The sequence below is a fragment of the Candidatus Chryseopegocella kryptomonas genome (assembly GCF_001536065.1).
Classification (GTDB): Bacteria; Bacteroidota; Ignavibacteria; order Kryptoniales; family Kryptoniaceae; genus Kryptonium; species Kryptonium kryptomonas.
In genome coordinates this window covers 1-57,671 of the sequence record NZ_CZVW01000012.1, presented here as the reverse complement: position 1 = coordinate 57,671, position 57,671 = coordinate 1, and the positions used below count along the sequence as shown (strand labels likewise).

The window sequence follows — 57,671 nt, the reverse complement described above, 5'->3', positions numbered from 1 at the left end:
AAACTTACAAGCAGGTTCTTCAAACGATTAAAGAAAATAATCTCAACTCCGACCTTTCAATTAAACTAACTCAACTTGGTTTGAAACTTGACTTTGACTTTTGCTATGCCAATGTTGAGGAACTTGTAAAGTTTGCGAAACAATATGACAACATTGTTGAAATTGATATGGAGGATTCATCAACCACGGATGCGACGCTTGAAATTTACAGAAAGTTGAAGTCAAAATTTGATAATGTCGGCGTTGCGATTCAAGCATATTTAAAGCGAAGCGAAAGCGATATAAAGTCGCTTTTGCCTCTAAAACCGAGAGTAAGATTGTGTAAGGGGATTTACATTGAACCAGAAACAATTGCATACAAAAAAAGAGAACTTATAAACCACAATTTCAAACATCTTCTTAACATTTTACTTCAAAGCGACGCTTACACCTGCATAGCAACCCACGATGATGAATTGATAAACGAGGCATACCGCTTGATAAAAGATTATAATTTGAAAGATGAAAAATTTGAATTTCAGATGCTTCTTGGCGTTCGTCCCGAGCTTGGGAATAAAATTGTTTCGGATGGATATAAATTGAGAATTTATGTTCCATTTGGAGAGAAATGGTATGCATATTCAATGCGAAGGTTCAGGGAAAATCCGCAGATAGCGGGTTATGTTTTCAAGGCGATTTTTACAAGGAATTCATTTTAAAAATTTAAGGAGGTGAAAATTTATGGCGGAAGTTTTAAATCAAGTTGTTGAGTTTGATGTAAAAAATATAAAAGCGCCAAGAGGAAACAAGTTAACATGCAAGGGTTGGGCGCAAGAAGCAGCTTTGAGAATGTTAATGAACAATCTTGATCCAGAAGTTGCAGAAAAACCCGAGGAATTGATCGTTTATGGTGGCACAGGCAAAGCAGCAAGAAACTGGGAATGCTTCCACGCAATCGTTAAAAGTTTGATTGAACTTGAAAATGATGAAACGCTTTTAATTCAATCGGGCAAGCCAGTTGGAATTTTTAAAACACATGAATTTGCGCCAAGGGTTTTAATTTCAAACGCAATGCTTGTCCCTGCTTGGGCTACATGGGATGAATTCAGGCGACTTGAAGCTTTGGGACTTACGATGTATGGTCAAATGACCGCAGGAAGCTGGATTTACATCGGGACGCAGGGGATTTTGCAGGGAACTTATGAGACATTTGCAGCGTGTGCGGATAAGTATTTCGGTGGAACATTAGCAGGTAGATTTCTGTTAACTTCTGGACTTGGAGGGATGGGCGGAGCTCAACCTCTTGCTGCAACTATGAATGGAGCTGCTTTCCTTGGAGTTGAAGTTGATAGAAAAAGAATTGAAAGGCGACTTCAAACGGGTTATCTTGATATGATGACAGACAACCTTGATGAGGCTCTTGAAATCGTTTTGAAGGCGAAAGAGAAAAAAGAGCCAGTTTCAGTCGGGCTCGTTGGAAATGCAGCTGATGTCTTGCCAGAAATTTTAAGGCGGGGAATAATTCCTGATATTGTGACGGATCAAACCTCAGCTCATGATACTTTGAATGGTTATGTTCCAAATGGAATTCCTTATGAAGAAGCGCTTGAACTTCGGAAAAAAGATCCGCAAAAATATATTCAAATGGCAAAACGCTCAATTGTTGAGCATGTGAAGGCAATGCTTGAATTCAAAAGAAAAGGTGCAATTGTCTTTGATTATGGAAATAACATTCGTGGTGAAGCATACGCAAATGGTGTTAAAGATGCATTTGAAATTCCCGGCTTTGTTCACGAATTTATTCGTCCCTTGTTCTGTGAAGGTAGAGGACCATTTAGATGGGTTGCTTTGAGCGGTGACCCAGAAGATATTTATGCAACTGATGAAGCGGTTATGAAAACGTTTCCGGAGAATAAATCGCTTGTTCGTTGGATTCAGAAAGCGCAAAAGCATGTTAAGTTTCAGGGTTTGCCAGCAAGAATCTGCTGGCTCGGGTATGGTGAAAGAGCGAAAATGGGAAAGATATTTAATGAAATGGTGAGAACTGGCGAAGTTAAAGCACCGATCGTCATAGGGCGTGATCATCTTGACACTGGTTCTGTTGCGTCTCCAAATCGTGAAACGGAGAAAATGAAAGACGGAAGCGATGCAATTGCTGACTGGCCGATTTTAAATGCTCTTTTAAATGCTGTCGCTGGCGCAAGCTGGGTTGCGGTTCATCACGGCGGTGGAGTTGGCATCGGACTTTCAATTCACGCCGGAATGGTCGTCGTAGCAGATGGAACGAAAGAAATGGAAATACGGCTTGAAAGAGTTTTAACTACTGACCCAGGGCTTGGCATCGTAAGGCACGCAGACGCAGGTTATGAAAAGGCAATTGAAATCGCAAAGAAGCACGGAATTAAAATCCCGATGTTAAAATAATTTCTTGCTCTTTTCCCAAAGTTCGTCCATCTCTTCAAGCGTTGATGTGTAAATATCTTTGCCTTGTGATTTTAGCTCTTTTTCTATGAATTGAAATCGTTGGATAAATTTTTCAATCGTCTTGTTAAGGGCGCTTTCTGGATTTATCTTTAAAAATCTCGCATAATTTACAAGCGCAAAAAGTAAATCCCCGAACTCTTCTTCAATTTTTTCAGCGTCTGCGGATTCAATCACTTTTTTCAACTCGGAAATTTCTTCCTCAACTTTTTTCCATACATCATCTGGATTTGTCCAGTCAAAACCAACGCTTCCTGCTTTCTCCTGAACTCTAAGGGCTTTTATAAGAGCTGGAAGATATTTTGGAATTCCAGAAATAATTGAATCACGGTTGTTTTCAGATTGTTTCAATTTTTCCCAGTTATTCTTTACTTCCTTCGCATCTTTGACTTTGACATCGCCGAAAACATGCGGATGTCTGTAAATCAACTTTTCTTTTATCCCGTTTATCACATCATCAAGTGTAAATTTATTTTCTTCTTCCGCCATAACCGAGTGCATCACCACATGCAAAAGCAAATCACCAAGTTCTTTTTTTAATTCGTCAAAATCATCATTATCTATCGCTTCAACTGTCTCATATGCTTCTTCTATCAAATTATGTCGTATTGATTTATGCGTTTGCTCTCTATCCCATGGACATTCTTTTCTTAATTTTCTAACTATTTCAACGAACTCGTGAAAGAGCTCACTGTCCTTGCTCATTATTTTGCTCCTTCTTTTCGTTTGTTTTCCCGTTCATCGCATTATATTTGTCGTATGCCTCAATTATATCTTTAACAAGCCGATGTCTTACAACATCATTTTTATCAAGATAAACGAAAGCAATTCCTTCAATTCCTTTCAATATGTTTTGTATCTCAACAAGTCCAGATGTAGTTTTTGAAGGCAAATCTATCTGAGTTATATCGCCAGTGATAATTGCTTTTGAATTAACACCAAGTCGTGTGAGAAACATTTTCATCTGTAAGCTTGTTGCGTTTTGGGCTTCATCAAGTATTACAAAAGCGTTGCTTAATGTTCTACCACGCATATAGGCAAGTGGGATTATCTCAATTATTCGTTTGTCAAAGTATGATTTAAGTTTATCGGATGGAAGCATATCATCAAGTGCATCATACAGAGGTCGCAAATAAGGATCAATTTTTTCTCTCAAATCGCCGGGTAGAAATCCAAGATTTTCTCCTGCTTCAACTGCGGGTCTGCACAAAACTATTTTGCTCACTTCATTATTTTTCAAACTTGCAACAGCCATTGCAACCGCAAGATATGTTTTACCCGTCCCAGCAGGTCCAATAACAAAAACAATATCATTTTTCTTAACCTGACGATAATACTCAAGTTGTCCCGGCGTCTTCGCTTTAATAGGTCCATTTTTTGTGAAAAGAATTATTGAATCAAAATCATCAGTGTGCTTCTTTCTCCTGTGGTGCGATGTTCCTGTATCTTCGCTGTCAAGTTTAACAAGATCAATCACTATGTTTACATCGTTTTCCGTCAGATGTCCGTTTTTATTCAAAATAAAAATTAACTCCTTGAAAACACGTTCAACTTTTTCAACTTCTTCTTTTTCTCCCTTGAGAATTAAATTATCCCCACGGACGGTTATGCCGGCGTCAAATTTTTTCTCAATCAAATGAAGATTTGTATCATTATAGCCCAAAAGGGCAAGTGTGTTAATTCCAGAAAGCTTAATTTTCCTTTCTACCATAATTTGAATCCTTAACCTGCCTCCTGTTTTGTTTTTTATGTTTCTCTACAAAAATAAACTGCAAAATTTAAAAATAGTTCCAAAAGAAAAAACCCCTGAGGCTGCGATTTGAAACAGCTCTCAGGGGTTCTGGAAAACCTTTCATAGCCCGAGAAAATTCTTACATTCCACCGCCAGCTTTTTCCGCTTTTTTGCGGTAATATGCGTTCGCTTGTCTCTTCTCTTCTTTTGTCAATTCCGCCTTCGGTGGAACCTTCAAAACCCATCCCGGATAAATCAAATCTGGATCTTTGATTTTATCTCTGTTCGCAAGCCAGATTTTTGGCCACAAGAATGGATTATCATAAATCGTCGGTTTCTTGGCAATGTTCCAGAGGCAATCGCGATCTTTTTTCCATGTCCCAACCGTATAAGTTGTTTCTTTTACTATAGCTTCGGCAACTAAAACCTGTCCTTCTTTCGTCTTCACAAGAGCTTTAACCGTGTTGTTAAGATTATTGACCTGTGATTCAAACCCCATAACTTTGTCATAAAATTCCGAAAGAGCAACTCTTTTGTCTGATTTCAAAGCCTGATAATCTTTATAAAGCTGTTCAACCTCTGCTCTTCTTTCATAAAGTTGTTCATTTGAAAGACGTGAAAGTTCATTCAATCTTCTTTCAAAATCTGCAACCTTTTGCCTATATTCATTAACTCCTTCAGGCGTTGTCCCAACCAGAGCATAAATTTCATCCTGCGTCTGTTTGATTTGAGCATCTTTATCAGCAGATTGTTTCTTCAAAGCATCAATTTCTTTGTTCAGCGCATCAAGCTTTGCCCTTAACTCGTCTCTTTTTGCGGTCCATGAAGCCATTTCTTTCTGCCAATCCTCATATTTCATCTTAACTTTCTCCTGGGCAAAGCCAGTTACAACGAAAATTGAAATCAAAAGTAGAATTATAAAATTGCGTTTCATCTTACTCTCCATTTTATTTTTGTTAAACTTACTTTTGTTGTTGGAGACGCTGTTGAACTTTTTCTTTCTCTGCTTGCAATTCTTTCAACTTTTGATCTTTCGCCTGAATCTCTTTCTGCAACGCTGCCTTTTCTTGCTCTTTCGCTTTGATTTCCTTATCAAGCTGTTCCGTCTCCGCCTTCAAATTATTTAACTGCTGAATTTCTTCATCTTTTGCGTATTTCGTGCAACCTGCAATAAAGAAAACAAACAAAGAAATTAACAAAAGTGAGGCGATTTTTTTCATCATTGAACTCTCCAGATTTTATTTTTAACTCAAACTAAATATAATAAAATCTGCTTTATTTGTCAAGAGCGATCGGTTAAAATTTGAAACAAAAAACGCCTTAGAGTTTAAAAATAAATTTTCAAGGTAACAACTGAGTTAGGTTTAACTCTCAAATTTACTCTATCTCCGGAAAATCGCACCTCCTCTTTATCTTCCTCAAGAAAATTTGATTTGAAAACTTTTGATGGGACAAATGGAAGCACAAGATTTGCCTGAACTTCTTTTCCTTCGGATTCGTAAAATTGCAAAGTCAATGAGTTTGTGTCTTCTGATTTTTTCATAACTGTGAGGATCAAGTTTTCAGGTTCTAACCTAACGAAAGAATAACTTGACACTGGCAAAGTCCCGCTATGTCTGTTTGTTATGATTGGAATCATCGGATTGTTAAAGTCATAGGCAACATTTACAGTTTTTGCCTCTTTCCAAGTTCCACGATGTGGATAAATTGAGTATTCAATTCTGTGAAATCCTCTATCCGCTGTTGGATCAGGCCAGTTCGGAGACCTAAGCAGTGATAATCTCATAAGCGAACCTTTGCAATCATAACCATATTTTGAGTTGTTAATTAAACTTACACCAAAATCTTTTTCTGATAAGTCAGCCCATCTCAGAGCTGGGACTTCAACTTTTGCGCTGTCAAATGAGTTTCTCATCAAAGTTGATCTTTGAATATAGCCATACGGAATTTCATAAGTTGCAAATGAATCTTTCACCGCAAGAGGGAAAGCGACTTTAAGCATTATATTTTTCTCCCACCAATCAACATCTGTTATAAAATCAACTCGCTCAATTTTATCATAAAGTATCACATATTGAGTGAAGAAGCTTGTCGGGAAAGTTTCTGTTGGCGGATAAGATTTTGTTTCTGGTTTTCTGAAATTGTGTTCAATTTTGATGACTGTGCGAACAGGTCCATTTTCAACAATTTCATAACCTTCGTAGTTTGTGTTAAATTCAACGCCGGTTAAACCAACATTCCAAGCATCCCACGCAGTTGGCTTGTCTTCAAGAAGTTGAAGTTTATTCCCGAAGCCATTTAAAATCTGCCTGTTATATCTTTTATCAAAAATTTCTTTTAACCATCCCGTCGCTGTATCAATCTCAATTTTGAAAAATTTGTTTTCAATTACATTTTTTGAAACTTTTATCTCACTTGCAAATTCCGACGGCTTCCGTCGTTTGATTATGTAAGTTTTATATCCAAGCGGTGGAACATCCTCAGCGATGAATAAAATTTTCTTAACACCATTTTCAAACACAATCTGTGTTGGAACTTCCTCGCCTGAGAGTTTGAAGATAGCATATTCGTTTTCATCAAATTTGTCAAATTCAACTTGAACAACATCTGTTCTTGCCCACGAACTCGGATTAAATACGATGAGAGCATCGCCTTCTTTTATTTCCGCTGTATTTATGTTCTCCGCTATTTTTTCAAGTGATTTTCTTATTTGAAACTTTGCGAAACTTTCAATGTCTTTGTAATCTTTGATTGCATCAAAATAAACCTCTCGTATGCTTGATCCAGGAAGAATATCGTGAAATTGGTTGAAAATAAATTTAAGCCAGTATTTTTCAAAAAGTTTATTGTCATAATTTAAACCGAAGATAGTTGCAATGGATGAAAATTTCTCTGCGTTTGAAAGTGAAATCTCAAGTTTGCGGTTGAATTTCTTAACTTCCGATTGTGTCGTGAAAGTGCCTTGATGATATTCAAGATAAAGTTCATCTTTCCAGACGGGGATGTTTTTCAAATCTTTTGATTTTATCACCTTGAAATAATCTCCAACTGTTGAAAATTTTATCTCGGGGAATATGTCAAGTTTTTGAAGTTTTTCTATTCTTTTGAGCATTTCTTCTGTTGGACCTCCGCCGTGGTCGCCAACGCCAAATAAAACAAGCATCTCTTTTAATCCAGTGTTTGCTTCAAACTGCCTCAGCCAATCAACAAGACGAAACGGATTTTCAATTGTGTTAACATAACTAAATGGGAAATATGTCAAAACCCTTGATCCATTGGGGCTTTCCCACCAGAAAAGTCGGTAGGGGAAAACATTCCTTTCGTTCCAGTTTAATTTTTGAGTCACAAAATATGTAATGTCTGCATTTGCAAAAAATGTTGGCAAGTTCCAGTTGTAGCCGAAAGAGTCAGGAATCCAGCCGATTTCAGGTTTAAGGTTCAGAAGATTTTTAAAATATCTTTGTGCATATAAAAGATTGTGTGTCCAAGATTCGCCACCGGGCAAATTGCAGTCAGTTTCAACCCACATTCCACCGACAACTTCCCATCTTCCAAGTTTTATGTTTTCTCTTATTTCGTTGAAAAGTTCGGGGTAAAGAGTTCTCATCCATTCGTAATAGACAGCAGAGCTTTGAGTGTATGTCAAGTATGGATATTTTCGCATAAGGTTTATCACAGATTTAAAAGTATTTTTGCAAACTTCAACTGTTTCTTTTGAACGCCAGAGCCACGCAGCGTCTATGTGAGCATTTGAAACAAAGACAAGCGTATATCTTTTAGCGAAATCACGGACCGGCTTAATTTTGGGTTTTATTTTTTCAAGCGAAAGATAAAATTTTTCTAAATTTCCACTCATCAATGATTTTATGGCAAGTTCAGAAAGGCTATTTTGCAAAAGGGAATTTAATTTCATTCGTTCTTCTTTTTTGACCGTTGAGCGATCAATTTTGGGATCATAGCGTGTCATATCATTTGTCTGGTATGTGTCAAAACTTAACAATTTTTGTCCGACCTTGAAGCTCAAAGACAAGCCTTTCAAATTATCAAGGATGTCTTTTACACTTTCAATTTCAAACTCAGCTCTTAAAAGTCTAAGCGGTCCACCTGTGTTAATTGCCTTGATTGCGAGCGTTGTTTCTTCGCCCGGCTTAACTTTTCCTGTTAAATCAAATTCACCATCCCACGGGATATATCCAATGTAATTTCCATTTACCCAAAGATAGCCGTAATCATCAACTGAAACTTTGAAAATAATTTTTCCATCAACTGATTTCCCGAAAACTTTCTCCGGAATTTTAAATTTTGCTCTTATCCAGCACGAGTCAACATAAATTCTTTGCCCTAAATTTAGCGTGTCCCATTTTGAATCGTCAAATTCTGGTTTTGTAGGTTCTTCTGTTTTTACATTCAAGCATTTGATGTCGGGGCTAACTTTCCATTTTCTAATTGAAATGGAACTTAAAGAGTCAAGAATTGATGTTACGCTGTCAATTTTTGTTTTGGTTTGTGAAAATGTTAAGGTTGATACCGCAAGCAGGATAATTGATAATTTTTTGAGCATTTTAGTTGCGGTAATTTTATTTTTTATCTTCTGTCAAGAACTTCTCTAACTTTCAATGCGATTATCTCATATGAATATGGTTTTTGAATTAGGTCAAAGCCCTCAAGATTAAGGTTCAATCCATTTAAACTATAACCGGTTGCAAATAGCACTTTAACATCGGGTTTAATTTTTCGTATTTCTCTCATTGCATCGTATCCACTTAAAACAGGCATAACTATGTCAAGGAAGACAAGATCAATTTCATTTGCTTTTTCTTTGAATATCTCAACCGCTTCAAGTCCGTTGCTTGCGGTGTAAACTTTATAGCCGAGATTTTGCAAAATATCTGCAACAGTTATTCTCAATTTCTCCTCGTCTTCTGCGACAAGAATTGTCTCATTTCCGCCTCTTATTTCAACTTTTTCTTCTTCTACTGCTTGTTTTTCCTCTTCATAAACAGCGGGGAAATAAACCCTGAAAGTTGTTCCTTGCCCGGGCTTGCTATAAACATTTATAAATCCATCGTGTTGTTTGACAATTCCATAAACTATTGAAAGCCCCAAACCTGTGCCGTGTTCTTTTGTCGTGAAAAACGGCTCAAAAATTTTGTCAATTATGTCTTTGCTTATTCCAATGCCTGTATCAGTAATTGATAAAACAACATAATCTCCGGGTTTTGCATCAAGATGAAACATGCTGTATTCCTCATCAATGTGTCTTGTATAAGTTTCAATTATTATTTTTCCAGCGTCGGGAATTGCTTCTTGAGCGTTGATTATAAGGTTAAGCAAGAGTTGATTTATAAGTGCAGGGTCTGCCTTGATGTTGGGAAGTTTCGGGTCAAGGATAAGTTCAATTTTCACATTTTCACGAATCGCTTTTAAAACAACTTTTGTCAAGTCATTTACCACACTGTTTAGGTCAATCGTTTTCATCACCGCTGGCTGTTCACGGCTGAAAATTAAAAGCTTCTTCGTGAATTCACCAGTTTTCCTTATCGTCTGCTCAATTTCAACAAGTTTTTCCTTAGCTTTTTCAATGTCTTGGGAAAGCAATCGCTTCGCAAGTTGAGTATTCCCAAGTATTACGGTTAAGGCGTTGTTTATGTCATGTGCGACACCTGCGGTCAATCTCCCAAGCGCATCCATCTTTTGGGATTGAAGCAACTGGTTTTCAAGAATTTTAACTCTTGTCACATCACGCAAAATTCCTTGATATGCAATTATATTCCCTTTTTCATCGTAAATCGGGGTTGAAGTATCATAAACTATAAGTTTCTTTCCATCTTTTGTTTTGAGATGGAGTTCGTAATCTTTTATGTAACCCTGTTTTTCAATCGCTTCAAGATTTTTCTTTCTATCTTCAGGGTTTTCGTAAAGTTCAGTTGCAATGTCAACCTTTAAAATTTCTTCTTTTGATGAGTAGCCGAATAGCTCAACGAATGCAGGATTTACATCAACGAGTTTTCCTTCTGGGGTGCTTATATAAATTGGGTCTTTTGAGTCCTCAAAAAGTTTTCTATATCTTTGTTCGGAATTCCGAAGCACTTTCTCATTTTCGCTTCTTTGAATTGCAAGCCCTAAAATATCTGCAAATGTTATAATAGCGTCAATCTCTGAACTTTCCCATCTTCTCTCATTTTCACAATCATTTAAGCTTATAAAGCCCCACCATTTATCTCCGACGAAAACAGGAGCAACCAGAATTGACTTAACACCAAGAAAACTTAAAAACAGATATTCTCTGAACGGAAAATCTTTGACAAGCCCGTAAATAACTTCCTTCTTTCCGAGAACATCAAGCCAACGCTCAAATCCGCTCAATTTGTATGATATATTTTGAAGTTGTGCGTCTTCAATTTTTTGTTTTGTTTCAGTTGAATACCATCTAAATTTTAAACTCGTGATAATTTCAGAATCAAGCGTTTGATTTTGAAATACATAAACCGAGCTTACTTTCATCGCCTTTCCAATTTCAGCGATTAGGTTATTTATCTCACTTTCCCAGTTGATCGTTTTCAGCAGAACGCTTGCTGAGTTATTTATAGTTTTTAAAACTTCTTCACGCTGTAAAAGTTTTTGCTCCGTTTCTTTGAGTCGTGTTATGTCAATTATCATCCCGAGAGTTTTAATTGCTTTGCCTGTTTCATCACGAATTATGTATGCGTAGTCAAGGCAATAAATAATGCTTCCATCTAATTTTTTTATTCTGTATTCAAGTTCAAGCGTTGAGACATCACCTTTAAGAGCTGATTCAATTTTTGAAAGTGTTAAATCTTTGTCATCAGGATGGATAAAATCGCTCCAATGAAATTTTGTATTTTTTAATTCGCCTTTTCTTAAACCAAATATGGCTTCAACATCTCCTTCCCAACTTGTCTCGTTTTTCTCAATATCCCATTCATAAACAACTTCCTTCATCGCAGAAATTATCTTTTCAAATTTATCTCGCCAGTTTATCAATTCAGTTTCAAGCGTTTTTTTGCCCACCGCAAGTGAAATTTGGATTGCGCATGTGATGGCTAAATTTATTTCTTCTTGTTTAAACTCGTGTGGCGTGTCGTAGTAAATCATAAATTTACCAATCAACCTATCTCTGAAAACAAGCGGTATAAAAGCAAGCGCTTGAATTCCTTCGTTTAAAATAGTTTTCTTGAGATTTTCATCAAGAGTTTTGTCTTCCTTTACATCTGAAATGAGAATTGGTTGAGGATTTTTTTCGTCAGGTTTCCACGGCGAATGACCTTCAACCGCTTTCCTATAATTTTCCGAAAGTCCCGCCCACGCCTTAAAACGCATAACGCCATCTGGATCAATCAAAAGAACCGAAGCCCTATTTACATTCAACAACCTTAAAATTGTGTTCAACGCTTGCTGGTAAATCTCTTCTGTTGATTCAGTCCTCAAAATTGTGTTTGAAAGATTGAGAAGTGTCTCTGTTAAGATAAGTTGCTTTTCAAGTTCTTTTTCTGTTTCTATTCTCTTTTTTACCTCGTATCTTAGCCTGCGTGAGGGTATATTTGCAAGGACTGCAAAGATGAAGAAAACAATTATGTAAGATATTGTGAGAATCCATCGTTCAATTTCCGTGACTTCAAGCGTGAATATCGTCGGATGATATATTTTGTATTTTTCAAGTGCGCTGAGAATTAAAATTGCAATTGAACTCAAACTCGCAAGTATTAAAGCACTTGATGTCCCGCCGAAAATTCCGTTGAAAACTATGACAATCAAGTAAAGAAAGCCAACGAAGATAAAAGTTATACCACCGACATAATAAACGACTATGCTTATGACAATTATGTCAATTAGGTTCGTTGCAAATAAAAGTTTATCTCTTGTTTTCAAAAGATTTCGCAAAAAACGATATGGTTGATTTATGATTGATTGAAAAAGTGCGGAAATTATAAAAATGTGAATTGGAAGATTGAGGTTATAAATGAAATTTAAAGCGATGAAAGTTACCGCAAGTGAGATTGAGGCGATTATTCTGGCTTTGATTGAATAATCGCAGGCAAAATCGGCGAAACTTTCTTCATGTGATGGCGGTGGAAGATTTTGCGTTTTCATTTTAGTTAGCATAGTTTGATTTTGATTTAAACCAACTACTTTAATATAAAGACAAATTTAGGCTACTTACAATTTCCTTTTGTGAAGTAATCAAATATAAGTTTTGAAATTTCTGCAACCGCAAGATGCCCTTTGTTATCAACCGCATAAGAAACTTCTGATAGTTGATCGCAAAAGATTGCGACCGCATAACTTGTGCATTGAGAATAAACAATTCCGATGTCCGCTTTCATTCTGTCAATTGAGCCAGTTTTATTTGCAACCGTTACTTTTTCAGGTAAGTATCTTTTCATCATTTCGTAATCTTGATTGTTCTTCATAATGTTTATGATTTCAGCGGATGTTTCGGGGCTTATTATTTTTCCACCTGCTAAAAGTTCAAGAAGTTTTACCATATCATTCGGGGTTGTATATCCAACGCCAAATCTCAAAGATTCAGGCGTGTTCTTTTTAGTTTTGAAAGACATAAGTTTGTTTAAAATTTTCGTGTTGTTAAGTCCGAGAGATTTCATTCTGTTGTTTACAGCATCAAGTTTTGCGTCGTGTTCATCAGCGAAACAATCAAGGACGAGATTCGTTGCAGTGTTATCGCTTAAAATTATCATCAAAACCGCAACATCAATTAATTTAAGTTTTGCTCCATCGTAAAAGTATTGTAGAACTCCAGAGCCACCGTATTTGAGTGAATCTTCAAGATTGATAAGCGTGTCTTTTTTAAGTTTCCCTTCATTAAATCTGTAAAATAGTTCAACAAGAATTGGGACTTTTATCACGCTTGCTGTGGGGAAGAGGGAATCAGCGTTGATTTGGATTGTTTCGCCAGTTACAAAATTTTTCGCAGATACGCCTAAACGACCAACGCCATATTTTTCCGCCACATCTTGAATTTTTGAAATCAACTGCTTATTTGTAAGAGTCATTTTTGAGGAGGTGCAGGAGAGGAGAAATGTTGAAAGTAAAAAAATGTAAAGTTTTTTCATATTTGTGCTTTTTTTCAAAAGTTAAATTTTTTATCGGAAATAGTCAAGAGTTTAAGGGGCAAGTTTAAAGTTATGAAATTTTGTTTTTTGTTCCGCCGTGTTTAGATTAATTTGACTTTTGAAGAAAGATTTCAAACAAAAACTTTTCTCAAATGGGAAAAATTTTGCTTAAAAGTGCAAGGGTGATTGACCCAGCGCAAAAGTTTGATGGGGTGGTTGATATTTTGATAATCAATGGGAAAATTGAAAAGATTGGCAGGGTTGAGGAATCTGAAAATTTTGAAATTTATGATATGGCAGGTAAAGTTATAGCGCCGGGGTTTGTTGATATGCATGTTCATTTGAGAGAGCCGGGATTTGAACATAAAGAGACAATTGAAAGTGGCGTTGAAGCAGGGGCAAATGGCGGATTTACAGCCCTGTGTTGTATGCCGAATACAGAACCACCAATTGATGACCCGAGCGTCGTTGAATATGTTAAGAAAAGAGCAAGCGAAGTGATGAATGGAATCGTTGATGTTTATCCAGTCGGTGCAATTACGAAAAGAAGAGAAGGTAGGGAGCTTGCACCAATAGCTGAACTTGTTGAAGCAGGCGTAGTTGGATTTTCTGACGATGGCAATTCAGTTCAAGATTCTGGAGTTATGAGAAAAGCTTTTGAATATGTCAGTATGTTTGATAAAGTTATTATTCAACATTGCGAAGATAAAACATTGAGTCAAAATGGAATGGCAAATGAAGGATATTGGTCAACTTTGCTCGGACTTTCTCCTTATCCGGACATAAGCGAGGAAATTATTTTGTATCGTGATTTGAGATTGATTGAGTATTTAAAGCCGAAAATTAAAAATGTTAAGTATCACATCGCTCATATAAGTAGTAGGGGTTCTGTTAAGTTATTGAGAGAGTATAAGGACGCGGGATTTGAGATAACTGCGGAGGTCACACCGCATCATTTGCTTTTAACAGATGAAGATATATGGAAGTCAAACTATGATACGAATTTGAAAGTAAATCCGCCGTTGAAATCAAGAGAAGATATTGAAGTTTTGATTCAGGCATTGAAAGATGGAACGATTGATGTTATTGCAACAGATCACGCTCCACATGCGCCGGAGGAAAAGGAATCTGATTTCGCATCTGCACCGTTTGGAATAATCGGACTTGAAACAGCAGTTGGATTGATTTTAAGTGAATTTGTGAATAAAGGTATAATTTCGCTTGAAAGGATGATTGAATTGTTTTCAATAAATCCGAGAAAAATTCTCGGTCTTCCGCAGATGAGAATTCGTGAGGGAGAAATTGCAAATTTTACAATTCTTGACACAGAAGCAGAATGGATTGTTGATGCTGGGAAATTTAAATCAAAGTCAAAAAATTCGCCGTTTGTAGGATGGAAGTTGAAAGGGAAGCCGGTCGGGATTTTAAACAAAGGGAAAATTTACTGGTCAAATTTGTGAAACTTTTTTAAGCAAAATCCATCTAAATTTTAAAAAACAAAGCATCACAAAGATAAGCCATGAATCTTGAAGATACAATTCTTTCGGCATATCATTCTATAAGAAGTAATCCGATGCGTTCGTTTTTGACAATTCTTGGCATCATCATCGGAGTAGCAGCTGTTATAGCGATGGTCGCTGTTGGTCAAGGTGCGCAGTATTCGGTTCAAAAGCAAATTGAATCACTTGGGACAAATGTTCTTGTTGTTTTTCCTGGCGCGCAAATGCAAACGGGAAGAGTGAGGATGGAAGCAGGTTTTACAAGCAGATTGACGATTGAAGATGTTGAAGCGATAAAAAATCAGTGTGATGCGGTTGCTTATGCAACTCCGATTGTGCGAACTATGGCTCAAGTTATTTATGGGAACAACAATTGGAGAACTGGGATTTACGGCGTGAATACAGATTATTTCCAAATTAGAGCTTGGGGTCTTTCTTCTGGAAGTTATTTTACGGAACAGGATGTAAAAGCTGGTGCAAAAGTTTGCGTAATAGGTCAAACTGTTAAGAACGCACTATTTGGAGATGAAGATCCGATTGGAAAAATCATAAGAATTCGCGATGTCCCTGTTAGAGTTGTTGGAGTTCTTGAACCGAAAGGGCAGAATGTGATGGGGCAGGATCAGGATGATATAATAATCGCTCCTTATACGACGGTTATGTCGCGTTTGTCAAGATTTTACTTTATCGGCTCAATCCTTGTCTCTGCGGTAAGCCAGAACCTAATCCCGGTCGCACAGCAACAGGTGACTCAGGTGTTAAGAGAAAAACACAAGATCCAACCTTGGCAGGAGGATGATTTCACGGTTAGAACTCAAACTGAGATAGCTTCAACGGCGCAGGAGACATCAAGGATAATGACGATTTTGCTCGGAAGTATAGCATCTGTTTCTTTAATTGTCGGTGGCATAGGTGTGATGAATATAATGCTTGTATCTGTGACTGAGAGAACAAGAGAAATTGGAATAAGGGTATCTGTTGGGGCGAGAAAAAGAGATATTTTGTTTCAGTTTTTGCTTGAAGCAGTTGTGTTAACTGTGACTGGTGGAGTTTTCGGAATTATTTTCGGCGTGATTATATCGCGGATAATTTCGGAATTTGCTGGATGGCCTGTCTTTATTTCTCCCGGGGCAATAATACTTGCGTTTGGGTTTTCAGCTGCAGTTGGAATTTTCTTCGGTTTCTATCCAGCAAGAAAAGCAGCAAACCTCAATCCCGTTGAGGCGTTGAGGTATGAGTGAAGGATTTAACTATTGCCCTTTTGTTTTTAATGTTTTAAATTTATCAAAAAATTCAGCTCGCTTTAATGAAACTTGGGAAATTTGAAATTGACAATATCTATTGTGGTGATTCATTGATTTTGATGAAAGATATTCCTTCCGATTCAATAGATTTGATAATTACTGATCCCCCTTTTGCAATTGATTTTAAAGCAAAGAGGAATAACTACAATAGAGATTCGGAAAGAGTTTTGGAAGGGTATAACGAAATACCAAAAGAAAAGTATTATGAATTTTCGCTTGCTTGGATAAGTCAGGCATACAGAATTTTAAAGCCAACCGGCTCTATGTTTGTTTTTTCAGGATGGACAAATCTTAAAGATATTTTGAACGCAATTGATGAAGCAAAATTTATAACCATAAATCACATAATTTGGAAATATCAATTCGGTGTCTTTACGCAAAGAAAGTTTGTAACAAGTCACTACCATATACTTTTTGTTGTTAAGGATGAAAAAAGCTACAAGTTTAACAAAATTGAACACTATCCCGAAGATGTCTGGATTATAAATAGAGAGTACTGGACAGGTAAAATTAAAACTCCCACCAAGCTTCCAACGGCAATTGTAAAGAAGATAATTTTATATGCATCTGATGAGGGCGATCTTGTTTTTGATCCGTTTTTGGGCTCGGGGCAAGTTGCAGTTGTGGCAAAAGCGTTGAATAGACATTATCTTGGGTTTGAAATCGTGCCTGAATACTATGAATTTGCGCTTAAAAGGTTAAAAAATATGGAAATTAATTTATTTAACACGAGGTGAGAGAATTTGAACTTGAGAGAAATTTTTTCAAAGATTTTAGAAGTAAGTGTATGAAAATTCAAAATCGGGAAATTGTCAATGAGTTTGTCAAAGCTATTGAGCATTTATTAAAAGAGTATGACACATCTATTTACGAGAATAGGTTCATAGCTGGTGGAGTAATTGAATATATTTTTATTGCTCTTTTAAAAGCGTTGGGTTTTAACGCTTCTCATTTGGGTGAGAAAGATAAAAGAACTGATATTGCGGTTGAATACGGGGGAAATGAACTTAAGTTTTCAATTAAAACTAATTTCACAGGCAAAGGAGATATAAGGTTAATAAACAAACTTGGTAAGGGAAGTAAAATTTTTTGGGACGAGCCCACTATATTTTTGATCTCAGGGCTTGGAATTGTATATGCTGATTCTAGGTTTTTGGGAGACAGGACAATTGATAAAGGTGATGCAATAGTTATCAATGTGAATTCTATCAAAATTTTTTCTGATGAAAATTCAGATTACAAAGTAAATCTTGAAATACCTGTAAAATCCGAGATTTCTCCTTCTTTTCATACCGCAAGCTTTGATATCGCAAAATCGGTGCTTGAAAGATCAAACAGCAAAATTTTAATAAAATACTTGAGTTAAAATATGAAATTGTTGACTATTTCCTCCGTCAAAATTTTAGTTATTTTATTTTTCCAACAAATTCTTCTTGCTCAGATGCCCAAAGCAGATTTAATTTTCGTCAATGGGAAAATATGGACTGTTGACAAAAGCAAGCCAGTTGCACAAGCGGTTGCAGTTTTGGGTGATAAAATAATTGCAGTCGGATCAAATTCAGAGATAAAAAAATATGCCGGGAAAAACACCAAGATAGTTGATTTAAAAAGACATTTGATGTTGCCGGGATTCATTGATGATCACACTCATTTTGTAAGTGGTGGGTTTCAGCTTATGAGCGTTAATTTAAGAGATGCTAAAACTCCGGAGGAATTTGCACAACGGATAAAAGAATATGCTGAGAAAAATCCAGGTAGATGGATAACGGGCGGAGATTGGGACCATGAGCTCTGGGGTGGCGAATTGCCGAGAAAAGAATGGATAGATAAATACACGCAAAATGTTCCTGTCTTTGTTACAAGATATGACGGACATATGGGACTTGCAAATAGTTTAGCTTTGAAACTTGCTGGGATAACGAGAGAAACACCAGATCCGCCCGGCGGTTTGATCGTGCGTGATGAAAATGGCGAACCTACGGGAATTCTAAAAGATGAGGCAATGTCGCTTGTCTACCGAGTTATTCCAGAACCAACGCTTGAAGAGAGAATAAATGCAATTAAACTTGCGCTTGAAGAAGCAAAAAAACTTGGTTTAACGGGAATTCACGATATAGGGACAACGGAAGATTTAAGAGCTTATCAAGAACTTTACAAGCGAGGTGAATTGACATTAAGAGTTTACTTGCGATTGCCGATTTCACAATGGGAAGACCTTGCTAAACTTGGGATTGAAGTTCCATTTGGAAATGATTTCATAAGGATTGGCTCTTTAAAAGCATTTGCAGATGGTTCGCTTGGTTCAATGACTGCGCTTTTCTTTGAACCTTATGATGAAAATCCAAACACAAAAGGTTTAGCAACTGACATTGTAATTGATGGGCGACTTGAAAAGTGGGCAATTGAAGCTGACAAAGCAAAACTTCAACTTTCAATTCACGCAATTGGGGATAGTGCAAATAGTTTAGTTTTGACTTTATTTGAAAAAATTGTTCGTGAAAATCCATCTTGGGACAGAAGATTTAGAATTGAACACGCCCAACATATTCATCCGAAAGATTTCGCAAGATTTAAAAATTTGAATGTCATCGCATCAATGCAGCCGTATCACGCAATTGATGATGGAAGATGGGCTGAGAAGAGAATAGGGAAAGAAAGATGCAGGACCAGTTATGCGTTTAGACCTTTTCTTGATCACGGGGGCTAAACTTTGTTTCGGCAGCGACTGGAATGTTGCGCCATTGAGCCCGATACTTGGAATTTATGCAGCTGTCACAAGACAAACGCTTGATGGGAAACATCCAGAGGGATGGTTTCCCGAACAAAAAATCTCGGTTGAGGAAGCTGTTGAATGTTATACAATTAACAACGCTTATGCTGAATTCGCTGAAAATGAGAAAGGAAGTATAACGCCCGGGAAATTTGCCGACTTTGTCGTGCTCTCTGAAAATATATTCAACATTCCCGGTGAAAAAATTAAAGATGTTGAAGTTCTTATGACCGTTGTCGGTGGTAAAATTGTATATCAAAACCCGAATTTTAAATGATCATCTTGTAACTCTTGGTTTGCTTATGTCGTGATGAGTTACCGAAACTTCAACAATTTGTCCGGTGATCGTTTTTCCGATTACAATCATGCTGTCTTTGTTTTTTCACCTGTATTTGATATTTAGCGTAGTTTGTTGATTCTGGAAAGTTTATATAGGAAAGGTTGAAGCCAACAAATGACCACTCGCCCCCGCCAAGTATTGCTGGTTTTCTCGCCCAGGCTTGTGCCTGCTGACCTATTCTAAGGCAATCATTTATTGTGTCATTCAGATATTGTTCTGCTATTGCTCCTGATCTTGAAATGAATATGTTAATTGCAACTGCAATTGCAATTGTGACTATTATCGCTCCTAACACCAAAAGTAAAAGCTGTTGTTGTCCCATTTTTCAAACTCCTTATTTTATTTTCTAACTTTTAAAATCACAATTATTCCAGCGATTAAGAAAGCGATATTTGCAAGCCATGCTGAGATAAACGGGTGGATAATTCCTGCGTAACCAAACGATGTGCTTATTTTCATAAAGATAAAATAGAGAAAAGCAATTAACAAACTAATTCCAAACTCCATCGCAAGCCCAGCTCTTTTTTTCCTTGAAGCCAACGCCACGCCAAATAGAACCACTATAAAATTTGAAAAAGGAAAAGCAAACTTTAAATGATAATCCGTAAGCCAGCGTGATGGATCGTTCCCACTTCTTATCTGATCTTTTATGAATTCACGCATCTCATCTATATTCATCTCATCTGGTTTCATTTGCTTTCGTTTTATATCTATCGGCTTGAAATTTAACCTCCCAATGTTAAAAGTATCAATTTTTTCAATGAAATCACTACTTTGATCAAATTTATGCAAAGTGCAATTAACAAGTAACCAATTGTCTCTTAAACTATCCCACTTCATTGAAGGTGCAATATACCTTGCAACCATAATTGTCACATCTTTCGGGTCAAAGTCTTGTATATCAACTCTATGTGCGGTGTTAAGCTCGTCATCAAAATAGCCAATTGAAAGCAATCTCGTGTATGAATCCTGAATATAAATGTTATACTTTCCCCACGATTCAAGATGTTTTCGCATATAAACTCTCTCAAGATTAAACTTCTTTTTGTTTGTTTTCGGAACTACCCAGCCGTTGAAGTAAACCGAAATTAAACTTAACATAAATGAGACAATTAAAAACGGCATCATAAACCTATACAAGCTCACGCCAGCAACTTTTATCGCTGTCAATTCATTTAAATTTGACATTCTTCCAGTCGTGAAAAGGCAAGAAAGAAGAACTGCAACAGGAAGTGTTAATTTGATTATCTCGGGTGAAAAGTAAAGATAGTATTTTAAAATTACTGAAAGAGAAACTCTCTGATCAATGAAATCGTCAAGGTTTTCCATCAAATCAACGAGAATGAAGATAAGTATAAAAGCAATGAGCCCGAAAATTATCATCTGGATAAATTGCTTTGTCGTGTATATGTCAATTATTTTGATTTTACCTCGCATATCTATCCGTTAAAATTTCTTCTTCCTCTGGGATACCAAGCCATGTTTTCACTCTTTGTGGCATAATTTCTTTGAATTTATACCAATCAATTATCATCGCTTCTTTCCCCATTCTTATTGTAAGATAAATTCCTAATGCTCCGACGACGAAATTAGCAATCCACATGCTCAAAAACGGCGAAAGAATATCTCTATCTGCAAGTTTTTCTCCGCCAATCAAACAAGCCCAATAAAAAAGGAAGAAAGCCAAACTTAAACTCGCAGCAACTCCGAAATTTCCTCTCCTTGCCATCATCCCAAGTGGTGCTCCAACGAGAACGAAAACAACACTTGCAAATGGAATTGCATATTTTTTGTGAACCTCAACCATGTAAGCATCAATTGAGCGATTGTAATATTCAATCTGTGCTAAATAATTTTTGAGAATTGAATTTAAACTTATAATCTTTTGCGTTGAGCTGATGATCGCTTCATAATCACTTATGGAATCTTTTGGCGGTGGCTGATAAAATGAACCGCTCATTATCGTTTTGCCTTCAAACGGATTTTTAAAATTTGTTGATGCAATTGAATTTAAACTTTCATAAATTTTCCTCTGAATGTTTCTCAAACTGTCAACTATTCTTAACATATCGCCTGCGCTTAATTCTCTATCACCTCTTTGGAAAGCGTTATCGGAAGAACGCTCAAATCCAAAACCCTCAACTTCCATCACAATTCTATATTTCTCGTATTTTACAATTCTGTAAAGATTTTTATTCTCCGAATCTTGCTCGTGAATTTCTCCGTTTTCAAGATCCATTATGAGTTTTCGGTAATCTGGAGTGAAAGATATTTTCCCACGCTTTGCGGTTATAACAATTTGTTTCGCTGGATCAGAGTAGTTGTAAATTGTCGCATCTTCAAATTCGTTTGTGTGTTCATATGTTTTTCGGACAAGGATTGCATAACCTTGAATATCAGTTGAGAATATGCCAGGGTTTAATGTTAGTGTTGGTTTCTTGCGATGTATGTCAATCATTAAAACTTTCAATCTATGATTTGCATCTGGAAGAACTTTGTTATTGAAGATGATCAAAAGACCCGTGATTATAAACGAAACAACAAGGACAGGGAACATCATCCTGTATAAACTTACTCCGCTTGATTTCATCACCGTGACCTCATTATTTGCTGATAAACTTCCGAAAGCCATCAAAACCGCAACTAAAACCGACATCGGCACAGCAAGAACGACTATCCACGCAAGATTTAACACGATTAATTCAGCTATAACCCAGAAACCGAGCCCCTTTCCGATAAGCTGGTCAATGTATTTCATCAAAAACTGTAAGAGAAAAATCAATATCAGCGTAAAAAAACGAGAAGAAGAAAGGTCCAATGTGAGAGCGAAGTATGTATCTGTATAAAATCATTGTTAAGTTGCATTTACATATTTTTTTGGGAATTATGACTTTAAAATTTGTTCCTTCCCCAACTTTTGAATCAATTTCAAAATCTGCGCCGTAAATTTTCAAATTTTGATATGTTATCGTCAAACCAAGCCCAACTCCTTTTAACTCTGTAAAGTTTTCTGGAATTTTCGTCGTGAAAAACGGCTCAAAAATTTTGTCCTTTATGTCATCTGGAATTCCAATTCCCGTATCTGAAATTTCAATGTAAATTTTCTCCTCATCTTCCCATGTCCTTACGCCAAGAATTTTTTTCTCTGACTCCATCATTGCATCAATTGCATTTCTTAAAATGTGAGATATAGCGTTTGAAAAATCTGAATAAACCGCCTCAATCACGATTGGTTTCGGGCAAAGTTCAATTTTTTTCTCAACCTGATGTTTATAAAACTGGTCAAATTCAAGCGTTTCAAGTTCTCTTTTTATGAGTTCGTTTAAGTCAAATCTCTTTTTGCTTTTTTCAACTTCTTCTTTTGTCTTCAGAGAAAGATTTTCAACGATTTGATTTATTCTTTCCACCTGTTTGAGCAATCTATCAACTTGCTCTGGTTCTACGCCTTTTCTTTTCAGTGACTGAAGCCCAAGATTTAAAACCGCAAGTGGATTCCTGAGGTTATGCGCAATTCCGCCAGCAAGTCGTCCAATCCCCGCAAGACGATATTCCTGCCAAAGTTTTGCTTCAATTTTTCTTTTCTCCTCTTGTAACCTCTTCAACTCTGTTATATCGTTTATGATTGCAATGCATTTGCCAAGTTTCGGGTCATTTAACCTTGATGAAATTGAAATCAAAAATTGTTTGCCTTTGTATTCAACTTCAAAAGTTTTATCAATCACAGATGCGTTGCGACATATTTCTTCAACGATGCTTGAATTTATAAATTCTTCTAAGTTTTTTCCTTCAAGATTTTTGTTGAAAATTTTGTTTGCGTTCTCGCTTGCAAATAATATGTTAAGATTTTCATCAAGGACAATTAAACCAGCGGGCGTAAGATGAATAAATGTTCTATATTTTTCTTCGGCTTCTTTTAACTCCGAAATTAAAAGGAAATTCTCAACTTCAATTGCAATTTGCTGTGAAAGTGTGTCAAGGATTTGAAGTTTTTTGTCGTTAATCGGAAGTTCGTCTGTTTTGTAAACAAATTCAATTGCACCGATGAATTTTTCTCTTACGCTTAAACCTATTTCAAGAAATATATTGAAATCGTGTTCAAAAATCTCATTTCTTATCTTCGTGCTGTCTCTTGAAAGATTTTGATACATCACAAGTTTGCGGTTTATAATTTCGGTTGCGAAATCTTCACCTCTTTTGAGGATGGGGTGGTCTTCAAAGATGTTCTTTTCACCTGTTTTCAAAAATGAATGGACGAGATTCAATGCGTCATTTTTGCTGTCGTAAATAAAGAAGTTTACAGCGTCAGCATCAAAAAAGATTTGCAAATGGTTTTGAAATCAGTTTGAAAAGATGTTTTATGTCTTTTGAATAGTTAAGCGATGTCAGGATGAAGTTTATCGTTTCAAGTTCTTCATTTTTTCTCTTTATTTCTTCATACGCTTGATTTAGTTCAATGAGTTTGTCTTCAAGTTTATTCACAAGTCGTGCGTTGTATTCGGCTAAATATGTGACCTCGTCAAATTCAATGCTTGGGTGAATTTTTCTCGGACTTTTTTTCTGAATTATCTCATTTATTCTCCCAAGAAGATATTCAAATTTTACTGGCTTAACGATGTAATCATCCGCACCGAGCATTATCCCGAATGCTTGATCTTCGGGTGAAGCATAACTTCCCGTGTAGAATATAAAAGGTATGAAATTAAGTTCTGGATTTGTTTTAACTTCGTGGCAAAATTTGAAGCCATCCATAACAGGCATCAAAACATCTGATATGATGAGGTCAAAATCTTTTCTATCTTTTAAAATTTCAAGCGCCTTTTTCCCGTTTTCTGCTTCAACGATGTTAAATCCAGATTGCGTCAGAAGTTCAGCAAGAAGTTTTCTTGCTTCGTCATTGTCATCCACTATGAGAATGTTCATCTTTCAAGCATTTTTTTAATTTCTTCGTCTGTAAGTTTAACGAAAGGTTTTTCATCCTGCGTTGTCAAGTTTTTTGAGTTCAAAATTTTTAAGAATTCTTCGGATGAAATTCTCCCAGCGCCACAGGATTTAGCGCAATTTATTATTTCATTATCTGATGAGACAACGATAAAATTTTTTCTTTCTGTTAAGTTTTTGTCAAGGATGATTTTCTTGATCACATCGTCCGCTTTATCTGGTGGCGTTGAAAATATGACTCTTACTTTTGGGGTTGATAAAGCACTGGGGATGTTGAGATTTCCATCAAAGACAAGAATACATTTTTCTTTTCTTGTTGTGAAAAAGTCAGAAAGAATTGAAACTAATGTTTCACGAGCGATTTGGGGGTTTTGAGAGAAAATTTTTTTCAATCGTGTTGATTTATGGATCAAATTATAGCCGTCAATTATGTATGTTTTAACGCTCAATCTCGGCGTTTAATTTTGTTTGCAAAAATTATATTGAGCAATTTATTTGTGAAAAATGCGGATGTGAAATTTGGATACTCAATCCCTGGCAAGGGGCAGAGTTCAACGATGTCAAAGCCGACGATATTTCTGGATTTGCTGACTTTTTTAAGCAATTCAATCGTTTCGTCCCAGTATAAACCATTTGGCACAGGAGTTCCAACCGCAGGCATAACGCTCGGGTCAAAATAATCAAGGTCAAATGTGATGTAAACATTTTCACCAAGTTCTGAAATCACCGCATCCTGCCACGATTTCCCATCTTTGTTGTAAAGCCCAGATTTTATTTCCCATGCATAAAATGTTTTTATCCCGTTTTCTTTGATAAATTTCGCTTCTTCCACATCTTGCGCTCTTATTCCAACTTGAACGAGGTTTTTATTGAATTCAAAAACTCGTGCAAGCGCTGATGCGTGGCTGTATTTGTTCCTTTCGTATTCATCTCTTAAATCAGAATGAGCGTCAAAGTGAAGAATTGTTAAGTTTGGATAAATTTCAGAATATGCTTTTATCGCTCCAATTGCTATCGTATGTTCCCCGCCGATTGTGACGACAAATTTATCTTTTTTCAAAAGTTCAAGGACAAATTTATAGACAAGTTCAACTGCTTTTTCATCTTTTAAATCGGTAAAGTCAAGAGGTTCAAGCGTCGCAATGCCAACTTCACGATAAAGTTCAATGTCAAATTCTTCATCGTATAATTCAACTTGGTGAGATGCTTCAATAAGTTTTTCAGGACCGAGGATTGTTCCTTTGATATAACTTGTTGTGTGTTCGTATGGTGCAGGTAAAATTACAATTTTTGATTTTTTCAAGCGTAGAAAATTCATCAGGAATAGAGAGAAAATTTTTATCTTTCCCGAGCGTTTTCATATTCCAAAGTCCTTTTTAAAGAATTTAAAATTTGGCTTTTTTAAAATCAAATTGAGCAAACTCTGGCGCAATAATTTTGCTTTATCGCTTAAATTTGACTATATTTTTAAAAATTTAAAACAAAGTTTGCGACTTTATGATCAAGCCAAGAAAAAAGATAAAGAAACAAGAGTTAAAGGAAGACACACTTGTTCTCACATATTACAAAGCCAGAGAATTTGTTGAGAAAAACAAGAAAATTTTGAGTTATGTTTTAACTGGAATTATAATCATCATTGCTGGGATAATAATTTACAGAAACAATTTGAAGGCGGAAAATGAGAGAGCAGAAGCGTTGTTTTCAAAAATAATAAGTTACTATGATAACGGGGATTATAAAACTGCAATTGACGGAATTCCACAAAGAAACATTCAAGGTTTGAAATACATTGTAGAAAATTACGGTGGGACAAACGCTGGGGAAATAGCAACTTATTATCTTGCGAATGCATATTTTATGCTTGGAGATTATGACAATGCTTTGAAGTATTTCAAGGAGTATGATGGTAGTGATAAACTTTTGCTTTCTGCATCGCTTGCTGGAATTGCCTCGGTTTATGAGGCAAAGGGGGATTACAGAAAAGCGGCTGAATACTTTGAAAAAGCAGCGCAGAAATTTAAAGAAAATATCCTCGTTCCCGAATATCTTTACAACTCTGCAAGAAATTACAAACTTGCGGGGGAAAAAGAAAAAGCACTTCGCTTATACGAGAGGATAAAGAAAGAATATCCGAATTTCTCAAAAATTCGTGATGTTGAGATTTACATTGCGTCTTTGAGAGAAAGTTAGCAGTGCATTGAAATTAAAAACAAAAATTAAATTTGCTAATGAAATTTTCATTTTTCATTCATCTTCTTTCAGCGATGTTGATCTCTGTTTCTGTTTTTGGCGTTCTCGTTGTTGAATCATTTTTGAGAAAAAGTCAGGGGATTGCAACCTTGACTTTACATAAATTGTCTCAATCTCTTTCAAGATTTGCAAGTTTTGGTGGTGTTCTTGCTCTGTTGACGGGAATTTATAATTGGGTTAGCATTGGAGAAACTGGAGGATGGCTGATTGTTAAAATAATTCTTTTTGTTTGGTTTGTCGTCTCTGGCATTATCGCAGGGAGATTGTATTTTTCAAAGCGTGGTGAAGTTTTAAGCAGAGAAAATTTTAGTGATGATGAGATTTTTAAAATTAATCGTGCGATTTGGAATTATTCTGTCGTCAATGCGGTTGTTTTTGTTTTGATAGTTTTTCTTGCGGTTTTCAAGCCGTTTTAAATTTTGTAATAATTTGTAGCAACCTGATTTGTAAAAATTTCAGATTGATTTGAAAAAATGAAAAACTTGTTTTCAGTTTTGTTTGATTTTTAATTGATTTTTGATCTGTGATTTGTGGCATAGATTTTATGGATTATGCTTGAAACACTTGACTTTTTGAAAATATAAGTTTATCTTTTGGGTAGGATTCAGTTCTTTCGGTCATAGTTAAATTTCACAAACAAAAACTAAACTCAGGAGGTAAATTACTATGGGTCAGCAGCAACTTTTACTCATCGTTCTTGGCGTCATCATAGTTGGAATTGCAATTGCGGTTGGAATTTCAATGTTCAAGAGCAGTGCGGTGGACGCCAACAGAAGTGCAATTGCCAGTGATCTTGCAAACCTTGCTTCAAAGGCACAGAGATATTACAGAACGCCGGTTGAGCTCGGTGGAGGTGGAAATAGTTTTGCAAACTTCGCCTTAAGCCCACTTGATACTGCAAACGCAAATGGTAGTTATAGGGCTGTAGTTGCGAATGATACCCTGGTTGTAATTTATGCTCTTGGTAAGGAGAAGGTTGGTGGTAAATTTGTAGCAGCGGTTGATAGTGTTACTCCTGATAAAAGTAAAATAACTCATGGTCTTGCTACAGGATTTTCGGGTGGATCTTTGCAAGGTTGGACAACGCAATAATTTAAATTTAGGGGCGCCTGATTTTAGGGCGCCCGTTTGTTAATTTTTAATTTTACGGGGAGGTGAAGTCGCTTGCCAGATTATAGATTTGAAGGTGTTACATTAACGGGGCGTCCTGTTCAAGGTATTATCACTGCTGATAATCTTGCCGAAGCAAAGAAGAAAATTAAACAGCTTGCTGAGCAGAGAAAAATTAAAGTTACGAAGATTCAAAAGCGAAGGACTTTTATCTACAAGGTTCAGCGCGATAGTGAAAAGCCAATCACGGGCGAGCAGAAAGCGTTTACGAAAGAAGAAGTAAAACAGGCGCTTGAAAAACTTGGTTATAAAGTTGTAAGCATTCAGCCAAAAGTTCTTGATTTCAAATTTAAACCACCCGAGACGGAGATAGTTACATTTGTTCGTGTTAGCGCTGATCTGTTAAGAGAAAAACTTCCTTATAATGAAGTGCTTCAACTTTTGATAAATGATGTTCAGCATCCAACATTGAGAGAAGCATTAAGAGAGATAAATAACGATTTGCGTCAGGGTAAAGATAGTGAAGAAGCTTTTTTGAAGCAGGAAAAAGTGCTTGGGAAATTCACTGCCAGAATGCTTGGGCTTGCGTCAAAAAGTGGCAATATGGCGGAAATTTATGAAAGCACGGCAAAGTTTCTTGAACGAAATGCAGAGTTTAAAAAGAATCTTAAAAGCGCTCTCATAATGCCTGTTTTTACTTTGATCGTTCTTTTCGCAGCAGTTATTTTCTATGTTGCATACATTTTTCCAGAGACGGCAGAACTTTTCCTCAAACTCGGCACAGAATTACCGCCGATGACAAAAGCAACTCTTGAACTGAGCCATTTCTTGATTGACAATATGACTTTCATAATTTTGGGTTTTCTTGTAATAGTGCTTTCGTTTATTTATTTCATTAGAACTCCAAAAGGTCAATTTTTGAGGGACAAGTATATCATAAAGATTCCTGTCCTTGGACCTTTAATTCACAAAACGACAATTGAAATTTTCTGCAGAGTTTTTTACGCTCTTTATGCTGGTTCGGGGGAGAACATTGACGCAATTCGTCTTGCAGCAGAAGCTTGTGGAAATAAATATATGGAACATCAGATAAAAACAATAGCAATTCCAATGATGTTAAGTCAAGGTAAAGGTCTTGTTGAAGCTTTTGAGGCAACTGGTGTTTTCACGAAAACCGCGCTTGCAAGATTTCATTCTGGTGCAGAGACAGGAACTGTTAAGCAAACAGCACTTCAAATAGCAAATTATTATGAGAAAGAGACAGTTTATAAACTTAAAAACGCCGTTGATTTCATTCAGCTTATAATTGCGATGATAATTATGATTGTGATGACGCTTCTTACGCTTGTTTCTTCTGAAACAGCGATGGTCAAACCGAAGACGCCATATACAATTTTGCTTCCGTTTTTCTAAATAAAATTTAAAAACGAGGTGAATTTAAGATGACGGTTGGTGTGGACATTACGGATAAACTTGGTTACACACTTTTGAAGAAAGGAATAATTGATTATGAAACGCTTGAGAGAGCTTTAAAAATCAAAGAGCAAGAAGATTCAAAGACCCGTAGAAGTTTGGCTCAAATTCTTGTGACTGATTTTGGGGTTGATCACGATCTGGTGTTCAAAGAAGTTGCCAACCTTTATGGTTTCAGAGAGATTTATCTTGCTGATGAAAACATTGACAAAAATAGAATTGATTTTATCAAAAAACTTGTTGATCCGCTACCGCAACCTTTGAAGGAGCAGATGCGTGAGGAGAAAATTCTGCCATTGAAATACGATGAGCAAAGACCTGATAAGTTAATCATAATTTCCGCTGACCCGACAAGCAGAAGCATTCCGATGATAGCTCGTGCGCTTGGTGCGAAAAGATATGAAGTGTGTTATGTGAGATTTAAGGATATGCAAAATTTGTTTGATAAAGTTTTTCCGCCGGAGAATGAGTTTTTGAAAGTTCTTGAGGAATCAAAAATTGAAATAACCGAGGATCAGCTTGAAGAGGAAACGCTTGACGAAGCTGCAATTGAAGCGGAAATTAACAAAAGTATGCTTGTTAATCTCGTTGAAGGTATGCTTGTTGAGGCGGTGAGAAAAGGGGCAAGCGATATACACATTATTCCAAAAGATGCGAGAACAACGGAGATACATTTCAGAATTGATGGGAAGCTTAGATTATGGCATGTTCAGGAGGGAATAAGACCTGAGGCGATTGCTGCTGTTGTGAAGGATAGATCAAAAAATGTTGACAGATTTGAGCGTGAAATGGCGCAGGATGGTTTTATTCAGAGAAAAGTTGATGGGCATATGATAAGATACAGAGTTTCGGTGCTTCCTATTGTTGGACGAGAGTTTCAGTATAAATTTGAAAGCATTGTTATAAGAGTTCTTGATGATAGAAAAGTTATAACCGATCTTGATAAGCTTGGATTTCAAGGCAAAGCGAAGGAATTTTTCATCAAGGCGATTTCAAAACCTCAGGGTATGGTTATCGTAACAGGTCCGACTTGAAGCGGTAAATCAACGACTTTGATGGCTGCATTGCATTACATCATAAAACCTGAGATAAATGTTCTTACAGTTGAAGACCCTGTTGAATACATTATACCTGGGGCGAGGCAGTTGAAAATTGGACCGAAGATGAATTTTGAGCAGGCATTGAGAGCGATTTTAAGACATGACCCAGATGTTGTTATGGTTGGTGAGATAAGAGATAAAGAAACCGCTGAGATAGCAATTAAACTTGCAAATACGGGGCACTTAACATTTTCAACACTTCACACAAACGATGCGCCAAGCGCAATTTCAAGATTGTATAAGATGGGAATTGAGACGTTTCTCATTGCTTATGCAATAAACATTATCATAGCGCAGAGATTGATTCGCAAACTTTGTGATAAGTGCAAACGTCCGATAGAAGACCTTGACCCGGCGATACCATTAAGTTTGGGATTTACGGAAGAGGAGATAAAAAACACGGTGTTTTATGAAGCAGTTGGATGCGACCAGTGTCACGGCGGATATAAAGGAAGAATAGCAATTCACGAGGCACTTTATTTCACGAAGGAAATTAGAAGGTTAATTTTCAAAACAGGTAGAGATATAGATGAAGAAGCAATAAGGGAGCAGGCGATAAAAGATGGAATGTTAACTTTGAGAGCAGCTGGAAGAGAAAGGATAAAGCAAGGTCTTACGACGCTTGAGGAAGTTGCACACGCAACAACAGAAGATTAACAAAACAAAAAATTTTTATGGGCACAGGACAAACGTTAATAACGATACTTGCTCTTGCTTTGCTTTCGCTTGCGGTTTTGAACATAAACAGAAGCTTATCAAGCCACGATGTTTCACTTGCTCAAAATAGATATCGTCTTGAAGCATTATCAATCGCCACATCTTACATAGAGCAGGCGTCGCAATACTATTTCGATGAAGCGGTTGCTGATTCAAACAATACCGAAAAAACAAATCCAAATACTTTCTCATCCGCGCTTGGGCTTGATCCAGATGATACGACTATGATTGGACAGATGGAGATAGACGATTTTGATGATTACAACGGAATTACGAGAATTGACACCGGAAGAAGCAGTGTAGTTTACAGAGTTTCGTTTAAAGTTGAGTATGTTGATTTATCAGGAAGCAAAGTTGTTCCTGTTACATATAAAACATTTCACAAGAGGATGACTGTATTCGTTACGGATGTGTATGACCCGCCGTTAATTTACAGGGAAACAGCTAGAGGAAAGGTGAGGGACACGGTGAAAATAAGTTTCATCTACAGCTATTGGTTTTACAACTAATTTTTGAATTTTATGACTTCAATGCTTGATTACATAATGGCGATGATAATTGGCGGAGCGGTTTTGCTTATCACAATTACTGTCACGGATACAAGCACAAGAGAGTTTTTAAATTACAATTCAGATGCAATTACGCAGATAAATCTTGCAAATATGTCAAGCGTGATTGAATACGACTTGAGAAAGATGGGTTATGGAGTTCCTGAAGGAGAGAAGATTTTGTTTATTGCACAGCCAAATCATTTAAAATTTATAGCGCATTTAAATCGTGATTTTGATTATTATGGACATCTCATTCCGCATAAAGATAACATCGCTGACACGATTGAGTATTTAATCACTGTTGCAGAAGTAATTGATTACGGAGACACAAGTTTGACGATGTATAAAATCACGCGGATACTTAAAATCACGGGCGAAGGTGTAAAATCAACGGATATCGGGAGAATTGGAAATGGCAGAGTTTTTAGATACTTGGATCAAATTGGAAACCCAGTTGACCCTGGGACAGAACTTATTGCTTCAAAGATGGTTGAAGTGACATTAACGGCGTTCAATCCGAGAGTTGTTCTATCACCAGAGCTTGTGAGGAAAGAAGTTTCAGGCATTCAAGATCAGGAGTTCAGGAAAAAAGAGTTAAGAAGATTGTTAAGGACATCGTTTTGGAGGCAAACTCGTTTGGTTTCAAAAAATTTGAGAAGATAATGGGATAGTGATATGTTTGGGAAGACATCGCTTTTAATTTTGCTTGGTTTTATCACTGCTTTTTCAGTTTATCAAATAAGATTAACACGAGCGGTTATCTCTGCAACGGATAGTTTTAATTATTATTATTCAAAAACGCTTGTTCACGAAACAGCCGTAAGCGCGATGAATATAGGCGTAAATAAAGTTTGGAAAGATTCGCTTGTAAATGGAAGTTTCAATGTTGTTATGAATAACTGCACTGCTATTGTGCGTGTTTTTCCAGTCAAACCTGATTCGCTTGTTAAGTTAATCGTTAAAGCGTGGGGTTATGCTTTTGTTGATACATATTATGCAAAGTATAAAAGACCATACAGAATTGAAGATTCTGCATTCGCATATTTTGTCTATTCAAGTGGACCTGTAACGCCTGCATCAAGATATTTCTGGTTCACGGGGGTTGAATTTTACAACGGTGCCCCTGTTTATTGGATAGATGGTGATACTGTCTGGGGTCCTGTTCATACAAATGGAACTTTGCATACATATGGAACGCCTGTATTTTACGATAAAGTTACTGCTTATTCTGGGATAAATCCAAAACCGACTTCAAATCAAAATAAAGCGAAATTTTACGGGGGTTGGGAAGTTGGGATAAGAGCTGAACTTCCAGTTGATATGGCAAGGACTAAAACAGCTGCGGTAAATGGCGGTGGTGTTTATACTCTACCGCCTGGAGTTCAAGGTGTATATTTCAAATTTTTACCAAATGGAAAAGTGATAAGAAAATATGTCACGGGTTACACTAATGAATGGATTGGTAGCGGTTCTTACAGAAGACAGAGAAAAGTTCCACAATTTTCATCAGCTGGACCTGAAACTTTGAACGTTAGCAACCTAAGTTCAACCGGGGTCGTTTGGGTGAAGGGGGATTTAGTTGTTGAAGGGACAATAAATGGTCAACTTACAATTGTTGCGGATAGAGATATAAGAATTTGGGACGATATAAAATATGCTGAGGATCCGAATGTTAATCCTAATTCAGATGATTTTCTCGGGCTTGTTTCAAACGGTGGGGATGTAATTATCGCAGATAGTGACCCAAATCAGAATGATGTTGTGATACAAGCAGCTATTTTAGCCTGGGATGGAGGTGCAAATGATAAAGATTTTATCGCTGAGAACTGGGATAAACGTCCGCCATCTGGAGCAATTTATTTAACAGGAAGTATAGTTCAAGAGCAAAGAGGACCTGTGGGACGATTTGCTGGCGGAAGCGGTATAATTCAAAATGGCTTCAGTAAAAGATACAGATATGATCCAAGGTTCAGAGATAAAGCACCACCGTTTTATCCGCTTGTAAGTTATCCAGATATAAGGCAGTTAAGATTGGTTTCGTGGTGGGAATAAAAACAAAATGAATGAATGTTATGCCAGTAAATCCGCAATTGATAAAAGAGGCAAAAGATTTGTTAAGTTCGCTTGCTTCAAAAATTCCAGTGACTTTATTCAGCGTTGAAAAGCAGATGTATATTGGAGATGAGTTGATAAAAAAGATGCCCGAGAATCAAAAACTTGTTTTGAGAAATTTGATAAATATGTTTCTTTTGAGAATGAGAGAACTTGAAGCGTCGGATATAGATTTTGGGGGTTGGGGCTCAAGAAAAATGGTTTGGTTGAGAATTCACGGAGCGAAGAAGCCAATCCCGGAATTTGGGACTTACGAACTTGATGAATTTAACATTTTGATACAAAGTTTGTTGATGGATAGACAAAGGCAATATCTCTATGAGAATAGGAATCTTGATTTCTCATACACTTTCAAAGATGAAAAGGGGGTTCCACTGCGTTATCGTGCGGATGCTTATTTTGATCTGGATGACCTTGCTTTAAATATGAGAGCTATTAACACTCAAATAAGACCTTATGAAAGTTATGGATTTCATCCAAATGTCACACGAATTTTAAGCTTACAATACACAAAAGAAGGTTTAATTCTTGTCACCGGAATAACCGGCTCTGGGAAAAGCACAACGCTTGATGCAATCGTAGATTTAAACAATCGCACTGTTGATGGACATATTATCATAATTGCTTCGCCCGTTGAATATGTGCACGAATCAAAACGTTGTATAATTAGGCATAGAGAAGTTGGGAGAGATACTATGTCTTTCAAGCAGGGGACGATTGAGGCATTGCGTCAAGATCCCGATATAATCATAATTGGTGAGATGAGAGATCCAGATACGATAATGGCTGCGCTTGAAGTAGCTGATAGCGGTCATAAGGTTTTATCAACACTTCACACTTCCTCGGCTGTTGAAAGCATTGATAGAATAATTGGCGAAGTTCCACCGATTGAACAGGAGAGAGTTAGAAATAGATTAGCCGATATTTTAAGATGCGTTATCTCTCAAAAACTTGTTCCAAGTTTAGATGGGAAACGTGTCCTTGCAAAAGAGATTATGGTTATGACACCTTCAATAAGGTCAGCGATTAAAAACAACAACACAGGAGAAATTTACCAGATGATAGCAGAGGGAGCTGAATATGGTATGATAACGATGGAACAGGATTTGAGACGACTTTATCTTGAGCGGAAAATTTCGCTTGAGACAGCAATTAATTTTGCAAACAACAAGAGACGAATGCAACAACTTTTGCAAGCTGCTTGAAGTTTTGAACGATTAAAAATTTAAAATGGATTTTCAAAATGGCAAATAAAAAATTTTCGGGAAAGCTTGCGGTTGGGATTTTCGTTGACGGCTTATCTTTGCAGGTTGCCTGCCTTGCGAGGTCGGGGAAGAAGATAAGATTTGTTGATGCGCAAATTGTAAATCTTGCGACAAAGCTTGAAACCGCAGTAACAACTGGAGTTGAATTTTTTGAACAACCTCAATCAAGCACGACAACCGTTGAAACATCGCCGATAGATATAACTTCCGAAGCAACCGCTCCAGATTTGCTTCTTACAGATGTAGGGGGTAAAGGAGCGCAGGACAATGCATCTATACTTGTTGGTGTTTTAAGTAAATATCCAAAGCGAAAATATAAACTTGCTATATCAATTCCAGAGCCATATGTCTATTACACAACTTTTGAAACAAACTGGGGACTTAAAAAAGATAGGTTAAGGCAAAAAATAATTGAGGAACTTTCAAAAAACAGAGCGGGTGAACCAATAAAACCAGATGCGATGAATTATCTTGAACTTCCAGATAACACAGTTCTTGCAGTTGTTCGTGATTTGAGAGTAACATTAATTGATTTGCTTGACAGTGTTAAGAAATCAATCGGAGGTAGAATACCAAAAATCTCTTTTATAGAAAGCCCAGAATTTTCACTTGTTAATCTTGTCAAGTTGAATTACAAATTCCCGAATAATGCTATAACTGTTATAGTTTATGTCGGGCATGAATTCAGCAGGTTGATATTTATGAAAGGAAATGATCTATACCATATTTCTCCGTTAATTGGTGAAGGTGTTGATTCATACAACATTGCAAACACAATTTATAGTAGATTAATTCTTGAACAGGATAACCTTGGGATTCCACTTGTTAACAACATCATTCTCACTGGCGAGGCACAAACAGCCGGGGTTAAGGAAATTTTAGAGCAAATGTTTCCAGAAGATGTTAACATAGATTATATAAAGTTGCCGAATTTATCTCCAGATGGTGCTGATCCGATTTTAATTGAGAATTTGCCAAGGGTTGCTGTTGCAATTGGTTCAGCGTGGAGAACTCTTGTGATGGAAAATAAAGAACTTTACGCAATTGATTTAACTCCGTTTGAAATAAGAGAGGGGCAAAAGGTCTTTAAGCTTGGGATTCTTGGCTGGTTATTTTTGCTTTTGATACCAGCTTTGACATTTCAAATAACGACAAAAATTGCACAGATGAATAGAACTTTGTCTGAATATCAAACCGAATTACAGCGTAAAAAATCTGAACTTTCCGAGCTTCAGACACTGCAACAGCAGGTTGATCTTGCGAGACAGCGTTTGGCATATTACAAGTCAACATTTGGAGTTCTTGATTCAATGAAAGTTAACACTGATATATGGAGCAAATTTTTGCATAAAATTTCAACCGAAGCTCAAAGAATTGGAAGGATATGGATAACTGATATAAGCGCTCCTGATCCGAATACCGTCACTATCAAAGGTTATTCACTTTACAGGAACAGGATACCGAGGTTTTCAAATGCCATTGGAAATGCTACACTTATGCAGGTTCAGGTTCAGGAAATAAGAGGAAGGACGGTATATCAATTTGAGATAAGAGCAAGTGTTGTTCCATCTGCGCCAAAGCAGGTTAAAAAATAAAAATTGAGGTGTTAAATTGCCATATAAAACAAGAAACACGCTTATTCTTCTTGCTTTTCTGGTGATAATTGGTGCGGTTGGTGTATATTTTATTTTTTATCATTATCCAAAGAAAATAAATGAAGTGAGGGCTGAAATTCAACGAACGGATCAACAAATAAATGCGCTTTCGGGTTTGCAGATTGAGCTTTTTAATTTGCAGAAACAAATAAAAGAGGAACAGGATAAACTTGCACAGCTTGATAAGCAGATTGTCCCGGAGGTAACGCCTGCGATGACTTATTCTTATTTGAATTCAATTTTAAATTACGCTGGGTTTGTCAAGTTTGATATGCTTTACATGGGAAGCAAAAGGGCGCAAAAATATGCGTATAACATTTACGATATAAAAGGCGAAGCATCATTTGATAACATTTATAAATTTATTTGGTATCTTGAACAAGGACCGCAAATTTACAGGATAGCCCGACTTGATTTGCGTGGTGTTGAAACAAGGGAAGAGGAAACGAAGCAATTTGCAATTGTCGTTCCATTTCAAATGGAAATTCACGCACTTTATGCTGATGTTAAGGACTTGCCACCTATAAAGAGGACATTAAGTGATGTGAAAATTTTAGAGGTTAAAAATCCATTTACTCCTTACATTTATAGAGAACTTCCACCAAATACGAAGGGACTTCTTGAAGTTGAAAGGGCAGATTTAAAAGCGGTTATCCCGGGGAGAGCTTTTGTTGCGGATCATACGGGTAAAATTCATGTTTTGAAAGAGGGGGACGAGGTTTATCTTGGCTATGTGACCAAAATTGATATTGAAAAAAACCAAGTTGAATTTACGCTCAATAAAGCTGGCATAGTAGAGAAGTTCGTCTTGAAGTTAAGATTTGAACAACAAAAATAATAAAGAGAGGTGAGATGAAGCGAAAAATAATTGTTTTTCTACTTCTTTTTGAAATTTTAACAGGTTTAGCTCTTTCACAAATTGGAGGTCGTCCTAGAGAACTTCGCAGGGCTTTCGTTGCGCCTGAAGAGATTGTTTCAATGTCAAGGACGATGCCTTTCAATCAAGCGCTTCAAATTTTTAACGACATAAGCAAAAAATTTCTAGGCAAAGTTATAATTGACCCCGAAGCGAGAACTTTTCCAATTGGCGTTGATATTGACAAGATGCACTGGCTTGACGCACTTGAATTGATTTTAAGGACGAATAAGCTCTGGTATGAAGAATATGCTGATTACATAAAAATTGTTCCGCTTTCGGAAGTCACAGGTCCGCCGGCTCCAACTGCTCCAACGGAGGAAGAAAAAGCAAAGGTTCAATTTGAAACTCGTGAAGTTATGATTTCAGCAGTGTTTTTTGAAGCGGACGCAGCAAAACTTAAACAATACGGTTTCAGTTGGGATTTCTTCCGTGGTAAAGGAGTAAATGCTGGGGTAACGATGTCAGCCGGTGAAGGTAAAACGGGTTTGTTGACAATTGATGTAAGACCTGATCTTGATTTTGGGAGTTTAGTTGCGATCTTCAAGGCGCTTGAATCGCAACAAATTGGCGAAGTCGTTGCTAACCCAAGAATAACAGTAAAGTCAGGTGAACAGGGACAAATTCAGGTTGGAAGTGATGTATCAACGACAGTAAGAGATTTTGCTGGAAATGCCATAACACAATTTATATCAACTGGTTCAATCATAAGAGTTAAGCCGGAAGTTATAAAATATGACACAGTTTATTTTATCTCGCTTGAGCTTAACATAGAAAGAAGCAATGTCGCTGGGGTTGCGCCTCAGATCACAATTAACAAATCATCTGCTCAGACGAAAATTTTGCTACTTGATGGTGAAGAGACGATAATTGGAGGTTTGTATGTAAATGAGGAAAGGACAACTCGTGAAGGTGTTCCTATACTTAAAGATTTGCCGTGGTGGTTTTTCGGTTTGAGATATTTGTTCGGTTTTGATACAAAAACAATTTCAAAGAAAGAGTTGATAATTCTTTTAAAAGCTGAAATATTGCCGACGCTTGCTGAGAGATTGAAGGAAAAAGTTGAAAGAGTAAGTGAGCGTCCGACTTTGAAAGAAGGAAGAGAAGAGTTTTTAAAGGCGCTTGAAAATTATAAAAAGCAGTTAAAACCGGGAAAATAAATTCTGGGATTTAAATGTTAAGAAAAATTCTTTTGATTTCGCTTGCGTTTGTAATTACTTTAACAGGTTGTAAAAAAGCAGTTGAGCCGGAAACAGCACAGCAAAAAACTGTTACACTCAAAGGTCAAGTCCTTGAATCTTTAACAAATACGCCTGTTGCAAATGCAGTTGTCAGAGCTCTTGGAATTACGCCGACATTGATAACTTATACCGATTCAATGGGGAGGTATGAGTTTAAGTTTGATGTTGAAGTTGAGACGAATGTTCAGATAATTGCATTCAAAGAGGGCTTTGAGCCAGACACAAGCAATGTTTTAGCTGTTCCGGGGCGAATTGTTGAAGTGCCGACGCTTATTTTGAAAAGAACTGCACCTGAAACCCCAACGAGCGGAGAACCTGCAAGCATTGTTCTTGTTTCGCAATCAGCGAAAAATATAGGCGTAAAAGAAAGTGGCTCGGTTGAAACAGCACAACTTGTCTTTGAAGTTCAAGATTCAAGTGGAAAACCGATTGATCTCGCTCATTCTGTTGAGGTTAATTTCAGAATCGGTTCTGGTCCTGGTGGTGGGGAATTTGTCTATCCACCAAAGGCGAGGACAGATGGAAAAGGAAGAGTTTCAGTCAATGTTGTAAGTGGGACAAAATCAGGCGTTGTTCAAATCGTTGCTGAATCATTTGTTGGAAGCAGAACTTTAAGATCGTTGCCTGTTGTAATTGTAATCCACGGCGGTTTGCCTGATTCAGCGCATTTTAGCATTGCGCCTGAAAAATTAAATTTTCCGGGATACAATATCTTTGGTCTTACGAACAAAATAACTGCTTATGTGGGTGATAAATACGGAAATCCTGTCAAACCAGGGACGGCGGTTTACTTTACAACGACTGGAGGAATAATTGAAGGTTCTGTTTTGACAGATGATAAAGGGCAGGGAAGTGTTAATTTAATTTCAGCTGAACCAAGACCTGTTCATCCATCTCTTGGTCCAGGTTATGCTGTTATAACTGCAACCACAGCTGACGAAAATCAAAGAACGATAAAAGCAGAGACGATTGTTTTATTCTCCGGGATTCCGCAGATAACTGTTACGCCGACAAATTTTGACATACCCAATCTTGGTTCGCAAGTTTTTAATTACACAGTGAGCGATCAAAATGGAAATCCACTTGCTGGCGGAACGACAATTAAGGTTTTGATAGATGGCAAAGATATAAGAGCACTTGGAGACCTTGATGTCACTATACCCGACACAAGGGACAGAAGTTGGACAAGATTTTCATTTGCGGTTCAGGATACAACCGCTGATACGACACGAAGACCTGTGTTAATTCGCATTTCAACAACAGGTCCAAATGGTTCTGCAACGGTTAATCTATCTGGAGTTGTGAGATAAAAAACTTAAATAAAAACGGAGGCGGATTAAAAATGGCAGAAAAACCCAGAGTACTTGTAGTTGACGATGAAGAAGCCCTGAGATACCTATTAAGTACGGAATTAGCAGCTGAAGGTTATGAAGTTGAAACCGCTGGAGATGGAGATGAAGCGATTGAGACGATAAAACAAAAAGATTATGATGTGGTTTTGCTTGACATTAAGATGCCACGAGTTGATGGCTTTGAAGTGTTAAAATTCATAAAACAGAACAAGCCGGAAATTAAAGTTATAATGTTAACGGCTTACGCTGATGTTAAAAATGCAATTGAAGCCTTGAAGCTTGGTGCTTCTGATTTTGTTAGCAAGCCATACGATCTTGAAGATATTTTGACTTCAATCAATCGCGCTTTAGGCAGATAATGTTTCCGACTAACCTCCCCCTGAGCCGATCTCATTTCGGGACCTTTACCCGATTGAGATCGGTTTTTTGTTTTAAAACAAAAATTTAATTAAGAAATGATCTCTGAAAAGCTTGTTCAAAAGTTAAAAAACGCAAAATCAGTCGCTGTTTTAACCGGTGCTGGAATTTCAGCTGAAAGCGGTGTTCCGACATTCAGGGGAAGCGAAGGTTTATGGAAAAAATTCAAACCAGAGGAACTTGCAACTTTTGATGCTTTTATCCGAAATCCTGAGCTTGTCTGGGAATGGTACAATTACAGAAGGAAACTTATTCAAGAAGTTAAGCCCAATCCCGGGCATTATGCTCTCGTTGAGCTTGAAAACCTTGTTCCGAATTTTACTTTGATCACTCAAAATGTTGACAACCTTCATCGCAGAGCTGGGAGCAGAAACATCGTTGAACTTCACGGAAACATTGAAAAAAATTACTGCATAAAATGCGGGAAAAGATATGACGATGTAAATCTTGCGCTTGAAATGAAAGTACCAAAGTGTGATTGTGGCGGTTTAATTAGACCTGATGTTGTTTGGTTTGGTGAACTTTTACCTGTTGATCAATGGGAAAAAGCTGAAGAAGCTGCTTCAAATTGTGATGTTTTCTTTTCAATTGGAACATCGGGCGTTGTGTATCCTGCTGCTTCTCTTCCGCAAATTGCCAAAAGAAATGGTGCTTACACTGTTGAAATTAACATTGAGCGAACGGATCTTTCTTGGTTTATGGATGAAGTCATAATTGGTAAATCGGGCGAAATTTTGCCTGAGATTGTTAAGAAATTAAAAGAAGCGCTTGCACAAAAATCTTGAATTGGTGTTGATTTACAGAAGCATTTGTGGTATATTTCAATCAAAAAGTTCTTAACAAAATGGAAAATCTTAAGCAAACGCAGGAACTTCCGCGAGTTTTAAACTTTGTTGATGTGATTGGGATTGTCGTTGGTGGTGTGATTGGTTCGGGAATTTTCATAGTCCCTGCAAATATAGCTGGAATTGTGAATTATCCGATTTTGCTTTTACTTGTCTGGGTTTTCGGTGGAGTTATGACATTGTTTGGAGCTTTGACTCTTTCTGAACTTGGGGCAATGTATCCACACGCTGGGGGAATGTATGTTTATTTGAGAGAAGCTTACGGAGGTTTAATTGCATTTCTTTTCGGATGGACGCTTTTTCTCGTGATTGACTCTGGAACTGTGGCGACTCTTGCTGTCGCTTTTTCATCAAAATATCTGCCTCACTTTTTTGATTTAACGCCGTTGATGAAGAAAATAATTGCAATTCTTTTGATTGCCTTTCTTATGACGGTCAATTACATCGGTGTTAGGTGGGGTGCTTCGCTTCAAAATTTCTTAACATTTATAAAATTTTTCGCTCTTCTCTCAATATGTGTAATGATTTTTGCATTTGGAAATGGCGATGTAAAGAATTTTTATCAACCATTACCAAAGTTTTCTTCGGATTTTATAAGTAAATTTGGTCTTGCTCTTATCCCCGCTCTTTGGGCATATAAAGGTTGGGAGACGGCGACTTTTTCCGCTGGTGAAGTTAAAAATCCATCAAAAAATATCTATCTTGGTCTTTTCATCGGTTCTTTGATCGTTATTTTAATTTACATCACCGCAAACCTTGCTTATCTTTATGTGATCCCTGCTTCTAAAATGGCTGGTTCGGATAGAATAGCAAGTGATGCTATGAAAATTGTTATGGGTGAATCAGCGTCATCTTTAATTGCTTTTATAATTCTTTTATCAATCGCAGGAGCAGCTAATGGAAATATGTTAACAGGTCCAAGAGTTTATTTCGCAATGGCAAGAGATGGCGTTTTCTTCCAGAAGATAGCAGAAGTTCATAAAAAGTTTTTAACTCCTCACATATCAATTTTAGCTCTTGGAATTTGGAGTTCAATTTTGAGTTTAACAGGGACATTTGAACAACTTTTCACATATGTAATTTTCGGAGAGTGGTTATTTTTCACTCTCGTTGCGGGAGCGGTTTTCGTTTTGAGAGTTAAAAAACCGGATATACCACGACCTTATAAAACATGGGGATATCCGATCACACCTTTAATTTTCATTCTGTCAGCGTTGTTTATTTCAATCAACACTTTGATTGAGGAGCCCAAAAATTCAATAATTGGACTTTTCATAATTGCTCTTGGAATTCCATTCTATATTTACTGGAAGAAGAAATCTCATTAAGCAAAATTAAAAAGCCCCCAGCGAAATGGGGGCGATGTGAATCAATATGCGAATGCAAACGAGCCAGGTATCACACCAGCTTGAAACTTTTTCACAAATTTACCGCTTAAATCGTAAATGTAAATCTCTCCCTTTTGAACATAATCCTTCGCATCTGCGCAGTAGAGAAGTTTATTTAATGGATCAATTCCGATGGAGTAGAAATTCCCTTGAATGAAATTTTCATTTTTGTCCTTCGTTTTCAAGTTTATTCTCACAATGTTCCCATTTTTAATCGTATATGCGTAATCTTCAAATATGACAAGTCGTGACGGATGTCCACCTATCAAAATTGAATCAACAACAGCGTCGGTGTTAATGTCAATTGCGTATAATTTCCCATCTGTGTCATCATTTGGATTTTGCCAATCACCATAAGAACCATAGCATAAGACCCACAATCTGTTCATTTGATCCAATGCGAAAGCATCAGGACCATCCCAGAGCGTTATTGTCTTGACAACTTTATTCGTTTTTGCATCAATGATAGAGACAGTTTTACCATAGCCGAAACCTGAATTTGCAACATAAATTTTACCATTTATTGCGAAAATTCCCGTTGGATTATCTCCAACTTTTATTGTGTCCTTCAAGATTGAGTTTGTTGTTAAGTCAATTACAGTCACAGCCCCACGATAAAGATTTGTGATATAACCCTTGTCCCCAAGCAACGCAATTTTATACGGACTTGCCTGCGGAATAAGAATTGTTCCAAGCGATTTGTGAGTTTTTGATTCTATAATTTCTATCTTATCTGAGTTATTCACGACGATGTAAACTTTATTTCCACTTATAACGATGTCATTTCCAGTGTCGCCAAGTTCTCTTCCGTTTACCCTGTAAAAGACATCTTCATAAACAACATTTGAATCGGGGATATAGTAAGTTAGGGTTGAATTATTTCTTCCGAAATTTCCCTCGTTCAGGACATAGACACCTTTTAAAGTCGGGATTTCAGAAGAGATGCTTTCGCTTTTCTTACATCCGCTTAAAATTAAAACTGCGGTTGAAACGAGAGCGAGGATGAATTTAATTTTTTTCATTTTACCTCACCTTTTTGTTTTGTTTGATTTTTTATTTGCATAGAAAACTCAACGAGATAATTTCTTAACGGCATTGGGTAGCCAACGATCGTTTCATAATTTTCATTGAATAAATTTTTGATTGAGAACTTAACAGAGCCAGAAAATAATTTAACTTGATAATTGAATCCAAAAGTTGCATCAACGACGACATAAGGTTGAAGCCATCTGTCGTTTGTTTCTGTTGTGTATCTTAATCCGACATAATTTGTTTGAAGAAGCAGAAACATTTTTTCAAATGATAAATGAACTCCAAAGTTGCCCGTTGATTTTGGTATGTAAATTAGTTGTTTGTTTTGTGTCGCATCGTCAGCGGTTCTTTTATTTTTTCTTATGCTCTGCGAGATAGAGAAATTTCCGCTTAATTTTAAAAAGTTTGAAAATGCAATTTCGCCAGAAAACTCAATCCCTCTTGAATTAACCTCGTCAATGTTTATGGGTTTCCATAAATTTTGATTTTCTTCCGACGGAAGCCAGACAATTCTGTTTGTTATATCAATGTTAAAGATTGAAGCTTCAAATTTGAATTCTTTGATAAATTTTTTGGCTGATTCAGAAAATAGCACAAATCCAAAGTCATAACTTTTTGAGGTCTCAGGTTTCAAATTTTTGTTTCCGCTTCCATACCAGTAAAGGTCGTTGAAAGTTGGGGCACGGAAGCCAGTGCCATAGCTAAATTTTAGAGATAGCAACGGATTTTTAGGTATCCCAGAATTGATGCCAATTTTGTAAATAAATTTATTGCCGAAATCAGAGAAGCGATCATTTCTTAACATTATGTAAATTCGTGTAGTCAATAAAGATTGGACTTCAAGTTTTTTCTCTGCGGTTAAAAACAAACCAGTGTTAATTCGTTTCGCCTTTTCAAAAGAGTTGCCATTTGCAATTCCAAAGGACACCTCAAAACCGGGGACAAGCAAAAGATCAAAATTTGTCTTAAAAAGATAAGTTATAACTCCGGAGAAAAGAAGATTATGGGAATAACTTGATATTCCAGAGCCAGCGATGATTAGGTCGTTGTTTGTGTATTTTAAGAGTGAATTTTTAAAGAGAAAATTCGCCTTCAAAATGGATGAAGCAAATGGTTTCGTGATTGAAAGTGTTAAGTTAATGTCTTCGTCAAATTGTGTTGCGGTGTTTGATGGGTCAAATTTTGTCGTTGGGGCTGGTATCCCGCGCGCTGAGCGAAGGTAAAGAGTTGAAAATGAGATGTTTTGGCTTGAAAAGTTTATGTAGAAGTCTGAGATGTTAAAATGAGCATTTTTTCGGTTTAAAGTTATTTCGTTGTTTCCAAGTTTGTATTTGTAGTGGAAATTTCCAGCGCCGTAGTTTCTTGTGAAAGATGCAAGGTAATTTAAATTTTTTACACTTCCAGAAAAATTGAAGTTAAATTTTCTCGTTCCAAAAGAGCCGGTTGCTATGTTAAATTCTGTAAAATTATTTTTTCTTTTTGTTATCACATTGACAACGCCACCAATTGCATCCGCACCATAAAGTGAGGACATGTTTGAGTGAATTATCTCAATTCGTTCAATTACATCGGCTGGAATCAAACTTAAATCAAAAACACCATTTTGAAAGCTTGAAATTCTCACGCCGTTTAGCATAAAAACCGTATGTTCTGAACCAGTCCCACGAAGAGAAATTGTTTTCAATTGTGCTGGTGTTCCTCCGTAGTCGCGAATGTAGATTGATGTTCCAGTTTTCAAAATATCGGAAAATGAATTTGGCAAAAATTTATCAAATGTTTCTTCGTCTATGACTTCAACGAAGTTTGCAACTTCGGCAGTGTTTGCTTTATAACCTGTTGCGGTTACGGTTATTTCATTGAGTTTTATGAGACGAGTTGAAAGCTGGATTATGATAAGTGTGTCTGTGTTAATTTTTAAATTGCTTTTATATTGTCGGTAAGATAGATGTCTTATAGTTATCTTCGCATCGCCTGTTTTAGCGATTAGCTTTGTAAGACCAAGCGAGTCGGTTATGCTTCTTTGTCTGTTGTTAATTTGTTGTATTTCAACGATGGCATCTTTTACGGCGGTTTTATTTTCATCAATAACTTTAAGTTCAACTGTCACATCTTGTGCCAAGACATTTATTGTCAGCAGTATAGATATTAGCCAAGCTTTCATTTTCATTTTTGTGTTAATTTTAAAACAAAAAACCCAACCAACTCCGGAAATAAATTCCGAGAGAAGGTTGGGTTGCAAAATTCAAAAACTTTTGGTTTTTAAATCCTCAACCTCCCCTCGGAGGTTTTGGATTCGCGGGGATTCTGGCAGGTCTCCTGGCTTTCCCGAAACTTCGGCTCGCCTTCCCATCCCAGGGTTGGGACAGTGGCTTTAGCGTCTTTTACGCTTTGCCGAAGTTTTAAATCGGGATCACAGTTGCGGGGCAGCGCCGGATTTGCACCGGACTTCCCTTTTAACCCGTGAAAAACGGGACCAGAATCCCAAATGTTAAAAGAACTCTAAAAACTTTTGCTAAATATAATCAAGCTAAGCTCAAAAGTCAAGTGAGAATATTGTGAGCGGAGAGAGCAAAAATTTTTACAATCAGTAAAACTTATCGTTGGGATAAAAAAAATTTGCTTCGTATGGGTTACTCTTTGCGAAAACTTTTTAAGTGGTGGTTTTTAAACTTGACAATGAAAAAAATTTTTATTATCTTATGGAAGCACTTCCAAAATAAATGGTTTTTCTATGGGATAACAATTTACGACATAGCCCGCGAGGCGAAGGTCGGAATCGGAACTGTATCAAGGGTTTTAAATGGGAATCCTCATGTCTCGGATGAAACGAGAAGAAAAGTTCTTGAAGTTGCCCGCCGTTTAAATTACCAGCCACATACCTACGCACAGAGATTAGCAAAGCAAAAAGCTTATGCAATCTCCGCAGTAATTCCATTTTTCATAAGCTATTTCTTCATTGAAGTTTTGCGTGGGGTTCAGGATAAAATCTTGGATTATGGATTTGACCTTGTTCTCTATGGTGTGAATGACCCTTCAACGCAGGTTGAACATTACATTCAAAAAAGCACGCATCGTGGGAAAGTTGACGGTGTCCTTTTCTTTTCAATGAAATTTCCAGAAGCATATACAAGTTATTTCAAACAGCGCGGAATTCCAATTGTCCTTGTTGATACATTTCATCCGAAATTTGATTCAATTACTGTTGATAATTTTCAAGGTGCTTATATTGCGACGAAACATTTAATTGAGCACGGATATGAAAAAATTGGTATGATAGTTGCACGGCTTGAAAGCATGCCAGCAAAGCAAAGATTTGATGGTTTTAGAAAAGCTTTGTCAGATTATGGGAAAATTTTTTATGAAGAGTATTTTGTTGAGAGCAGGGATACACGGCTTGATGGGTTTACCCGAGATGCGGGTTATCAGGCATGTAAAGAGCTTTTAAGTCGTAATCGTGAAATTCCATCGGCAATTTTTGTCTCAAGCGATATTCAGGCAATAGGTGTGATTGAAGCATTGAGTGAGAGAGGAATAAAGGTTCCAGATGATGTCGCTGTCATCGGTTTTGATGATATTGAACTTGCAAAAGATTTTGGTCTCACAACGGTAAGACAGCCAATGTATGAGATAGGTAAAGTTGCGGTTGAAAAACTTTTTGAGAGAATGAACAGCAGAAAAACAAAGCCAGAACATATTAAATTTACGCCGGAGCTTGTGATAAGAAAAACTTGTCCTTAAAGAAAAATTGAGGTTGATATGAATTTGAAAAAATTTTTCTTTTTACTTTTTATCCCTGCAATACTTTTTGCAGGCAACACTGGTAAAATCGCTGGCAGAGTAACAGATGCTCAAACGGGAGAGCCAATAGTTGGAGTAAATGTGATCATTGAAGGCACTTATCTTGGCGCAGCGACAGATATAAACGGAAATTATGTGATAATTAATGTCCCACCCGGAACTTACAGAGTAAAAGCATCCGCAATCGGTTATAAAACAGTTGTTAAAGAAGGTGTTAAAGTTTCAATTGACCTTACAACAAGGGTTGATTTTCAGCTTGAGCCGACCGTGATTGAACTTGGGCAGGAAGTTGTGGTATTTGCAGAAAGACCGCTTGTTCAGAAGGATTTGACGGCATCAACCGCAATCATCGGGAGTGATTTAATTCAGGCGTTGCCTATAACAGAATTTCAGGAAGTCATTCAACTTCAAGCTGGTGTCGTCGCAGGGCACATAAGAGGTGGAAGAAGTGGTGAGGTTGCTTATTGGATTGATGGTGTTCCTGTTACGGATGTCTACGATAGAAGTGCTGTTATCTCGGTTGATAGAAAGTCAATTCAAGAGCTTCAACTTGTAAGCGGTGCTTTCAATGCGGAATACGGTCAAGCGATGTCAGGGATAATTAACATTGCTACGAAAGATGGGGATAACAGATTAAATGGAAGTTTTACAACTTATCTTGGAAGTTATGCCACGACGCATACGGACATATTTACGGGTTTGCAAAAATTTAACCCGCTTTCAATTAGAAACTATGAAGGAAACTTGAGTGGTCCAATTTTGAAAAATAAAATTTTCTACTACTTAAATGCGAGATGGATTTACTTTGGTGGATGGCTTTATGGAATAAGAAAGTTTAAGCCTGAAAATATCGTTGATAATCGTGACCCCGATCCAAACAAATGGATAATAAGCATAAACCCTGAGCAAGGGCTTGGGGATAGCGCATATGTCCCAATGAACTGGAACAGAAAAATTTTTCTGCAAGGGAAATTAACATTTCAAGTTTCTCCGACGCTTAAAGTTTCATACAACTATATGTATGAGTTTATGAAATATCGCACATTTGATTTTGCTTTCAAGTATAATCCCGATGGTGATTTGAATAGGTTCAGCAAGGGTATAACAAACATTCTTTCAATAAACCATACATTGAGCAAGTCAACATTTTATCAGGCGAGCTTTTCGTATTTCTTCAAAGATTACAGACATTATGTTTTCAAAGATCCATATGACCCAAGATATGTTCATCCAAAACTTTTGCTTCAACCCGGACCATACAGCTTTATCGCTGGTGGAATGAAAATGGATCATTTTTACAGAAATACCGGGACATATGTTGGAAAATTTGACTTAACATCGCAGATAACCAAAGTTCATCAAGTGAAGACGGGCGTTGAATTTAGATATCATACGATTTATTTTGAAGGATTTAATCTTGATCTTTCAGATGAAGACAGGGCGCGTGATCCAATCCTTGATAAAAATCCTTATGTTAAGACGAGAATTCCTGATATTTCCGAGCCGTCGCACACTCTTTTCAGAAATCACCCGAAGGAATTTTCCGCTTATATTCAGGACAAGATGGAATTTAACGAGATAATTTTAAATGTTGGTGTAAGGTTTGATTATTTTGATCCCGATTGGCATGTTCTTGCTGACCCATCTGATCCGAACATTTATCAGCCATTGAAACCGCAAAATAGATATTTTGACACAAATAACAACGGAATTTATGGAGATGAAGGGGATATTCCCAAGACGGTTGAAGATAGGAGAGCATATTGGTATATAAAGGCGAAGCCGAAGTGGCAATGGAGTCCAAGAATTGGGGTGGCTTTCCCAATTACGGATCGTGGAGTTATACATTTTTCGTATGGTCATTTCTTTCAGATTCCGCCGTTTGAATATCTTTATACTAATCCGGAGTTTAAACTTGGTTCGGGGACTGGAAATATCGGACTTGTTGGTAATGCGGATTTGAAGCCCGAGCAAACCGTGAGCGGAGAGATTGGAGTTCAGCAGGCGATTACAAATGATATTGCGATTGAGTTAACGGGTTATTTCAGGGACATAAGGAACTTAACAGGAACAAGAGCTGATGAGATTTTCATCTTTGGTGGTTCGGCGTGGTATAACAAATATGAGAATACAGATTTTGGTTTTGTCCGTGGGATTGTTTTTTCGCTTGATAAAAGATTTTCAAATAATTGGGCTTTAACGATTGATTACACATTTCAAGTTGCGAAGGGAAACGCATCTGATCCAGCGCAGACAAGAAATTTACGCCTTGGTGGGCAATGGCCAGAAGTTAAGATAATTCCGTTGGATTGGGATCAAAGACATACTTTAAATGTGACCGCTTCTTATTCTGTTCCGGGCAATTGGGGATTAAGTGTTGTTGCTCAATATGGGAGTGGAACACCTTACACGCCGAGGCAATCCAAAAACATCGGGACTTTGTTGATAAATTCCGAGAAGAAGCCATCTGTTTTCAATGTTGATTTGCGAATTTACAAAGACATCAAGCTTAAGTTCTTTACATTTTCTTTGTTTGCGAGAATTTACAATCTTTTTGATACGAAAAATGCGTATGGAGTTTACAACGATACGGGAAGACCTGATTTCACACTTGATTATTTGAGCGCTTTGAGACAGCAACCTGTTCAGCTTGTTAATTCGCTTGGTGAATGGTTCACAAATCCGACTTTTTATTCAGAGCCGAGAAGGATTGAATTTGGTTTGACGATTTTCTTCGGTCAATAATTTTGAAAAATGAAACAAAAAATTTCGGTTTAAAAAATGCGAAAAATTTTATTTCTGTTAATTTCGGTTTTGCTCTTGATTTCAAACGAAAATCTTTTCTCGCAGAAGTTAAGGGGTGATAGAACTTTTAGGAAGGTTGGGATTCATAATGGAAATCTTGTTAAGACAGTTTTTGGAAACTGGGGTGTTATAGCGCAACCTTCAAATCAAGGACCACCGCTTGCGTGGAAATATGATGATAATGGTTATGCTGGTGATGTCAGTATACTTGTTGGGCTTGAGCTTTATTTCCCAAGATATGACACAGTTTTAAAGCGAATTGTCGTTGACACGGTTCATTCTGTTGTGATTTGTCCTGTTGACAGACCTGGCGGTGCTTCTGGTGGTGAGACTGGAAGCGGTGGAAAGTTTTGGGGATTTGAACCTGTGCCCGGTTATGCGAATCCAACGCTTCAAGCACCTGGGAAAGGAGTTGCGATGAGCCATCTGCCTGAAACATGGCCACCATTCTGGCCAGATCATCCCGATTGGATTGATACAGCAACTGGAAAACCTTATTGGAATGGATATTTTGGAAAGGGAATTACAAACGCAGATCAGGAAAGTTATTTCGTTATGGATGATAACAACGATGAAAAGTATAACCGAAGATATGGTTTCAGACCTGATTCAACTGATTCAACGAGAATGGGGCATGGGCTTGTTGTAAAGGTTAGAGGAATGCAATGGTCAAATGTGCTTGCCGAAGATGGGATTTTCTGGGTATACGACATCACAAACGAGGGGACAACGGATTACAGAAGAACTGTTTTTGGATTTCTTGTTGGGACATGGGTTGGCGCTGGAGGTGGTTCAAGCGGAAATACGGAATGGAAAGATGATCTCTCCTTTTTTGACGCTGCTGAGGACTTAACATATTCGTGGGATGCGGACAATTACATTGACAGAAGCTCAAATCCAAAATGGATTGGAAATGTTGGCTATTTAGGTTATGGATTTCTTGAAACACCCGGAAATCCTTTTGATGGAATTGACAACGATGGCGATAGCAAATTGCCGACAAGCCCGAGATTTAAAGCGCAGGATTTTCCACCAACTCAATTAAATCCGGATGGAACAAGACGAATTCTATCAAGATACGACCCCGGACCGAATCCTGATTTTCCGAACAATAAAATTGTTTTGATAGAGATTAAAAAAGTTTATTCGCCGATTTATAAAGTTTATCAAACTGTTTATGAAAGGCATGTTGTCTTGCTTGATACTTTGTTCAAGAGTGATGCGGATACTGTGATGGTTTATTCACTTGGCGAGCCGTTTAAAATCTGGCCCGGTAAAGAACTTGTTGAAGTCCCGAACAATGGAATTGATGATGATCTTGATGGTTTGGTTGATGAAAATTTTGACCTTCATTACAGGCAAATTAGAAAAACCGCAGATGGAAGGGTTATCTTTGACAAGTTGAACCCACTTGCATATAAAAACTATTTCACAGGTCGCGGTTTAAATGATCCGTTAATTGACGAAAGAAGAGATGATGGAATTGACAACGATGGTGATTGGGATCCATTTTGGGATGATGTTGGTGCTGACGGAGTTCCGGGGACTGGAGATTTGGGCGAAGGCGATGGTGTCCCAACTCCGGGGGAATCAAGATTTGATGCAACGGATGTTAATGAGTCGGATCAAGTTGGATTGACGAGTTTTGATTTCTTCGTTCCAGCTGGGGCGATAAATATGGCAAATGATGAAGAATTATGGCGTCGTCTTATGCCCGGAAATTGGCAAGTGCCAGAACAATATCTTGCTGGTTATGTTGAAGGACCTGATTTTGATGCTGGCTCTGGTTATTTCCCGTTGACTTCAAAGCAAACGGAAAGATTTTCGCTTATTCTTTTCATGGGCGAAAACAAAGATGATTTGTTCGCGAATAAAAAAGTTATGCAGGGAATTTATGACGCAAATTACAATTTCCCAAGACCGCCTGAGAAACCAACCTTGAAAGCGATCGCCGGGGATAGAAAAGTTGTCTTGTACTGGGATGATATAGCTGAGAAATCGTTTGACAGAGCACTTGCGGAAGTTTACAAAAATAAAGGTGAAGACATTAACAAAGCATTTGATTTTGAAGGGTATAAAATTTACAAGGCGACCGATCCGAACTTCAACGATGCAAGAGTTATAACAGATGGTTTTGGAAATCCGATATTTTACAAGCCAATTGCTCAATTTGATTTAAAAGATAGCGTCTTCGGTTGGTTCCCGCTTGATATAAATGGTGTTAAGTTTTGGCTTGGCAATGACTCCGGGATTCAGCATCAATTTATTGATACAGATGTGAAAAATGGAGTGACTTATTATTACGCTGTTGTGGCTTATGATAAAGGTGATGCGGAACTTGGGGTTTATCCTTCTGAAAACACGAAATATATACAACGAACGACGACGGGGGAATTAATTTTTGACAAAAACACAGTTATGGTTACTCCAAATGCACCCACCGCTGGATTTATTCCAGCAGGGACTGATACAATTTTACATACGCAGGGACCTGGAACTGGAAACATTTATCTTTATGTCCTTGACCCGTTCAAAGTCAAAGACAATCACACTTATAGAGTCGTCTTCAAGGATTCATCATTCAACAGGATTACAACTTCTTATTCGGTTATTGACATTACAAATTCTAATGCACCGGATACAGTTGTCAAATGGAGCAGAATTTTTGAGGGAGAAACTGCTTTGTTTGACGGTATGAGGTTAATTTTTGATAACCACTGGAATATAAAATTGATGTCAATTGATACAAGCCAATGGAATAGACCGCCGAGATCAACGATGACTTTTTCACTTTTTAGCGCTGGTGCAGTTAGAGGCAAAGAATATCCGGCTGATTATGCGATAGAATGTTATGATGAAATAGTTGATACATCAATGGCTTATTCACCTTTGAGGATTCCAGCAACGCCTGTTAAGTTCAAAGTTAAGAATTTGACCGAGGACAAATACATTGATTTCGTTTATGTGAATGTTTATAACGCTTTCACAAAGGTGAGGCAGATAAGCATTGGATTTTATGAGACATATCAGAATACATCTTCATTTACATGGGCTGTGATATTTCAGGGTGATTCGTCGCTTGCTTTGCCGGGAGCTGGGAATAAGTTAATTTTCAAATTGAGCAAGCCATTCAGAGCAGAGGATGTTTTTGAATTTAAAGTCAGAGCAAATCGTGTTGATCCGGAACTTGCAAAATCACAACTTGACAAAATTCGTGTTGTCCCGAATCCTTATGTTGTCGCTGAAAGATGGGAACCACCTTTACCACCGGGAATTTCAAGCGGGCGTGGTCCTCAAAAAATTGATTTCACAAATGTTCCACCTGGTGCGACAATTTATATCTTCACCGCACGTGGCGAACTTGTCGCTACTTTGAAACACGATAAAGATATTTCAGATGGAACAGTGTCTTGGAATTTGAAAACGAAGGAAAATCTTGACGCAGCTTATGGAGTATATTTCTATGTCGTTGATGCTCCTGGAATAGGACAGAAAACAGGAAAATTTGCAATTATCAAATAAAATTTTGGCAAAACTATGAGAGTTAAAAAGTTTGTGACGGCTTTGATTTTGCTCTTATTTTTGAGCGTGGATGTATTTTCTCAATCAAAAGTTGGCACAACAGCAGCTCCTTTTTTGGGAATTGCGGTTGGTCCAAGGGCAATTGGAATGGGAGGAGCTTTCACGGCATTTGCTGGCGATGTAAGCACGCTTTATTGGAATCCAGCTGGGGCTTCAAGAATTGGAAGCAATGAAATTATGGTATCGCATACGCGTTGGATTTTTGGAACGAGTTTTGATTGGGTTGGCGTCTCTGTTGCAATTGATAGAAATAATGCTGTCGGAGTTTCAATCACACGGCTTGATTATGGCGAAGAAGAAGTAACAACGATTGATTATCCGGAGGGAACTGGTGAAAGATGGGATGCAAGTGATATAGCAGTAGGTTTATCCTATGCAAGGAATTTAACAGATAGATTTTCTGTTGGCGGAACTGTTAAATTCATCCAGCAGAAACTCTGGAATGAAAGAGCAACTGGGTTCGCTCTTGATGTTGGGGTTTTATTTATAACCGAATTCAGAGGATTGAAACTTGGTGCGAGTATAACCAACTTTGGGACGGAGATGCGACTTGATGGAAAGGATCTTTTTGTGGTTTATGACCCTGATCCAAGTGCTTCGGGCAATAATCCAGCAATAAGTGCTAAATTAAAAACGGATGATTGGCCATTGCCTTTACATTTCAGAGTTGGTGCGTCAATTGATGTTTTCAAAACGGAATCAAATTATTTTACGCTTGCGGTTGATGCACTTCATCCGAACGATAACACGGAAAGTTTAAATCTCGGGTTTGAGTATAGTTTCAGAAATTTCATTTTTTTGAGAGCTGGTTATAAGTCGCTTTTCCAGAAGGATTCGCAGGAGAGATTTACCGCTGGCGTTGGATTAAATTACAAAGTTGGTGGGCTTGGGTTCAAGTTTGATTATGCGTATCAAGATTTTGGGATTTTGAAAAATATTCAAAGTTTTGCTCTTTCAATTCAATTTTAAAAACAAAATTATGGAGGTGATTTTCCGCAAAGAGATCTTGACTTTTTATCGGCGATTTTCAAAATTATAAACGCAAACAAAAAACAAAATGAGGTCAAGCCATGTGGTACAAATTTAAACTCTTAACACTTGGTTTAGTTCTTATCTTAACAGTTTCATCAATTGCCCTTGCACAAGGCACTGTAAAGGTTACTTTCAATGTTAACACAGCGACATCGCCGAAGTTTCTTGTTGACACATCACTTGTTGAAGTTCGTGGTTCACATCCATTACTTGGTCCCTGGGGAAGTGCTCCGACAAACAGGATGAGAAATTTAGGTGGAGATTACTGGACATTAACAGTTGATTTTCCTGATACGATGGTTGGAAAAGTTCTTGAATATAAGTTTTACGCAGAGGATTGGGAAGTTGGTAATAATTACACTCTTACAATTCCATCAAGCGACACCACTCTTCCATTTGTGTTTTTCCGTAAGCAGGGTTTTGGACCGAATCCGCCTTACACGCCGACTGATTCAATTGATGTGTGGTTTAGGGTTTATGTTTACAACATACCCGAATTTGATCCTGTAAACCATGTTATTGGAGTAAGGGGAGCACAGTTGCCAAGTCATAATGATTTTGGAGATTTGAGCAGGAACAAGACATTTGTTTTGAAGCCAGAGCCAGCAAATGATAAGGTTTGGTCTGGAAGATTAAGATTTCCAAGCCCATCACCGATTGCGTATAAATTTGTGATAGCTTATAAAGACAGTCCAGATGTCGTTATAAAGTGGGAAAGTGATCCAAACAGAGAAGTTACGATAAATCGGGATACAACATTGAGATGGACAACATTTGATAGGAAGGTAATTGCACCGGCAAAGACGGTTAATCTTTATTTCAGTGTTGATATGAGCGTTTATCAGATGATAGGATATTTCTATCCGGATAGTGGAGATGTTGTTCTTGTTTGTGGGAGTTTCAATGGATGGGGAGAGCAGAATCAGTTGAGTCCATCAACGCTTGAGCCTGGAATTTGGGAAGGATTTATTCCGATAACAGCAGCTCCTGGTGATTTCATTGAGTATAAGTATTACATCAAGACGGGGACAAATAATCAAGCAAGAGTTCCAAATAGTGGATGGGAACCTGGTTCAAATTATAGATACACATTCACAGATGCAGACACGCAGGAAGTCCCGAGAAGATACTTTGCTGGTTCAGGTCCTGAGGGATTTGTTCAAAAGGATGAAGGTGTTGAAGTTTGGATTTATTGCGATATGAGGGGTGCAACGGATAAGAATGGTGATCCGATTACAAGGGTTGATTCGTTGTTTGTTGCGGGAAGCCAGCCACCATTGTTCTGGATATGGAATGAACCAACAAGAGATAGGTCAAATTTGAAACTTCACGATGATGGAAGGTATCCAGATAAAGTTGCAGGAGATACGATTTATTCAATAGCGATAACATTCCCGAAGTGGTCGTCAAAGGGACCGATACAGTTTAAGTTTGCTGTAAATGGTATAGTTGATAATGAGGCTGAGTTCCAGGAGGATCATCTTTTGTTCCTTGATGATATGCCAAATCAGACTGGGAAGAAGGCGATAAATGAGCTTGAGGTTGTTAAATTTGGAAGACAGCGTGGGCTTGGCGCGTTTAAAGATACGGTGAAAATAGTTAATAAATTCACGGGTGTGAAAGAAACAGGAGAAGTTCCGCTTACATATGAGCTTTATCAAAACTATCCAAATCCATTTAACCCGACGACAACGATTAAGTATAGCATACCGAACACGGAGCGTGTGACATTGAAGATTTACAACATTCTCGGTCAAGAGGTTGCAACTCTCATTGATGAGGAGCAGAAGCCGGGTGTTTATGAGTTGAAGTTTGATGCGACAAATCTTGCAAGTGGTGTTTATTTCTACAGGTTGCAGGCAGGCAAGTTTAATGCTGTTAAGAAGATGATGCTGGTGAAGTAAATTCACTTGATGAACTCAATGAACTCACCCCCTTTAATTCCCCCTCTCTATTTTATAGAGAGGGGGTAGGAGGTGAGTAGAAACTATAAAAACTCACCCCCTTTGGTTCCCCCTCTCTACTTTGTAGAGAGGGGGTTAGGGGGTGAGTAGAAACTATAGGAACTCACCCCCTTTGATTCCCCCTCTCTACTTTTTGTAGAGAGGGGGCAGGGGTGAGTAAAACAAAATTCTCTACCTCAATGCTTAAAAGGCAAATAATTGAAATAGCAAGGCAGTTAAGAAAAGAACAAACATCTTCGGAAAAGAAATTGTGGCAGGTTCTGAGAAATCGTAAATTTCTCGGATTGAAATTTTTGCGTCAACATCCGATCGTGTTTGAAATTGATGGAAGACTTCGTTTTTTTGTTGCAGATTTTTATTGCGCAGAAAAGAAACTCGTTTTGGAAGTTGATGGCAAAATCCATAAGCATCAACTTGAGCGTGATAAAGAGCGAGATTTGATCATTGAAAAACTTGGTTTAAAGGTCTTGAGGATAAAAAATGAAGAACTTGACAATATAGACGATGTTTTGCAAAGGATAAAAAATTTTATTGATGACTTATAGAGAACTCACCCCCTTTTAGATTCCCCCTCTCTACTTTGTAGAGAGGGGGCAGGGGTGAGTAAAAACTATAAAAACTCACCCCCTTTGGTTCCCCCTCTCTACTTTGTAGAGAGGGGGACAGGGGGTGAGTAAAACAAAAACAAAAAATCAACGGAGGTGAAAGCAACGGCGGTTGTAGTGGCTTATTATCCATTTCCAGATCCTTGCTTAAAAATTTTTTGAAAAATTTTCAATCCTTAAACCAAAACAAAAGGAGGAAATCGCTATGAAGAAAATATTTGCGATTTTCGGCATTTTGGCTGTTGCCGTTTCATTTGCGGTTGCTCAAATAACGGTTGATGGTAATCCTTCAGATTGGACTGGAACGCCTCCTACAACTGATAATT

The 57,671-nt window shown here is 37.4% G+C and carries 45 protein-coding genes, 1 pseudogene and 1 riboswitch (1 of these 47 running past the window's edge); of the genes and pseudogenes, 30 read left to right on the top strand and 16 right to left on the bottom strand.

What is annotated here, in order from left to right; translation table 11 throughout:
* On the top strand, positions 1 to 698 hold the 3' portion of the coding sequence (locus tag AWW83_RS06290; protein ID WP_092350057.1) for a proline dehydrogenase family protein. Its footprint begins 208 nt before the window's first position; 698 of the gene's 906 nt are visible here — the last part of the coding sequence; its start codon lies off the left edge, out of view; it ends in the stop codon at positions 696 to 698.
* Between the two features lie 22 nt (positions 699 to 720).
* A complete protein-coding gene (gene hutU, locus AWW83_RS06285) occupies positions 721 to 2,403 on the top strand; it encodes a urocanate hydratase (RefSeq protein WP_092350051.1) in 1,683 nt (560 codons plus the stop codon).
* Here the strand turns inward: hutU and mazG are convergent.
* The 7 genes from mazG to AWW83_RS06250 all read right to left on the bottom strand — a co-directional run bounded on the left by mazG (position 2,395) and on the right by AWW83_RS06250 (position 13,224).
* On the bottom strand, positions 2,395 to 3,165 hold the full coding sequence (gene mazG, locus AWW83_RS06280) for a nucleoside triphosphate pyrophosphohydrolase (RefSeq protein WP_200753994.1): 771 nt from the start codon (positions 3,163 to 3,165) through the stop codon (positions 2,395 to 2,397). The genes hutU and mazG overlap by 9 nt on opposite strands.
* Positions 3,149 to 4,171: a PhoH family protein gene (locus AWW83_RS06275; protein WP_092350048.1), complete on the bottom strand. Its 1,023-nt coding sequence runs from the start codon at positions 4,169 to 4,171 to the stop codon at positions 3,149 to 3,151. Before AWW83_RS06275 ends, mazG begins: the two co-directional genes overlap by 17 nt.
* Before the next feature lie 160 nt (positions 4,172 to 4,331).
* A complete protein-coding gene (locus tag AWW83_RS06270; RefSeq protein ID WP_092350046.1) occupies positions 4,332 to 5,126 on the bottom strand; it encodes a LysM peptidoglycan-binding domain-containing protein in 795 nt (264 codons plus the stop codon).
* 28 nt (positions 5,127 to 5,154) lie between these two features.
* Positions 5,155 to 5,415 (bottom strand): hypothetical protein, encoded by a 261-nt coding sequence (locus AWW83_RS06265; RefSeq protein ID WP_092350044.1) that lies wholly within the window; start codon positions 5,413 to 5,415, stop codon positions 5,155 to 5,157.
* A gap of 104 nt (positions 5,416 to 5,519) precedes the next feature.
* A complete protein-coding gene (locus AWW83_RS06260; protein WP_092350042.1) occupies positions 5,520 to 8,753 on the bottom strand; it encodes an alpha-mannosidase in 3,234 nt (1,077 codons plus the stop codon).
* 23 nt (positions 8,754 to 8,776) lie between these two features.
* Positions 8,777 to 12,304 carry a PAS domain S-box protein gene (locus AWW83_RS06255; RefSeq protein ID WP_159421129.1) on the bottom strand — a complete coding sequence of 1,176 codons (3,528 nt, stop codon included), beginning with the start codon at positions 12,302 to 12,304 and terminating at the stop codon, positions 8,777 to 8,779.
* Positions 12,305 to 12,366: 62 nt separating this feature from the next.
* Positions 12,367 to 13,224 (bottom strand): serine hydrolase, encoded by an 858-nt coding sequence (locus tag AWW83_RS06250; RefSeq protein WP_159421128.1) that lies wholly within the window; start codon positions 13,222 to 13,224, stop codon positions 12,367 to 12,369.
* Positions 13,225 to 13,436: 212 nt separating this feature from the next.
* On the opposite strand from AWW83_RS06250, the gene AWW83_RS06245 reads away from it, so the two are divergent.
* From AWW83_RS06245 to AWW83_RS10025, 6 genes are all read left to right on the top strand, one after another.
* Positions 13,437 to 14,744 (top strand): dihydroorotase, encoded by a 1,308-nt coding sequence (locus AWW83_RS06245; protein ID WP_092350036.1) that lies wholly within the window; start codon positions 13,437 to 13,439, stop codon positions 14,742 to 14,744.
* Between the two features lie 59 nt (positions 14,745 to 14,803).
* Entirely contained in the window at positions 14,804 to 16,024 is a 1,221-nt protein-coding gene (locus AWW83_RS06240) for an ABC transporter permease (protein WP_092350034.1), read from the top strand.
* A gap of 65 nt (positions 16,025 to 16,089) precedes the next feature.
* Complete coding sequence (locus tag AWW83_RS06235; protein ID WP_092350032.1) at positions 16,090 to 16,824, top strand: DNA-methyltransferase; 735 nt, start codon at positions 16,090 to 16,092, stop codon at positions 16,822 to 16,824.
* Positions 16,821 to 17,453, top strand: a complete 633-nt coding sequence (locus tag AWW83_RS06230; RefSeq protein ID WP_092350030.1) for a hypothetical protein — start codon at positions 16,821 to 16,823, stop codon at positions 17,451 to 17,453. Before AWW83_RS06235 ends, AWW83_RS06230 begins: the two co-directional genes overlap by 4 nt.
* 3 nt (positions 17,454 to 17,456) lie before the next feature.
* Entirely contained in the window at positions 17,457 to 18,794 is a 1,338-nt protein-coding gene (locus tag AWW83_RS06225) for an amidohydrolase (RefSeq protein WP_234697266.1), read from the top strand.
* Positions 18,760 to 19,134, top strand: a complete 375-nt coding sequence (locus tag AWW83_RS10025; RefSeq protein WP_234697265.1) for an amidohydrolase family protein — start codon at positions 18,760 to 18,762, stop codon at positions 19,132 to 19,134. Before AWW83_RS06225 ends, AWW83_RS10025 begins: the two co-directional genes overlap by 35 nt.
* A 49-nt stretch (positions 19,135 to 19,183) precedes the next feature.
* Here the strand turns inward: AWW83_RS10025 and AWW83_RS06220 are convergent, their stop codons facing one another.
* Genes AWW83_RS06220 through speB form a run of 7 tightly spaced genes read right to left on the bottom strand, consistent with a single transcriptional unit; the run spans position 19,184 to position 25,453 of the window.
* Positions 19,184 to 19,519, bottom strand: a complete 336-nt coding sequence (locus tag AWW83_RS06220) for a hypothetical protein (RefSeq protein WP_092350028.1) — start codon at positions 19,517 to 19,519, stop codon at positions 19,184 to 19,186.
* Between the two features lie 17 nt (positions 19,520 to 19,536).
* On the bottom strand, positions 19,537 to 20,634 hold the full coding sequence (locus AWW83_RS06215; protein ID WP_092350026.1) for an LptF/LptG family permease: 1,098 nt from the start codon (positions 20,632 to 20,634) through the stop codon (positions 19,537 to 19,539).
* Positions 20,624 to 21,955 (bottom strand): LptF/LptG family permease, encoded by a 1,332-nt coding sequence (locus AWW83_RS06210; protein ID WP_092350024.1) that lies wholly within the window; start codon positions 21,953 to 21,955, stop codon positions 20,624 to 20,626. Before AWW83_RS06210 ends, AWW83_RS06215 begins: the two co-directional genes overlap by 11 nt.
* Positions 21,942 to 23,522, bottom strand: coding sequence for a two-component system sensor histidine kinase NtrB (locus tag AWW83_RS06205; RefSeq protein ID WP_092350022.1), 1,581 nt, complete (start codon positions 23,520 to 23,522; stop codon positions 21,942 to 21,944). The genes AWW83_RS06210 and AWW83_RS06205 overlap by 14 nt, the downstream gene beginning before the upstream one ends.
* Positions 23,506 to 24,117, bottom strand: a complete 612-nt coding sequence (locus tag AWW83_RS06200; protein ID WP_092350020.1) for a response regulator — start codon at positions 24,115 to 24,117, stop codon at positions 23,506 to 23,508. The genes AWW83_RS06205 and AWW83_RS06200 overlap by 17 nt, the downstream gene beginning before the upstream one ends.
* Positions 24,114 to 24,584, bottom strand: coding sequence for an NYN domain-containing protein (locus AWW83_RS06195; RefSeq protein ID WP_092350018.1), 471 nt, complete (start codon positions 24,582 to 24,584; stop codon positions 24,114 to 24,116). The genes AWW83_RS06200 and AWW83_RS06195 overlap by 4 nt, the downstream gene beginning before the upstream one ends.
* Positions 24,581 to 25,453 carry an agmatinase gene (gene speB / locus AWW83_RS06190; protein ID WP_092350017.1) on the bottom strand — a complete coding sequence of 291 codons (873 nt, stop codon included), beginning with the start codon at positions 25,451 to 25,453 and terminating at the stop codon, positions 24,581 to 24,583. The genes AWW83_RS06195 and speB overlap by 4 nt, the downstream gene beginning before the upstream one ends.
* A 179-nt stretch (positions 25,454 to 25,632) precedes the next feature.
* Here speB and AWW83_RS06185 point away from each other — a divergent pair, with 179 nt between their 5' ends.
* The 16 genes and pseudogenes from AWW83_RS06185 to AWW83_RS06110 all read left to right on the top strand — a co-directional run bounded on the left by AWW83_RS06185 (position 25,633) and on the right by AWW83_RS06110 (position 42,467).
* Positions 25,633 to 26,325, top strand: a complete 693-nt coding sequence (locus AWW83_RS06185) for a tetratricopeptide repeat protein (RefSeq protein WP_092350015.1) — start codon at positions 25,633 to 25,635, stop codon at positions 26,323 to 26,325.
* A gap of 38 nt (positions 26,326 to 26,363) precedes the next feature.
* Entirely contained in the window at positions 26,364 to 26,801 is a 438-nt protein-coding gene (locus AWW83_RS06180) for a hypothetical protein (RefSeq protein WP_092350013.1), read from the top strand.
* 250 nt (positions 26,802 to 27,051) lie between these two features.
* The gene (locus tag AWW83_RS06175; RefSeq protein WP_092350011.1) at positions 27,052 to 27,477 is read left to right on the top strand and encodes a hypothetical protein; all 426 of its coding nucleotides are present in this window, start codon (positions 27,052 to 27,054) and stop codon (positions 27,475 to 27,477) included.
* Positions 27,478 to 27,549: 72 nt separating this feature from the next.
* The gene (locus AWW83_RS06170) at positions 27,550 to 28,908 is read left to right on the top strand and encodes a type II secretion system F family protein (protein WP_092350009.1); all 1,359 of its coding nucleotides are present in this window, start codon (positions 27,550 to 27,552) and stop codon (positions 28,906 to 28,908) included.
* 29 nt (positions 28,909 to 28,937) lie between these two features.
* A pseudogene (locus AWW83_RS10190) lies at positions 28,938 to 30,725 on the top strand (GspE/PulE family protein).
* A 17-nt stretch (positions 30,726 to 30,742) separates the two neighbouring features.
* Positions 30,743 to 31,294 carry a hypothetical protein gene (locus AWW83_RS06160; protein ID WP_092350007.1) on the top strand — a complete coding sequence of 184 codons (552 nt, stop codon included), beginning with the start codon at positions 30,743 to 30,745 and terminating at the stop codon, positions 31,292 to 31,294.
* 12 nt (positions 31,295 to 31,306) lie between these two features.
* Positions 31,307 to 31,999 (top strand): hypothetical protein, encoded by a 693-nt coding sequence (locus AWW83_RS06155; protein ID WP_092350005.1) that lies wholly within the window; start codon positions 31,307 to 31,309, stop codon positions 31,997 to 31,999.
* A gap of 12 nt (positions 32,000 to 32,011) precedes the next feature.
* Positions 32,012 to 33,388, top strand: a complete 1,377-nt coding sequence (locus tag AWW83_RS06150) for a hypothetical protein (protein ID WP_092350003.1) — start codon at positions 32,012 to 32,014, stop codon at positions 33,386 to 33,388.
* 20 nt (positions 33,389 to 33,408) lie between these two features.
* Complete coding sequence (locus AWW83_RS06145; protein WP_092350001.1) at positions 33,409 to 34,653, top strand: type IV pilus twitching motility protein PilT; 1,245 nt, start codon at positions 33,409 to 33,411, stop codon at positions 34,651 to 34,653.
* Positions 34,654 to 34,691: 38 nt separating this feature from the next.
* Positions 34,692 to 36,308 carry a hypothetical protein gene (locus tag AWW83_RS06140; RefSeq protein ID WP_092349999.1) on the top strand — a complete coding sequence of 539 codons (1,617 nt, stop codon included), beginning with the start codon at positions 34,692 to 34,694 and terminating at the stop codon, positions 36,306 to 36,308.
* 16 nt (positions 36,309 to 36,324) lie between these two features.
* Entirely contained in the window at positions 36,325 to 37,206 is an 882-nt protein-coding gene (locus tag AWW83_RS06135; RefSeq protein WP_092349997.1) for a hypothetical protein, read from the top strand.
* A gap of 14 nt (positions 37,207 to 37,220) precedes the next feature.
* The gene (locus tag AWW83_RS06130; protein WP_092349995.1) at positions 37,221 to 38,444 is read left to right on the top strand and encodes a type II secretion system protein GspD; all 1,224 of its coding nucleotides are present in this window, start codon (positions 37,221 to 37,223) and stop codon (positions 38,442 to 38,444) included.
* A gap of 14 nt (positions 38,445 to 38,458) precedes the next feature.
* Positions 38,459 to 39,835 (top strand): Ig-like domain-containing protein, encoded by a 1,377-nt coding sequence (locus AWW83_RS06125; RefSeq protein WP_092349993.1) that lies wholly within the window; start codon positions 38,459 to 38,461, stop codon positions 39,833 to 39,835.
* A gap of 32 nt (positions 39,836 to 39,867) precedes the next feature.
* Positions 39,868 to 40,236 carry a sigma-54-dependent transcriptional regulator gene (locus tag AWW83_RS06120; RefSeq protein WP_092349990.1) on the top strand — a complete coding sequence of 123 codons (369 nt, stop codon included), beginning with the start codon at positions 39,868 to 39,870 and terminating at the stop codon, positions 40,234 to 40,236.
* Between the two features lie 96 nt (positions 40,237 to 40,332).
* Positions 40,333 to 41,079 (top strand): SIR2 family NAD-dependent protein deacylase, encoded by a 747-nt coding sequence (locus AWW83_RS06115; protein ID WP_092349988.1) that lies wholly within the window; start codon positions 40,333 to 40,335, stop codon positions 41,077 to 41,079.
* A gap of 59 nt (positions 41,080 to 41,138) precedes the next feature.
* A complete protein-coding gene (locus AWW83_RS06110; protein WP_092349986.1) occupies positions 41,139 to 42,467 on the top strand; it encodes an APC family permease in 1,329 nt (442 codons plus the stop codon).
* A 41-nt stretch (positions 42,468 to 42,508) separates the two neighbouring features.
* On the opposite strand, the gene AWW83_RS06105 is transcribed toward AWW83_RS06110, so the two are convergent.
* Positions 42,509 to 43,549, bottom strand: a complete 1,041-nt coding sequence (locus tag AWW83_RS06105; protein ID WP_092349984.1) for a YncE family protein — start codon at positions 43,547 to 43,549, stop codon at positions 42,509 to 42,511.
* Complete coding sequence (locus AWW83_RS06100) at positions 43,546 to 45,726, bottom strand: TonB-dependent receptor plug domain-containing protein (protein ID WP_143713905.1); 2,181 nt, start codon at positions 45,724 to 45,726, stop codon at positions 43,546 to 43,548. The genes AWW83_RS06105 and AWW83_RS06100 overlap by 4 nt, the downstream gene beginning before the upstream one ends.
* A 122-nt stretch (positions 45,727 to 45,848) precedes the next feature.
* Positions 45,849 to 46,052, bottom strand: a riboswitch (cobalamin riboswitch).
* A 183-nt stretch (positions 46,053 to 46,235) separates the two neighbouring features.
* Between AWW83_RS06100 and AWW83_RS06095 the strand changes: the two genes are divergently transcribed.
* The 6 genes from AWW83_RS06095 (at position 46,236) to AWW83_RS06070 (ending at position 57,285) form a co-directional block, all read left to right on the top strand.
* Positions 46,236 to 47,297 (top strand): LacI family DNA-binding transcriptional regulator, encoded by a 1,062-nt coding sequence (locus tag AWW83_RS06095; RefSeq protein ID WP_159421125.1) that lies wholly within the window; start codon positions 46,236 to 46,238, stop codon positions 47,295 to 47,297.
* Positions 47,298 to 47,315: 18 nt separating this feature from the next.
* Positions 47,316 to 50,102 (top strand): TonB-dependent receptor, encoded by a 2,787-nt coding sequence (locus AWW83_RS06090; RefSeq protein WP_092349978.1) that lies wholly within the window; start codon positions 47,316 to 47,318, stop codon positions 50,100 to 50,102.
* Between the two features lie 36 nt (positions 50,103 to 50,138).
* Positions 50,139 to 53,684 carry a fibronectin type III domain-containing protein gene (locus tag AWW83_RS06085; protein WP_092349976.1) on the top strand — a complete coding sequence of 1,182 codons (3,546 nt, stop codon included), beginning with the start codon at positions 50,139 to 50,141 and terminating at the stop codon, positions 53,682 to 53,684.
* 15 nt (positions 53,685 to 53,699) lie between these two features.
* Positions 53,700 to 54,713, top strand: a complete 1,014-nt coding sequence (locus tag AWW83_RS06080; RefSeq protein ID WP_092349974.1) for a PorV/PorQ family protein — start codon at positions 53,700 to 53,702, stop codon at positions 54,711 to 54,713.
* A 101-nt stretch (positions 54,714 to 54,814) separates the two neighbouring features.
* On the top strand, positions 54,815 to 56,680 hold the full coding sequence (locus tag AWW83_RS06075; RefSeq protein WP_092349972.1) for a carbohydrate-binding module family 20 domain-containing protein: 1,866 nt from the start codon (positions 54,815 to 54,817) through the stop codon (positions 56,678 to 56,680).
* Positions 56,681 to 56,919: 239 nt separating this feature from the next.
* A complete protein-coding gene (locus AWW83_RS06070) occupies positions 56,920 to 57,285 on the top strand; it encodes an endonuclease domain-containing protein (RefSeq protein ID WP_092349970.1) in 366 nt (121 codons plus the stop codon).
* Positions 57,286 to 57,671: the final 386 nt, after the last annotated feature.

Bases quoted from the DNA above. Each gene is read 5' to 3' on its own strand.
- AWW83_RS06120 (WP_092349990.1), top strand. From the start codon at position 39,868: ATGGCAGAAAAACCCAGAGTACTTGTAGTTGACGATGAAGAAGCCCTG.
- AWW83_RS06140 (WP_092349999.1), top strand. From the start codon at position 34,692: ATGGCAAATAAAAAATTTTCGGGAAAGCTTGCGGTTGGGATTTTCGTT.
- AWW83_RS06155 (WP_092350005.1), top strand. From the start codon at position 31,307: ATGACTTCAATGCTTGATTACATAATGGCGATGATAATTGGCGGAGCG.
- AWW83_RS06215 (WP_092350026.1), bottom strand. From the start codon at position 20,634: ATGCGAGGTAAAATCAAAATAATTGACATATACACGACAAAGCAATTT.
- AWW83_RS06245 (WP_092350036.1), top strand. From the start codon at position 13,437: ATGGGAAAAATTTTGCTTAAAAGTGCAAGGGTGATTGACCCAGCGCAA.
- AWW83_RS06220 (WP_092350028.1), bottom strand. From the start codon at position 19,519: ATGGGACAACAACAGCTTTTACTTTTGGTGTTAGGAGCGATAATAGTC.
- AWW83_RS06070 (WP_092349970.1), top strand. From the start codon at position 56,920: ATGCTTAAAAGGCAAATAATTGAAATAGCAAGGCAGTTAAGAAAAGAA.
- AWW83_RS06085 (WP_092349976.1), top strand. From the start codon at position 50,139: ATGCGAAAAATTTTATTTCTGTTAATTTCGGTTTTGCTCTTGATTTCA.
- AWW83_RS06270 (WP_092350046.1), bottom strand. From the start codon at position 5,126: ATGAAACGCAATTTTATAATTCTACTTTTGATTTCAATTTTCGTTGTA.
- AWW83_RS06160 (WP_092350007.1), top strand. From the start codon at position 30,743: ATGGGCACAGGACAAACGTTAATAACGATACTTGCTCTTGCTTTGCTT.
- mazG (WP_200753994.1), bottom strand. From the start codon at position 3,165: ATGAGCAAGGACAGTGAGCTCTTTCACGAGTTCGTTGAAATAGTTAGA.
- AWW83_RS06180 (WP_092350013.1), top strand. From the start codon at position 26,364: ATGAAATTTTCATTTTTCATTCATCTTCTTTCAGCGATGTTGATCTCT.
- AWW83_RS06100 (WP_143713905.1), bottom strand. From the start codon at position 45,726: ATGAAAATGAAAGCTTGGCTAATATCTATACTGCTGACAATAAATGTC.
- AWW83_RS10025 (WP_234697265.1), top strand. From the start codon at position 18,760: ATGCGTTTAGACCTTTTCTTGATCACGGGGGCTAAACTTTGTTTCGGC.
- AWW83_RS06235 (WP_092350032.1), top strand. From the start codon at position 16,090: ATGAAACTTGGGAAATTTGAAATTGACAATATCTATTGTGGTGATTCA.
- AWW83_RS06105 (WP_092349984.1), bottom strand. From the start codon at position 43,549: ATGAAAAAAATTAAATTCATCCTCGCTCTCGTTTCAACCGCAGTTTTA.
- AWW83_RS06080 (WP_092349974.1), top strand. From the start codon at position 53,700: ATGAGAGTTAAAAAGTTTGTGACGGCTTTGATTTTGCTCTTATTTTTG.
- speB (WP_092350017.1), bottom strand. From the start codon at position 25,453: ATGAATTTTCTACGCTTGAAAAAATCAAAAATTGTAATTTTACCTGCA.
- AWW83_RS06175 (WP_092350011.1), top strand. From the start codon at position 27,052: ATGGGTCAGCAGCAACTTTTACTCATCGTTCTTGGCGTCATCATAGTT.
- AWW83_RS06260 (WP_092350042.1), bottom strand. From the start codon at position 8,753: ATGCTCAAAAAATTATCAATTATCCTGCTTGCGGTATCAACCTTAACA.
- AWW83_RS06075 (WP_092349972.1), top strand. From the start codon at position 54,815: ATGTGGTACAAATTTAAACTCTTAACACTTGGTTTAGTTCTTATCTTA.
- AWW83_RS06275 (WP_092350048.1), bottom strand. From the start codon at position 4,171: ATGGTAGAAAGGAAAATTAAGCTTTCTGGAATTAACACACTTGCCCTT.
- AWW83_RS06095 (WP_159421125.1), top strand. From the start codon at position 46,236: ATGAAAAAAATTTTTATTATCTTATGGAAGCACTTCCAAAATAAATGG.
- AWW83_RS06115 (WP_092349988.1), top strand. From the start codon at position 40,333: ATGATCTCTGAAAAGCTTGTTCAAAAGTTAAAAAACGCAAAATCAGTC.
- AWW83_RS06125 (WP_092349993.1), top strand. From the start codon at position 38,459: ATGTTAAGAAAAATTCTTTTGATTTCGCTTGCGTTTGTAATTACTTTA.
- AWW83_RS06240 (WP_092350034.1), top strand. From the start codon at position 14,804: ATGAATCTTGAAGATACAATTCTTTCGGCATATCATTCTATAAGAAGT.
- AWW83_RS06225 (WP_234697266.1), top strand. From the start codon at position 17,457: ATGAAATTGTTGACTATTTCCTCCGTCAAAATTTTAGTTATTTTATTT.
- AWW83_RS06200 (WP_092350020.1), bottom strand. From the start codon at position 24,117: ATGAACATTCTCATAGTGGATGACAATGACGAAGCAAGAAAACTTCTT.
- AWW83_RS06090 (WP_092349978.1), top strand. From the start codon at position 47,316: ATGAATTTGAAAAAATTTTTCTTTTTACTTTTTATCCCTGCAATACTT.
- AWW83_RS06250 (WP_159421128.1), bottom strand. From the start codon at position 13,224: ATGACTCTTACAAATAAGCAGTTGATTTCAAAAATTCAAGATGTGGCG.
- hutU (WP_092350051.1), top strand. From the start codon at position 721: ATGGCGGAAGTTTTAAATCAAGTTGTTGAGTTTGATGTAAAAAATATA.
- AWW83_RS06145 (WP_092350001.1), top strand. From the start codon at position 33,409: ATGCCAGTAAATCCGCAATTGATAAAAGAGGCAAAAGATTTGTTAAGT.
- AWW83_RS06265 (WP_092350044.1), bottom strand. From the start codon at position 5,415: ATGATGAAAAAAATCGCCTCACTTTTGTTAATTTCTTTGTTTGTTTTC.
- AWW83_RS06255 (WP_159421129.1), bottom strand. From the start codon at position 12,304: ATGAAAACGCAAAATCTTCCACCGCCATCACATGAAGAAAGTTTCGCC.
- AWW83_RS06185 (WP_092350015.1), top strand. From the start codon at position 25,633: ATGATCAAGCCAAGAAAAAAGATAAAGAAACAAGAGTTAAAGGAAGAC.
- AWW83_RS06130 (WP_092349995.1), top strand. From the start codon at position 37,221: ATGAAGCGAAAAATAATTGTTTTTCTACTTCTTTTTGAAATTTTAACA.
- AWW83_RS06110 (WP_092349986.1), top strand. From the start codon at position 41,139: ATGGAAAATCTTAAGCAAACGCAGGAACTTCCGCGAGTTTTAAACTTT.
- AWW83_RS06210 (WP_092350024.1), bottom strand. From the start codon at position 21,955: ATGAAATACATTGACCAGCTTATCGGAAAGGGGCTCGGTTTCTGGGTT.
- AWW83_RS06150 (WP_092350003.1), top strand. From the start codon at position 32,012: ATGTTTGGGAAGACATCGCTTTTAATTTTGCTTGGTTTTATCACTGCT.